Origin of the sequence: Streptomyces sp. NBRC 110611 (genome assembly GCF_001590865.1) — a bacterium.
In the GTDB taxonomy this organism is placed as follows: Bacteria; Actinomycetota; Actinomycetes; order Streptomycetales; family Streptomycetaceae; genus Streptomyces.
The window spans coordinates 322,761-363,493 of the sequence record NZ_BBUY01000004.1; the positions used below are offsets into that span (position 1 = coordinate 322,761).

34 protein-coding genes are annotated in these 40,733 nt (G+C 72.3%); 17 read left to right on the forward strand and 17 right to left on the reverse strand.

What is annotated here, in order from left to right; all coding sequences use genetic code 11:
• Positions 1-40 precede the first annotated feature (40 nt).
• Positions 41-916 (reverse strand): ABC transporter substrate-binding protein, encoded by an 876-nt coding sequence (locus AZE13_RS12310; protein ID WP_066930393.1) that lies wholly within the window; start codon positions 914-916, stop codon positions 41-43.
• Positions 917-1,201: 285 nt separating this feature from the next.
• Between AZE13_RS12310 and hydA the strand changes: the two genes are divergently transcribed.
• Together hydA and AZE13_RS12320 are read left to right on the forward strand one after the other, a co-directional pair.
• Positions 1,202-2,596 (forward strand): dihydropyrimidinase, encoded by a 1,395-nt coding sequence (hydA, locus tag AZE13_RS12315; protein ID WP_066930394.1) that lies wholly within the window; start codon positions 1,202-1,204, stop codon positions 2,594-2,596.
• Between the two features lie 13 nt (positions 2,597-2,609).
• Complete coding sequence (locus AZE13_RS12320; protein WP_066930396.1) at positions 2,610-3,626, forward strand: TIGR03842 family LLM class F420-dependent oxidoreductase; 1,017 nt, start codon at positions 2,610-2,612, stop codon at positions 3,624-3,626.
• A gap of 26 nt (positions 3,627-3,652) precedes the next feature.
• Here AZE13_RS12320 and AZE13_RS12325 read toward each other — a convergent pair whose 3' ends face one another.
• A complete protein-coding gene (locus AZE13_RS12325) occupies positions 3,653-4,714 on the reverse strand; it encodes a biotin/lipoate A/B protein ligase family protein (protein ID WP_066930398.1) in 1,062 nt (353 codons plus the stop codon).
• Positions 4,715-4,906: 192 nt separating this feature from the next.
• On the opposite strand from AZE13_RS12325, the gene AZE13_RS12330 reads away from it, so the two are divergent.
• From AZE13_RS12330 to AZE13_RS12355, 6 genes are all read left to right on the forward strand, one after another.
• Positions 4,907-6,796, forward strand: a complete 1,890-nt coding sequence (locus tag AZE13_RS12330) for a gamma-glutamyltransferase family protein (protein WP_066930400.1) — start codon at positions 4,907-4,909, stop codon at positions 6,794-6,796.
• 103 nt (positions 6,797-6,899) lie between these two features.
• A complete protein-coding gene (locus tag AZE13_RS12335) occupies positions 6,900-7,814 on the forward strand; it encodes an inositol monophosphatase family protein (RefSeq protein WP_079123922.1) in 915 nt (304 codons plus the stop codon).
• Positions 7,815-7,854: 40 nt separating this feature from the next.
• On the forward strand, positions 7,855-9,276 hold the full coding sequence (locus AZE13_RS12340; RefSeq protein WP_066930634.1) for a phytoene desaturase family protein: 1,422 nt from the start codon (positions 7,855-7,857) through the stop codon (positions 9,274-9,276).
• A 77-nt stretch (positions 9,277-9,353) separates the two neighbouring features.
• A complete protein-coding gene (locus AZE13_RS12345) occupies positions 9,354-9,908 on the forward strand; it encodes an O-acetyl-ADP-ribose deacetylase (protein ID WP_066930402.1) in 555 nt (184 codons plus the stop codon).
• A 106-nt stretch (positions 9,909-10,014) separates the two neighbouring features.
• Positions 10,015-11,490 carry a DNA-3-methyladenine glycosylase 2 family protein gene (locus AZE13_RS12350; protein WP_066930404.1) on the forward strand — a complete coding sequence of 492 codons (1,476 nt, stop codon included), beginning with the start codon at positions 10,015-10,017 and terminating at the stop codon, positions 11,488-11,490.
• Between the two features lie 52 nt (positions 11,491-11,542).
• Positions 11,543-12,118, forward strand: a complete 576-nt coding sequence (locus AZE13_RS12355) for a methylated-DNA--[protein]-cysteine S-methyltransferase (RefSeq protein WP_079123955.1) — start codon at positions 11,543-11,545, stop codon at positions 12,116-12,118.
• Positions 12,119-12,134: 16 nt separating this feature from the next.
• Here the strand turns inward: AZE13_RS12355 and AZE13_RS12360 are convergent, their stop codons facing one another.
• Positions 12,135-12,794 carry a TetR/AcrR family transcriptional regulator gene (locus AZE13_RS12360; RefSeq protein WP_066930406.1) on the reverse strand — a complete coding sequence of 220 codons (660 nt, stop codon included), beginning with the start codon at positions 12,792-12,794 and terminating at the stop codon, positions 12,135-12,137.
• A gap of 132 nt (positions 12,795-12,926) precedes the next feature.
• Here AZE13_RS12360 and AZE13_RS12365 point away from each other — a divergent pair, with 132 nt between their 5' ends.
• On the forward strand, positions 12,927-13,559 hold the full coding sequence (locus AZE13_RS12365) for an NAD(P)-dependent oxidoreductase (RefSeq protein WP_066930408.1): 633 nt from the start codon (positions 12,927-12,929) through the stop codon (positions 13,557-13,559).
• Positions 13,560-13,575: 16 nt separating this feature from the next.
• Here the strand turns inward: AZE13_RS12365 and AZE13_RS12370 are convergent, their stop codons facing one another.
• Together AZE13_RS12370 and AZE13_RS12375 are read right to left on the reverse strand one after the other, a co-directional pair.
• Positions 13,576-14,436, reverse strand: a complete 861-nt coding sequence (locus AZE13_RS12370) for a nucleotidyltransferase domain-containing protein (protein ID WP_066930636.1) — start codon at positions 14,434-14,436, stop codon at positions 13,576-13,578.
• Positions 14,437-14,611: 175 nt separating this feature from the next.
• Positions 14,612-15,124, reverse strand: coding sequence for an NUDIX domain-containing protein (locus AZE13_RS12375; RefSeq protein WP_066930410.1), 513 nt, complete (start codon positions 15,122-15,124; stop codon positions 14,612-14,614).
• 386 nt (positions 15,125-15,510) lie between these two features.
• Here AZE13_RS12375 and AZE13_RS12380 point away from each other — a divergent pair, with 386 nt between their 5' ends.
• Complete coding sequence (locus AZE13_RS12380) at positions 15,511-16,635, forward strand: glycerate kinase (RefSeq protein ID WP_066930412.1); 1,125 nt, start codon at positions 15,511-15,513, stop codon at positions 16,633-16,635.
• A gap of 147 nt (positions 16,636-16,782) precedes the next feature.
• Here AZE13_RS12380 and pssA read toward each other — a convergent pair whose 3' ends face one another.
• The 9 genes from pssA to AZE13_RS12425 form a co-directional block, all read right to left on the reverse strand.
• Entirely contained in the window at positions 16,783-17,643 is an 861-nt protein-coding gene (pssA, locus tag AZE13_RS12385; protein ID WP_181690330.1) for a CDP-diacylglycerol--serine O-phosphatidyltransferase, read from the reverse strand.
• Positions 17,630-18,277: a phosphatidylserine decarboxylase gene (locus tag AZE13_RS12390; RefSeq protein WP_066930416.1), complete on the reverse strand. Its 648-nt coding sequence runs from the start codon at positions 18,275-18,277 to the stop codon at positions 17,630-17,632. Before AZE13_RS12390 ends, pssA begins: the two co-directional genes overlap by 14 nt.
• A 170-nt stretch (positions 18,278-18,447) precedes the next feature.
• Positions 18,448-19,689, reverse strand: coding sequence for an acyl-CoA dehydrogenase family protein (locus AZE13_RS12395; RefSeq protein WP_066930417.1), 1,242 nt, complete (start codon positions 19,687-19,689; stop codon positions 18,448-18,450).
• A 5-nt stretch (positions 19,690-19,694) separates the two neighbouring features.
• Positions 19,695-20,237, reverse strand: coding sequence for a MaoC family dehydratase (locus AZE13_RS12400; protein ID WP_066930420.1), 543 nt, complete (start codon positions 20,235-20,237; stop codon positions 19,695-19,697).
• A 5-nt stretch (positions 20,238-20,242) separates the two neighbouring features.
• The gene (locus AZE13_RS12405; RefSeq protein ID WP_066930422.1) at positions 20,243-21,223 is read right to left on the reverse strand and encodes an HpcH/HpaI aldolase/citrate lyase family protein; all 981 of its coding nucleotides are present in this window, start codon (positions 21,221-21,223) and stop codon (positions 20,243-20,245) included.
• Complete coding sequence (locus AZE13_RS12410) at positions 21,220-23,253, reverse strand: protein meaA (RefSeq protein ID WP_066930424.1); 2,034 nt, start codon at positions 23,251-23,253, stop codon at positions 21,220-21,222. Before AZE13_RS12410 ends, AZE13_RS12405 begins: the two co-directional genes overlap by 4 nt.
• A 36-nt stretch (positions 23,254-23,289) precedes the next feature.
• On the reverse strand, positions 23,290-24,627 hold the full coding sequence (gene ccrA / locus AZE13_RS12415) for a crotonyl-CoA carboxylase/reductase (RefSeq protein ID WP_066930426.1): 1,338 nt from the start codon (positions 24,625-24,627) through the stop codon (positions 23,290-23,292).
• A gap of 521 nt (positions 24,628-25,148) precedes the next feature.
• Positions 25,149-25,952, reverse strand: coding sequence for a TetR family transcriptional regulator (locus tag AZE13_RS12420; RefSeq protein ID WP_181690331.1), 804 nt, complete (start codon positions 25,950-25,952; stop codon positions 25,149-25,151).
• A gap of 136 nt (positions 25,953-26,088) precedes the next feature.
• Positions 26,089-27,954, reverse strand: coding sequence for a 3-hydroxyacyl-CoA dehydrogenase family protein (locus tag AZE13_RS12425; RefSeq protein ID WP_079123923.1), 1,866 nt, complete (start codon positions 27,952-27,954; stop codon positions 26,089-26,091).
• Between the two features lie 396 nt (positions 27,955-28,350).
• Here AZE13_RS12425 and AZE13_RS12430 point away from each other — a divergent pair, with 396 nt between their 5' ends.
• The gene (locus AZE13_RS12430; RefSeq protein WP_066930430.1) at positions 28,351-29,076 is read left to right on the forward strand and encodes a HEAT repeat domain-containing protein; all 726 of its coding nucleotides are present in this window, start codon (positions 28,351-28,353) and stop codon (positions 29,074-29,076) included.
• Here AZE13_RS12430 and AZE13_RS12435 read toward each other — a convergent pair.
• Positions 29,043-29,588, reverse strand: a complete 546-nt coding sequence (locus AZE13_RS12435) for a GNAT family N-acetyltransferase (RefSeq protein ID WP_079123924.1) — start codon at positions 29,586-29,588, stop codon at positions 29,043-29,045. The genes AZE13_RS12430 and AZE13_RS12435 overlap by 34 nt on opposite strands.
• A 595-nt stretch (positions 29,589-30,183) precedes the next feature.
• Between AZE13_RS12435 and AZE13_RS12440 the strand changes: the two genes are divergently transcribed.
• From AZE13_RS12440 to AZE13_RS12450, 3 genes are all read left to right on the forward strand, one after another.
• Positions 30,184-30,627 (forward strand): SRPBCC family protein, encoded by a 444-nt coding sequence (locus tag AZE13_RS12440; RefSeq protein WP_066930434.1) that lies wholly within the window; start codon positions 30,184-30,186, stop codon positions 30,625-30,627.
• A 331-nt stretch (positions 30,628-30,958) separates the two neighbouring features.
• Positions 30,959-33,538, forward strand: a complete 2,580-nt coding sequence (locus tag AZE13_RS12445; protein WP_066930439.1) for a SpoIIE family protein phosphatase — start codon at positions 30,959-30,961, stop codon at positions 33,536-33,538.
• Positions 33,539-33,652: 114 nt separating this feature from the next.
• Positions 33,653-34,369: a class I SAM-dependent methyltransferase gene (locus AZE13_RS12450; protein ID WP_066930441.1), complete on the forward strand. Its 717-nt coding sequence runs from the start codon at positions 33,653-33,655 to the stop codon at positions 34,367-34,369.
• Here AZE13_RS12450 and AZE13_RS12455 read toward each other — a convergent pair.
• Positions 34,299-35,225 carry a class I SAM-dependent methyltransferase gene (locus tag AZE13_RS12455; protein ID WP_079123925.1) on the reverse strand — a complete coding sequence of 309 codons (927 nt, stop codon included), beginning with the start codon at positions 35,223-35,225 and terminating at the stop codon, positions 34,299-34,301. The genes AZE13_RS12450 and AZE13_RS12455 overlap by 71 nt on opposite strands.
• Before the next feature lie 64 nt (positions 35,226-35,289).
• Positions 35,290-36,189, reverse strand: a complete 900-nt coding sequence (locus AZE13_RS12460; RefSeq protein ID WP_258527757.1) for a helix-turn-helix domain-containing protein — start codon at positions 36,187-36,189, stop codon at positions 35,290-35,292.
• A gap of 252 nt (positions 36,190-36,441) precedes the next feature.
• Between AZE13_RS12460 and AZE13_RS12465 the strand changes: the two genes are divergently transcribed.
• Genes AZE13_RS12465 through AZE13_RS12475 form a run of 3 tightly spaced genes read left to right on the forward strand, consistent with a single transcriptional unit; the run spans position 36,442 to position 40,695 of the window.
• Positions 36,442-37,275, forward strand: coding sequence for a M55 family metallopeptidase (locus AZE13_RS12465; protein ID WP_066930639.1), 834 nt, complete (start codon positions 36,442-36,444; stop codon positions 37,273-37,275).
• Positions 37,268-38,632, forward strand: a complete 1,365-nt coding sequence (locus AZE13_RS12470; RefSeq protein WP_066930443.1) for a M20/M25/M40 family metallo-hydrolase — start codon at positions 37,268-37,270, stop codon at positions 38,630-38,632. The genes AZE13_RS12465 and AZE13_RS12470 overlap by 8 nt, the downstream gene beginning before the upstream one ends.
• Positions 38,633-38,679: 47 nt before the next feature.
• On the forward strand, positions 38,680-40,695 hold the full coding sequence (locus tag AZE13_RS12475; RefSeq protein ID WP_258527758.1) for a prolyl oligopeptidase family serine peptidase: 2,016 nt from the start codon (positions 38,680-38,682) through the stop codon (positions 40,693-40,695).
• The last annotated feature ends 38 nt before the right edge of the window (positions 40,696-40,733 follow it).

A 40,733-nucleotide genomic window follows, 5' to 3' on the forward strand; every position in this document is an offset into this window, starting at 1 on the left:
CGAGAAACCACCACGGTGGGACGGCCGACAACGTGGGAAGTCAGCCCACAAGGGCAACCGTGAGGGAGGAGAAGAACTCCGCATGTGCCCGCTTGCTGCAAGGTGCCTCCGGGTTCCACGGAAGAACCCGCGCGCGGGCCTCGATGGCCCGCCAGCTCCCGTCGGCCCGTAGCGCCTCAGGGCGCTCCGCGTTGGCCCGGACGTCCATCAGTACGATGTCCGGGGCCAGCTCCGCGGCCTCCGCCCAGCCGACCGTGGACCAGTTCACCCCGGCCCCGGCGGCCGGTTCCAGCAGGCCGACGCCGTGCTCGGCCAGCGCTCGCAGATCGGGCCAGGAGCTGGGCCGGGCCAGATGTACCCGCTCCGGGCCGGCGGGTGACAGGGCCAGTACCCGGGCCCGGGGCCGTGCGGCGTCCCCGGCGGCGTCCCGCAACGCGTCCTCCGCCGCGTCCAACTCGCGGGCCAGGGCGAGGGGTTCGCCGTGGCCCAGTGATCCGGCCAGCGCCGCGAACCGCTCGCGGATCCCGGCCAGGCTGCGGCCGGGGCCCACCGCGATGGTGGCGACCGGGACGTGTACCTCCAGTTCCCGCGCGGTCTTCGGCTCCAGCCCGTAGACCTGTTCGCCGTCGTAGGTGACGGCCACCACGAGGTCCGGCTCCGACTCCAGCAGGGCGTCGGGGTGCAGCGCGGCGCCCGCGCCCAGGTAGGGGATCTCCGCAAGCGGCAGCTCACCGCTCTTGGCCGGGTCGGGGGTGGTGTTGTCGTGATCGGACCCGTAGAGCCCCACGGGGTGTATCCCGTGGTCCCACAGGGTCGCACCGGCCTGTATGTAGGCGACGATCCGGGACGGTCGGTTCCCGGCCACTACCAGGCGGCCCCGGTCGTCGGAGAACTCCCACGGTGTGCGTTGTTCCATGACCTGCCGCCCTTCTGTGCCCTCTGTCATGAGGTTGCGTCACCGACGGGGATTACCCGCCGCATCGGCGGATATCTGCCCATCGCGCCACCCTCGCACCCTTCCCCCGCGCCGCTGTGCCCGTCGGCCGGGCCGCCCGGCCGATCTTCGCTGATTCTTCGTCACGGTATTGCCGCAATGGGTGCCATGCTTCTACGGTGTCTCCTTCTCGACCGGAATCTACGGGTGTAGACCTGCTGTGACGTGACATGACGTGGTGTCAGGCGGGACAGGAAGGGAGCTGGGATGGTGAGCCGTACGGTCGTCCGGGGCGGTCTGGTGATCACTGCCGCCGAGGAGATCCACGCGGATGTGCTGATCGAGGACAGCCGCATCGTGGCCCTCGCTTCCACCGGAACGCAGGAGTGGACCGCCGAGCGGGTCATCGACGCTTCGGGCAAGTACGTGATTCCGGGCGGCGTCGACGCCCACACCCACATGGAGATGCCGTTCGGCGGGACCCTCGCCTCGGACACGTTCGAGACCGGTACGCGCGCCGCGGCGTGGGGCGGCACCACCACGGTCATCGACTTCGCGATCCAGCCGGCCGGCAAGTCCCTGCGGGAGGGGCTGGACATCTGGCATGCGAAGGCGGATGCCCGGTGCGCGATCGACTACGGCTTCCACATGATCCTCTCCGATGTGAACGAGTCCTCGCTGCGGGAGATGGACGGGCTCGTCGGCGAAGGGGTCAGTTCGTTCAAGCTCTTCACCGCGTATCCGGGGGTCTTCTACAGCGACGACGGGCAGATTCTGCGGGCGATGCAGCGGTCCGCGGACAACGGCGGGCTGGTCATGATGCACGCGGAGAACGGCATCGCGATCGATGTGCTGGTGCGGCAGGCGCTGGAGCGCGGTGAGACGGATCCGCGGTACCACGGTGAGGTGCGCAGGGCCTTGCTGGAGGCGGAGGCGACGCACCGGGTGATCCAGCTCGCCCGGGTGGCGGGTGCTCCGCTGTATGTGGTGCACGTATCGGCGGAGGAGGCCGTCGCGGAGCTGACGGCGGCCCGGGACCAGGGGCTGCCGGTGTTCGGGGAGACCTGCCCGCAGTACCTCTTCCTGTCCACGGACAACCTGGCGGAGCCCGGCTTCGAGGGCGCGAAGTACGTGTGCAGCACACCCCTGCGGCCCCGCGAGCACCAGGCGGCGCTGTGGCGGGCCCTGCGCACCGACGATCTGCAGGTGGTCTCCACCGACCACTGCCCGTTCTGCTTCGCGGGCCAGAAGGAGCTGGGCCGCGGCGACTTCTCCAGGATCCCCAATGGCCTGCCCGGGGTGGAGAACCGTATGGACCTGCTGCACCAGGCGGTCGTGGACGGGCACATCAGCCGCCGCCGCTGGATCGAGATCGCGTGCGCCGCCCCGGCCCGCATGTTCGGGCTGTACGGCAAGAAGGGCACCATCGCGCCGGGCGCGGACGCGGACGTGGTCATCTACGACCCGGCCGCCGAGCAGGTCATCTCGGCGGAGACGCACCATATGAACGTCGACTACTCGGCGTACGAGGGCAGGCGGGTCACGGGGCGGGTGGAGACCGTCCTGTCGCGCGGTGAACCCGTCATCGACCACGGCGAGTTCACCGGCCGCGCGGGCCACGGCATGTACACCCCGCGCTCCACCTGCCAGTACGTGAAATAGAGGAGGCCCCACCGTGGAATTCGGACTCGTCCTGCAGACCGACCCGCCCGCGTCGGCGATCGTCGACCTGATGCGGCGCGCGGAGCGCAACGGCTTTCGCTACGGCTGGACCTTCGACTCGACGGTGCTCTGGCAGGAGCCCTTCGTGATCTACAGCCAAATCCTTGAACACACGGCCGACTTGATCGTCGGGCCGATGGTGACGAACCCGGGGACGCGCACCTGGGAGGTGACCGCGTCCACGTTCGCCACGCTCAACGACATGTTCGGCAACCGCACGGTGTGCGGTATCGGGCGGGGCGACTCGGCGATGCGGGTCGCCGGGCGCAAACCGAACACGCTGGCCACACTCCGCGAGGCGATGCACGTCATCCGCGATCTGGCCGAGGGCCGCGAGGCCGAGGTGGACGGGCGGCGGCTGCGGATCCCCTGGGTGCGGGACGGACGCCTTCCGGTATGGATGGGGGCGTACGGGCCGAAGGCGCTGGCCCTGGCCGGACAGCAGGCCGACGGCTTCATCCTCCAGCTGGCCGACCCGTACCTGACCGAATGGATGGTGAAGGCGGTACGCGACGCGGCGGCCGCCGCCGGCCGCGACCCGTCGTCGGTGACGATCTGTGTGGCCGCTCCCGCCTACCTCACCGACGACACCTCGCCCGCCGCGCTGGCGCACGCGCGTGAGCAGTGCCGCTGGTTCGGCGGCATGGTCGGCAACCACGTCGCGGACCTCGTTGCCAGGTACGGGGAGCACTCCGGCGCCGTGCCCGAGGCCCTCACCGCGTACATCAAGGAGCGCGAGGGGTACGACTACGCCCATCACGGCCGGGCCGGGAACCCCGACACCGCCTTCGTACCCGACGAGATCGTCGACCGGTTCTGCGTCATCGGTACGGAGGAACAGCACCTGGACAAGCTGCGGGAGCTGGAGGCGCTGGGCGTCGACCAGTTCGCGGTGTACGCGATGCACGACGCCCGCGAGAAGGTCATCGACGGTTACGGCGCGCGCATCATCCCCGCCGGCCGGCAGTGACCCCGGAGGTGGGGGCACGGATCCCGCTACGGGACGCGGGTGAGCCACTCCGTGGAGCTGAACTTGCCCTCGGCGAGCTCCCGGGCCCGGGCCATCTCCTCGTCGGTGACCTTGCCCTGGGCGCCGCCGTAGCGGGTCCGGAAGGACGCGATCATCCGCTCGATGACCTCGGCGCGCGGCAGACCGGTCTGCCGCCGCAGCGGGTCCACCCGCTTCTTCGCGCTGCCGATTCCCTTGTCGGAGAGCTTCTCCCGGCCGATCCGGAGCACGTCCACCATCTTCTCCGCGTCGATGTCGTACGACATCGTCACGTGGTGCAGCACCGCGCCGGCGCCTGCCACCATCCGCTTCTGCGCCGCGCCGGCGATCTTCCCGGTGTCCGTCGCGATGTCGTTGAGCGGCTTGTACCAGGCCTTGATCCCCATATCGCCCAGCGCGCCCAGCACCCAGTCGTCGAGGTACGCGTAGCTCTCGGCGAAGCTGAGCCCCTGCACCAGGGACTGCGGTACGCACAACGAGTAGGTGATGGTGTTCCCGGGCTCCACGAACATCGCGCCGCCCCCGCTGATCCGCCGGACGACGGTCACCCCGTGCCGCTCGGCGGCGTGCTGGTCGACCTCGTTGCGCAGCGACTGGAAGCTGCCGATGATCACCGCCGGCCGGTCCCACTCCCACACCCGCAGCGTCGGCGGCCGTCGCCCGGCCGCGACCTCGGCGGTCAGTACCTCGTCCAGCGCCATGTGCAGCGCGGGCGGCTGAGGCCCGTCGTGCACGATCTGCCAGTCGAAGTCGGTCCACTCCGCGGCGTCCGCGACGGCCCGCCGGACCGCGATTCCCACCGCCTCGCTGCTGAACCCGAACAGCACGGTCCCGGCGGGCAGCGCCGCGTCGATCCTGGCCGCCAGCCCCCGCGCGTCGGTGTCCGCCGGCGCACCCTCCAGTGCCCCGTTGATGTCGTCCAGCGCCTCGTCCGGCTCCAGGAAGAAGTCCCCGGCGACCCGTACGCCGCGCAGTGCCCCGTCCACCACGTCCAGATCGACGACCACGAGCTTGCCGCCCGGCACCTTGTACTCGCCGTGATGCCTCATCGGATTCTTCCCCCACGCTGTCGTCTGTGGTGCCGTACCTGTGTCACGCCCCCTCCGGTGGCTGGCCGGAAGGAGACCGGTGGGGGTGGACGTAAAGGGATCATACGCGCGTAGTGGACCAGTCAGTACGCCCCCACCAGCGGCCTTCCCTCCCCTCGCGGGAGGAGCCGCTCAGCAGGAGGAGAGAAGCCCGTGTTCACCACCCGTCCGACCCTCCAGGGAATCTTCGGCATGGTCTCCAGCACGCACTGGCTCGCGTCGCAGTCCGCGATGGCCGTGCTGGAGGACGGCGGCAACGCCTATGACGCGGCGGTGGCCGCCGGGTTCGTGCTGCATGTCGTCGAGCCGCATCTGAACGGGCCGGCGGGTGAGGTGCCGATCATCCTGGCGCCGGCCGGCGGGCCCGTACGGGTGCTGTGCGGTCAGGGGCCGGCGCCGGCCGGTGCGAGCGTGGCGTACTACACCTCGCTCGGCCTGGAGCTGGTGCCCGGCACCGGTCCGCTCGCCGCCGCCGTCCCGGGCGCGTTCGATGCCTGGATGCTGCTGCTGCGCGATCACGGCACCAAGCCGCTCGCCGAGGTGCTGCGGTACGCCGTCGGATACGCCGAGCACGGGCATCCGGCCGTCGAGCGGGTCGGCGAGACCGTCGAATCGGTCCGTGAGCTGTTCGAGACGGAGTGGACCTCGTCCGCCGAGATCTACCTGCCGGGCGGCAAGTCCGTCGCGCCGGGCGGGCGCTTGCGGAACCGGCCGCTGGCGGCGACCTGGCGGCGGCTGATCGCGGAGGCGGAGGCCGCATCGGCCGGACGGGAGGCCCAGATCGATGCCGCCCGCCGTATCTGGCGGGAGGGTTTCATCGGTGCGGCACTGGCCGACTTCGCGGCCCGGCCGGCGCTGGACACGTCCGGTGAGCGCCACGCAGGCACGCTCACCGGCGACGATCTGGCCGCGTTCACCGCCACGTACGAGGCACCCGTCACCTACGACTGGAACGGCTGGACCGTCGCCAAGGCGGGCGGCTGGTCCCAGGGGCCGGTCTTTCTCCAGCAGCTCGCCCTGCTGCCGGACGAGCTGCCCGCCTACGGCAGCCCCGACTACGTGCACCTGCTCATCGAGGGCAGCAAGCTGGCGCTGGCGGACCGGGAGGCCTGGTACGGGGACGCCGCGGAGGTGCCGCTCGGCGCGCTGCTCAGCGACGGGTACAACGCCGCGCGCCGGTCCCTCATCGGTGAGCGCGCCGCGTACGAGCTGCGGCCCGGCAGCCCGGACGGGCGACGCCCGCGGCTGAGCGGGTACGCGGTGGCGGCCGGGGCCGGAGACGGGGACGGGGAGGGCGGCTTCGATCCGCTGGGGGTCTCCCGGAGCGGAGTGGGGGAGCCGACCGCCGGCGGGGGGAGGGCAGCGGGCGCCGGGGTGGGCGCCGGGGCCGCGGACGGGCTCGCCGATGCCGTGTCCGAGGTCGACCGCAGCGGTGCCACCCGGGGTGACACCTGCCACCTCGATGTCGTCGACCGCTGGGGCAACCTGGTCTCCGCCACCCCGTCCGGGGGCTGGCTGCAGTCCAACCCCGTCGTCCCGGCTCTCGGCTTCCCGCTCGGCACCCGCCTGCAGATGACCTGGCTGGAGGAGGGGCTGCCCAACTCCCTCACCCCGGGGCGTCGCCCCCGTACCACCCTCACGCCGTCCCTCGCGCTGCGCGGGGGCGTACCGGTGATGGCCTTCGGCACGCCGGGCGGTGATCAGCAGGACCAGTGGCAGGTCCACTTCTTCCTGGCCGTGGCGCTGCGCGGGGCGGTGCGCGGCGGCCTCGACCTGCAGGGCGCCATCGACGCGCCGAACTGGCACCACGACTCCGTCCCCGGGTCGTTCTTCCCCCGCCGGATGCGTCCGGGGAGTGTGACGGTGGAGTCCCGGATCGGAGCGGGCACGATCGACGCGCTGCGGCGGCGCGGGCATCGGGTCACGGTGGGTGACGCCTGGTCCGAGGGGCGGCTGTGCGCGGTGGCGCGGGATCCGGAGAGCGGAGTGCTGTCCGCCGCGGCGAATCCACGGGGGATGCAGGGGTACGCGGTCGGCCGCTGATGGTGACCGTCGGTGCCCGCCGCCCCTCGGCGTGGCCTCCACGGCATCCGGAGTTCACCTGGGGGCCGGCTGGTGTGTCAGTGGTCCGTGGTTCGATGGATGCATGATCGAAGCACTTCGTACCCACGATTCGGGAGACACCACGGACCTCACCGACGTCACGGACCTCGCCGCATCTCCCACGACGGCCTGCTCGCCGGACCTGTCCGGGCTGGATCCGGACGCCGTCGAGGCCGCCATCCGCCAGGCCGCGGCCGACGAGATCATGCCGCGCTTCCGGCAGCTCGCCGCCGAGGAGATCGTCGAGAAGAGCGGTCCGCACGATCTCGTCACCATCGCCGACCGGCGCGCCGAGGAGCACCTCACCGCCTCGCTCACGGCCCTGCTCCCCGGCTCCCGGGTGGTGGGCGAGGAGGCGGTGCACGCCGACCCGGGCGTGCTCGACGCGCTGCGCGGCGACGCCCTCGTCTGGATCGTCGACCCGGTCGACGGCACCCGCCAGTTCGTCCACGGCGACCCCGGCTTCGCCACCCTCGTCACGCTCGCCCACCACGGTGAACTGCTCGCCTCCTGGACGTACGCCCCCGCGCTCGGCCTGATGGCGGTCGCCCGCCGCGGCGCCGGCGCCACGCTGAACGGCGAGCCGCTGCGGGCCGGCAGCCCCGCGCCCGGTGCCGTCCTCGACGTGGCCACCTCCCACTTCGACTTCACCAACGACGACGAGAAGCGGGTCCTCGCCGCCCTGGACACCGCCGGCATCAAGCCGCGCCCCTGCGGCTCGGCCGGCCTGGAGTACCTCCACATAGCCCGCGGCGAGCTGGACGCCCTCGCCTTCAGCTGGGAGAACGCCTGGGATCACGCCGCCGGGCTGCTGCTGGTCCACGAGGCGGGTGGTGCGAGCGGCACGGTCGCGGGGGAGCCCTTCCGTATCGAGGGCGGCAACGCGCTGCCCTTCACCGCGGCGCGTGACGCCGAAACCGCGCGGCGTATCCTCGGACTGCTGGCGGCCGCCAACTGATCCTCACCGACGAGGGTCGGACGTGAGGGGAGTGGCACAGGTGCCGAGGATGCTCGATGCCGTCGTGGTCGGAGCCGGACCCAACGGCCTGACCGCGGCCGTCGAACTGGCCCGTCGCGGGATGTCCGTGGAGATCTTCGAAGCTCGTGACACCATCGGCGGCGGCGCTCATACCGAGGAGCTGACTCTCCCCGGCTTCCGCCACGACACCTGCTCGGCGGTGCACCCCCTCGGTGTGGGCTCACCGGCCTTCTCCGCCATGCCGCTGGAGCGGTACGGCCTGAAGTGGCTGCACCCGGACCTGCCGATGGCCCACCCCTTTCCGGACGGTACGGCCGCGGTGCTCGCCCACGCCGTCGGCGAGACCGCGATGTCCTTCGGCCCGCGCGACGCCGGCACCTACCGGCGGCTGGTCGCGCCGTTCATCGGCCGGTGGGAGTCGATGGCCCACGACTTCCTGCGCACCCAGTGGCTCGGCCTGCCGCAGGACCCGGTGACGTATGCCCGCTTCGGCCTGGTGGCCGCCCAGCCGGTGACGCTGCTCAACCGCCGCTTCCAGGACGAGAAGGCCCGGGCCCTGCTGGCCGGTCTCGCGGCGCACACCATCGCGCCGCTCAGCGGCCTCGGCACCTCCGGCATCGCCCTGATGTTCGCCCTCGCCGCGCACGCGAAGGGCTGGCCGGTGCCGCGCGGCGGGTCCCAGGCGATCTCGGACGCGCTGGCCGGCCTGCTGCGTGCCCATGGCGGAGTAGTGCACACCGGCTTCGAGGTCAAGCGCCTCGACGACCTCCCGCCGGCCCGCGCATACCTCTTCGACACCTCTCCGACCGCGCTGGCCCGGATCGCCGGCCTGGGCAACGCCTACCGCGACGTCAAGTACGGGCCCGCCTCCTTCAAGATCGACTATGCGCTGTCCGGCCCGGTGCCCTGGACGGCCGGGGCGGCCCGCCGCGCCGGCACCGTCCACATCGGCCCCACCAGCCAGGAGATCGGTGCCGCCCTGAACGCCGCGGCCCGCGGCGAGGACCCGTCCGTCCCCTTCCTGATCACTGCTCAGCCCAGCCTGATCGACCCCACCCGGGCCCCCGAGGGAAAGCACGTCTTCTGGGCGTACGGCCATGTCCCCAACGGCTGGGAGGGCGACGCCACCGACGTCATCGAGCGGCAGATCGAGCGCTTCGCCCCCGGCTTCCGCGACCTGGTCCTGGCCCGCGCCGTCGCCGGCCCGCCCCAGCTCGCCGCCCGCAACGCCAACTACGTCGGCGGCGACACCGCGACCGGCTCCGCGGCCGGTCTGCGCCTGCTCATCCGCCCCAAACTCGCCCGCGTCCCCTACGAGACCGCCCACCCCGCCGTCTTCCTGTGCTCCCAGGCCACCCCGCCCGGGCCCGGCGTTCATGGCATGTCCGGGCATTACGCGGCGAAGGCCGTGTGGCGCCGTTTGTCTGCGGCGCGTCGTTGAGGTGCGGGAGCGCGTCGGGCGCCGGTTGTCCGCGGGATGCCGTTGAGCGGCGCGGGCGGTCTCCCTACGCTCGACGCATGAGTGGTACCCGGCGCACATCGCTCACCCTCGTCCAGGGCGACATCACCGCACAGACCGTGGACGCCGTGGTCAACGCCGCCAACTCCGCCCTCCTCGGCGGCGGGGGAGTGGACGGTGCGATCCACCGCCGCGGCGGACCGGAGATCCTCGCCGAGTGCCGCTCCCTCCGCGTCTCACGCTACGGCCGCGGCCTGCCCACCGGCCAGGCCGTCGTCACCACCGCCGGCCGGCTGCCCGCACGCTGGGTGATCCACGCAGTCGGCCCGGTGCACTCCGACCACGAGGACCGCACCGAACTGCTCGCCTCGTGCTACCGGGAATCCCTCCGCCTGGCCGGCGAACTGGGCGCCCGTACCGTCGCGTTCCCCGCCATCTCCACCGGTGTCTACCGCTGGCCGGTCGCCGACGGCGCCCGTACCGCCGTGGCCACCGTCCGCACCGTGGTGGCGGCCGAGCCCGACGCCTTCGACGAGATCCGCTTCGTGGTCTTCGACGACCGTGCCCGAGAGGCGTACGAGGCGGCCCTGGCCGAGGGCGACGGCGGCGACTGAGCCCCCGTGACCCGGCCGGCGGACGGCTCCGGCTGCCCGGGCGCCGCCGACCTTGATGTCGGATTCTCGCCAGCCGGAGCCCGGTCGGCTGAGCGATGCTGAGGGCATGCACACCGACACCGAGCGCTGTCTGCGCGCCGTGCAGTCCAAGGACGCCCGCTTCGACGGCTGGTTCTACACGGCCGTGCTCACGACCCGTATCTACTGCCGCCCCAGCTGCCCCGTCGTGCCGCCCAAGCCGGAGAACGTGCGCTTCTACCCGAGTGCGGCGGCCGCCCAGCAGGCCGGGTTCCGGGCCTGCAAGCGGTGCCGGCCGGACGCCAGCCCGGGGTCACCGCAGTGGGACGAGCGGGCCGATCTGGTCGCGCGGGCCATGCGGCTGATCGCCGACGGCATCGTCGACCGCGAGGGTGTGCCCGGTCTCGCGGCCCGGCTCGGCTACAGCACCCGGCAGATCGAACGTCAGCTGCGGGCGGAGCTGGGGGCCGGGCCGCTCGCCCTGGCCCGGGCCCAGCGTGCGCAGACCGCCCGGCTGCTGGTGGAGACCACGGCGCTGCCGATGGCCGAGGTCGCCTTCGCCGCCGGATTCTCCAGCATCCGCACCTTCAACGAGACCGTACGGGAGGTCTTCGCGCTCTCCCCGACCGACTTGCGACAGCGCGCCACGCCCGGCCCGGGCGCGGCGGTGCCCGGGACACTCGCGCTGCGGCTGCCCTTCCGCCGGCCGCTGAACCCCGACAACCTCTTCGGACACCTCGCCGCCACCGCCGTCCCCGGCGTGGAGGAGTGGCGGGCGGGCGCCTACCGCCGCACCCTGCGCCTCCCCTACGGGCACGGCATCGTCGCGCTCGCACCCCACCCCGACCACATCGACTGCCGGCTGGCCCTGACCGATCTGCGCGATCTGGCCGGTGCCATCGCCCGCTGCCGCCGGATGCTCGACCTCGACGCCGACCCGGAGGCCGTCGACGGGCTGCTGCGCGAGGACCCGCAGCTGGCGCCGCTCGTCGACAAGGCCCCCGGCCGCCGGGTTCCGCGTACCGTCGACGCCGACGAGTTCGCGGTCCGCGCCGTCCTCGGCCAGCAGGTCTCCACCGCGGCGGCCCGCACCCACGCCGGACGGCTGGTCCGCGCGTACGGTGAGCGGGTCGACGACCCCGGCGGCGGCCTCGGCCACCTCTTCCCGTCCGCCGCCGCGCTCGCCGAACTGGACCCCGCGGAACTGGCGATGCCCCGGACACGACGGGCCACGCTCACCGGCGTGATCGCCGCCCTCGGCTCCGGCGCGCTGCGCCTCGGCGTCGGCAGCGACCGCGACGAGGCCCGGGCGCAGCTCACCGCGCTGCCCGGCATCGGCCCCTGGACCGTCGAGTGCATCGCCATGCGCGGCCTCGGTGACCCGGACGCCTTCACCCCCACCGACCTCGGACTGCGCCGCGCGGCCGCCGCGCTCGGGCTGCCGCGCACCCCGGCCGCCCTGGTCCGGCACTCCGCGGTCTGGCGCCCCTGGCGCGCCTACGCCGTCCAGTACCTCTGGGCGACCGACGACAGCCACCCCATCAACCATCTCCCGACGAACTGAGCCCACAGCCATGACCGTTCACGCGCACGCACCGCATACTCCGGACTCGTCCATGTCCCACCCGCCCGCACACTCCGAAGCTCACCCGCCCGCACACTCCGAAGGCGGCGCTCCGATCACGCACACCGTCCTGGCGGACACCCCGGTCGGGCCGCTCACGCTCGTCGCCGCCGGTGACGCCCTGACCGGCCTGTACATGACCGGCCAGCGGCACCGTCCGCCCGAGGAGGCCTTCGGCGCTCCCGCTGACCCCGGTGAACCTCCGTTCGCCGCGACGATCACCCAGCTACGGGCCTACTTCCGCGGCGAGCTGACCAGATTCGATGTGCCGCTCACGCTGCGCGGTACGCCCTTCCAGCGGCGCGTCTGGGCGGCGCTGTGCCGGATCCCGTACGGCGAGACCCGCTCGTACGGGCAGCTCGCCGAGCAGCTCGGCGCCCCGTCGGCCGCGCGTGCGGTCGGCCTGGCCAACGGGCGCAATCCGGTCGGCATCATCGTCCCCTGCCATCGCGTCGTCGGCGCCGACGGCAGCCTCACCGGCTACGGCGGCGGCCTGGACCGCAAGCGCCGGCTGCTGGCCTTCGAGCGGACGGAGGACGCGCTGTTCCCGGCGGAGGGGTGCGGCTGACGCCGGACTCCCGTCTCTACGGGGCGCCCGGCGGCCGGAGACCGTCGAGCAGGGCCCGTACGGTCTCGGTCGCGAACTCCTCCTCGCTCTCCGGGCGCAGCGCGCCGGGCGGTGCCTCGGAGTCGAAGAACAGGTCGAGGAAGGCGCGGTGGAAACAGGCGCCGATGAGGAGGAGGGCCGCCGCGTGCGGGTCGACGCCGGCCGTGATCCGGCCCAGGGCCTGCTCGGCCTCCAGATAGGCGGCGAGGTGCTGGGTGGCGTTCTGCGGTCCCGCGGTGCCGAGTTCGTGCAGCCGGCGGCGGTGCGTCGCCAGCAGCTCGGGGCTGGCGAAGAGCGAGGCGGCGATCGGGAAGGCGCGCCGGTAGAAGCGGACGGCGACCAGTGCCACCTCCGTCAGATGCCCGGCCGGTCCCCGCTCGTCACCCGCGTGCCGCGGCAGTCGCTCCAGCGCGTCGGAGAGCTGCGGCGCACGCTCGTGCAGCACCCGGACGAAAATCTCTTCCTTGTTCCGGAAGTGCTTGTAGAGCGCCGCCTCCGAGCAGCCGGCCTCCCGGGCGATCTGTTTCGTCGTCGTATGCGTCAGGCCCACGGCCGTCATCAGCGTGGCGGCGGCGTCCAGGATGCGGGAGCGCGTCAGGGCGCCTCCGGTCAGCGGAGCGGCGGCGTCTCGGGTCATGCGCGGAGTCTACATTGACAGGTGAGTGAGCGTTCACCCACACTGGTGAGTGAGCACTTACTCACCCGCCCCGCCGCACGTCGGTGGGTGAGCTCACTCGCACGCCTTCCTTCGGTTCTCCCGGGAGCGATCTTGAAACTCACCGTCCTCGGCGCGTCAGGCGGCGTCGGCCGGCAGCTCGTCACCCATGCCCTGGCCGACGGGCACGAGGTGACCGCCGCACTGCGCAGTCCGCAGAAGCTGACCGAGCGGCATGAGCGGCTCACGGTCGTCCGCGCCGACCCGCTCGACGCCGCCTCTGTCAAGGCCGTCGTCGAGGGCGCCGACGCGGTGCTCTCCGGAATCGGCCAGCCCGGCCGGCGCGACCCGATGCGGCCGGCGTCCACGTCGGCCCGCGCGGTGGTGGACGCCATGACCGCCGCCGGCGTCCGCCGCCTGCTCGTCGTCAGCGCGGGGCCGCTCAACCGCACCGGTGCCGGCCAGCCCTTCGTCAGCCACCGGATCTTCGGCCCGCTCCTCTGGGCGATGCTCAAGGAGCTCTACACCGACCTGGAGCGTATGGAGGCCGTCCTGCGCGACAGCGGCCTCGACTGGACCGCGGTCCGCCCGCCCCGCCTCCTCGACGGGCCCGGCGAGGGCCGCTACCGCCACGCCGTCGAAGCCGGACCCGCCGGTGCGTCGATCGCCCGAGCCGATGTCGCCCGCGCGATGCTCGACTTCCTCACCGACACCCGGACGTACGGCCATGCCGTCGGGGTCCGCTGAGCCGGGCCGGCGCGGTCTACTGAGCCGGGACCGGCGCGGTCCACTGGGCGGTGACCGCCGCGCGCACCTCCGCCACCAGGCGCTCCGCCTCGCGCAGGGAGTTCTCCAACTCGCTTTCCGTGCGGCCGAGTCCGGCCAGCAGGGCGGTGGCGCGGTCGGCGAACCCGGGCGGGGTGTGCGGCAGGGCGCCGGCCGCCGCGAGGGCGCCCTTCTCGTTGAGGCACCAGACGCGGTGGTGCGCGTGCAGCGCCTGGACGAGGTCGCCGACCGCACGGGACAGGCACAGGGCGGCATGCAGGACGTCCGACGCGGTGTACGACTTGGCCGCCATCGCCACCGAGAACCCCGCGTCCCACACCGCGGCCCCGGTCACTTCCTTCCGCAGGGCCTCGGGGTACTCCTGGGCCGCCTCCTTGAGGCGGGCCAGCTCCCCGTCGGTGTCGGCGAGCACCCGGCCCAGCGCCACCTCGCCCGGGTAGGCCGGTGACCAGAAGCCGAGCGGATGACCGGCCTGTACGCCGATCTCGAAGCGGCCCGCCCGGCACTCCTGCCACACCCGCCGCACCCGGTCGAGATCCCGCAGGATCCAGTCCACATGACTGCCGTCGGGCAGGACGAGCCAGGCCCCGCCATTGACCCACGCGCCCCAGGCCCCCGGCCCGTACACCTCGACGGGGGCGCCGACCACCTCCGTGGCCAGCGCCGCCAGCGCCGGCAGGTCCGGCTCACCCCGGTAGTAGACCCCGAGGTCCCAGTCGGAGTCCGGCCGGTGCGTGCCGCGCGCCCGGCTCCCCCCGAGCATCACCCCGACGACTCCCGGCACCTGGGCGATCCTGGCGGTGATGTCGCGCATGGGCTTGCCGACGATGTCATCCATGGCGGTCACCCTAGGGGCGCCGGTCACCGGAGCTCACCTCATTTAGCCGTGCACCCGCAGCCGCGCAACCGCAGCCGTGCGCCCGGCTCATCGAGCCTCGCCGCCATGCCGTCACGCCGCCATGCCGTCACGCCGCCACGTCGTCACGCCGCCACGTCGTCACGCCGCCACGTCGTCACGCGGTGTCGGCCGTGACTCCCGACGGCGGCACCCCGTCCTCCAGCTCGGCCGGGCCGTGCCCCTCCGCGAGGGCCTGGAGGGCGGCGCCGATGCGCAGCGCCATCTCGCGGCCCACCAGGGTCTGGGCCTCGTCCCAGTGGGCCATACGCCAGGACAGCAGCTCCTCCTCCTGCAGCCGGATCGCGGCGAGCTGTTCCGGGGCGAGTACCCCGCCGTCGAAGAGGTACGACACCAGCGGGGGCCGTCCCTCCCCGCGGACCCAGTCGACGGCGAGCAGCGCGCCCAGCTCGACGTCCAGGCCGATCTCCTCGGCGGTCTCGCGGCGGGCGGCCTGGCGGGGCGACTCTCCGGCGTCCGACTCGACGGTGCCGCCGGGCAGGTTCCAGGTGTCCCGGTAGTTCGGTTCCACGAGCAGGATGCGGCCGTCGGTGTCGCGGAAGATGGCGCCGGCTCCCGCGAGTACGCGGGGCAGGCCGGCGATGTAAGTGGCGTAATCCGTGGTCGTCACGGCGTGAGCCTAGACGAGTCGGGACCGGATCAGTCCTCCGCGATGGATCTTCGAGGCGCACCCCCGGGGCGCTCGGAAGCGACCGAAGCCGCCGTCTCACCCCGTCGTCGTCCTCCTCCGCGTCCTCTCCGTGTCGTCTCCTCGTGTCCCTTCCTCGTGTCCTTTCCTCTCCGCGTCCTCTGCCCTGTTCGCCCCCTGTGCGCCCCCCTGTTCGCCTCCCCTGTTCGCCTCCCCTGTTCGCCGGGCCCATGGCCGGATAGGGTCGCAGCGGCGCGACTGCCCGTTCGAAAGCAAGGGGAATCACGGTGGCGGACGCAGCAAGGACGAACGCGGCACCGGCACATCCGGACGCGCATCCACCCGCACCTCCACGTTCACCTGCCCGTGTGCTGATCGCGGCGGACAAGTTCAAGGGGTCGCTCACGGCTGTCGAGGTCGCCGAGCACGTCACCGCCGGTCTGCGGCGTGCGGTGCCCGGGCTGGACGTGGCGGCCGTCCCGGTCGCGGACGGCGGCGACGGCACCGTGGCCGCGGCCCTCGCGGCCGGATTCGCCCGCCGGGAGGCCCGGGTCACCGGCCCCACCGGCGAGCCGGTGACGGCCGCCTTCGCGCTGCGCGGTGACGGCACGGCGGTGGTGGAGATGGCGGAGGCGTCCGGCCTCCAGCACCTTCCCGCGGGCGGCTTCGCGCCCCTGACGGCCACCACGTACGGAACCGGCGAGCTGCTCCGCGCGGCGCTGGACGCGGGGGCGACCTCGATCGTCTTCGGCGTCGGCGGCAGCGCGACGACCGACGGCGGCGCGGGCATGCTCACGGCACTGGGCGCCCGGTTCCTGGACGCGGACGGTGCGCCGGTCGGCCCCGGTGGCGGGCCGCTGCGCGATCTGGTGACGGCCGACCTGTCGGGGCTGGATCCCCGGCTGGCGCGGACCGCGGTCGTGCTCGCGAGCGACGTCGACAACCCGCTCACGGGGCCCAAGGGCGCCGCGGCGGTCTACGGGCCGCAGAAGGGCGCCGGGCCGGACGACGTGGCCGCGCTGGACGCCGCGCTGGTGCGCTACACCGAGGTGCTGGAGCGCGCGCTGGGGCCCAGGGCCGCCGAGTACGCCCTGGCGCCGGGCGCGGGTGCGGCGGGCGGTATCGGCTATGGCGCGCTGGTGGGCCTGGAAGCGACGTTCCGGCCGGGTATCGACGTGATGCTCGACGTTCTGGGCTTCGGACCGGCGCTGGCGCGGGCCACGTTCGTGATCACGGGGGAGGGCTCGCTGGACGAGCAGACCCTGCACGGCAAGGCGCCGGCCGGGGTCGCGGCCGCGGCCCGGGCGGCCGGCCTGGACGTGGTCGCCGTCTGCGGCCGGCTCCGGCTGTCCGAGGAGGCCCTCCGCCGGGCCGGCATCCGGCGGGCGTACGCCCTGACGGACCTGGAGCCCGACCCGGCCCGCTGTATCGCCGGGGCGGGCCCCCTGCTGGAGCGGGCGGCGGAGAATCTGGCGCGCGACTTCCTGGTCTGAGGCACGCCACCCGCCGTTCAGGCCTGGCTCCGCCGTTCAGGCCTGGCGGAGACCGCCGGCGCGCCGCGAACGCCGAGAGCCCCGGGCGAACGATTCGCCCGGGGCTCTCGGCTCTCGGTGGGGCGCGGTGACCGCGCACCGCTCGGGTCAGGGGAGCTGCGCGGCGCGTGACTCGGCGCGGGACTCGCGGCGGTTGTCGCGGAAGGTGTTGACCCTCCTGGCCGTCGCGAACAGCGGGATCATCGCGCCCAGGACCACCTGCAGGGAGCAGCCGGTCTGCAGCAGCAGCTGGCCGCCGGGGGCGTCCAGCGCCCAGGCCGCCAGCATGCCCATGCTGATGATGATCCAGCTGAGCATCGCCACCGCGAGGCGGCCCCGGGGCTTGGGGTACTCGACCCGGCTCACCATCAGCCAGGCCACGCCGATGATCGCCAGCAGCGTCGGCAGGAACGGCAGCTCCAGCAGCACGATGGCGACGACGGTCAGGGCGCCGAAGGGGCTCGGCATGCCCTGGAAGATGCCGTCACGCAGGGTGACGCAGGAGAACCGGGCCAGCCGCAGGATCACCGCCAGCAGCACCACCACCGCCGCGACCACCGACACCCGCTGGTGCGAGTCCGGAGCGACCATGCCCCAGGTCACCACGAAGTACGCGGGCGCCAGGCCGAAGCTGATCAGGTCGGAGAGGTTGTCCAGCTCGGCCCCCATCGCCGAGGCCCGCAGCTTGCGCGCCACCAGCCCGTCGAAGAGGTCGAAGACCGAAGCGAGCAGCATCAGGATCACGGCCATGGCCGCGCTGTGCCGGGCCATCCCGCCGTCCTCGGTCCCCGTGAGGTGCGGAATGAGGACCCCGGTGGTCGTGAAGTACACGGCCATGAAGCCACAGATGGCGTTACCGAGGGTGAGGGTGTCCGCTATTGACAGCCGCGTCGACAGCGGCATGTCGTCCTCGTCCTCGTCGTTCTCGGGCGCCCAGCCCGCCTGTGTCTCAGGATCAATCACGGTCAAGTCGAGTCACCCCCGCGGTGGTCGCCTGGCCGACCTCGACCGCCACCTCGACGCCCTCCGGAAGGTAGACATCGACGCGCGAGCCGAAGCGGATCAGACCGATCCGCTCGCCCTGCTCCACCTTCGTGCCCTCGGGAACGTAGGGGACGATACGGCGGGCCACCGCGCCGGCGATCTGCACCATCTCGATGTCGCCGAGTTCGGTATCGAAGTGCCAGACGACCCGCTCGTTGTTCTCGCTCTCCTTGTTGAACGCCGGAACGAATCCGCCGGGGATGTGCTCCACGGACGTCACAGTGCCGGCCAGCGGCGCGCGGTTGACGTGGACGTTCAGCGGGCTCATGAAGATCGCGACGCGGGTGCGTCCGTCCTTCCACGGCATGATGCTCTGCACCACACCGTCGGCCGGGGAGATGACGCGGCCCTGAGCGATCTCCCGCTCGGGGTCGCGGAAGAACCACAGCATGCCCGCCGCCAGGGCGGTGGTGGGCACGGCAACGGCGGCCCAGCGACCCGACCGGCGGGACCGGGCGAGGCTGACCGCTGCCGTGGCAACGGTCGGCAGGAGCCACGGCGACGCTCCGCGCGCGAGGCGGACGCGACCGCGTGGTGCAGAGGATTGGCTGTGGGGCATGGATGACCTTCGTAGCGGAGGGTGCCGCTCAGGTATACGGGGGACGGCGGCTTTCCGTGGATGCTATCGGTTACGAGCGGCAACTGGCCAAGAGCCAGAGCCAATCCGTGGCCGAAAGACCGATGACAGGGTGTGATCTTCGTCTAGGCCAAAAGGGGTGAATCGGGCGTTCATGCCTGGATTCGGTACTCCTCCAGTAGCCGTCGACCAATGATCATTTTCTGGATCTCGGCGGTGCCCTCGCCGATCAGGAGCATCGGGGCCTCTCGGTAGAGGCGCTCGATCTCGTACTCCTTGGAGAAGCCGTAGCCGCCGTGGATGCGGAACGCGTCTTCCACCACCTCCTTGCAGTACTCGGAGGCCAGGTACTTCGCCATCCCCGCTTCGAGGTCGTTGCGCTGGCCGGAGTCCTTCTTGCGAGCGGCATTGACCATCATCGCATGGGCCGCTTCGACCTTTGTTGCCATTTCTGCCAATTTGAACTGGATGGCCTGGTGCTGCGCGATCGGCTTTCCGAAGGTGTGCCGCTGCTGTGCGTACGAAACCCCCAGCTCGAAGGCGCGCTGGGCGACGCCGCAGCCGCGCGCGGCCACATTCACCCGGCCGACCTCGACCCCGTCCATCATGTGATAGAAGCCACGTCCGGTGCGGCCGCCGAGCACCCGGTCGGCCGGGATGCGCAGCCCGTCCATGATCAGCTCGGTGGTGTCGACGCCCTTGTAGCCCATCTTCTCGATCTTGCCCGGGATGGTCAGGCCGGGCCGCACCTCACCGAAGCCGGCCTCCTTCTCCACGAGGAAGGTCGTCATCGACTTGTGCGGAGGGGTGCCCTCCGGGTGACCTTCGTCCGTCCGGCACAGCACCGCGACGAGGGTGGACGAACCGCCGTTGGTGAGCCACATCTTCTGCCCGGTCAGGACGTACCCTCCCCCACTCTCGGCTTCGCTCGAGCGGGAGGTGCCCCCATCGTCCCGCACGCCCTTGGAGGAGATGGCCGAGACATCCGAGCCGAGCGCCGGCTCCGACATCGAGAAGGCGCCCCGGATCTCACCGGCCGCCATCTTCGGCAGAAAGTAGTCCTTCTGTTCCTGTGTGCCGTGCTGCTTGAGCATGTACGCCACGATGAAGTGGGTGTTGATGATGCCCGAGACGCTCATCCAGCCACGGGCGATCTCCTCGACGGTCAGTGCGTAGGTGAGCAGGGACTCACCCAGCCCGCCGTACTCCTCCGGAATCATCAGGCCGAACACGCCGAGTTCCTTGAGTCCCTCGACGATCTGCGTCGGGTATTCATCGCGGTGCTCAAGCTCCGTGGCGACCGGCAGGATCTCCTTGTCCACGAAATCGCGGACGGTGGAGAGAATTTCCCGCTGGATGTCGGTCAGGCCCTCGGTCTGCGCGAGACGGGTCATGACGGTCAGTTCTCCTTCCCGGCCGCGGTGGCCTTCTTGGCCTCGGGGGCCCTGAGCTCCGGGCGGCCGGGCTGCTCTCCGCCGCGCTCCTTGATGTAGGTGGCCGTCGGCACCATCACCTTGCGCCGGAAGACGCAGACCAGGGTGCCGTCCTGCTTGTACCCCTTGGTCTCGACGTGCACGATGCCGCGGTCGGACTTGGACTTCGACGGCGTTTTGCCGAGCACGGTCGTCTCGCCGTAAATCGTGTCGCCGTGGAAGGTGGGCGCCACGTGCTTCAGCGACTCGATCTCGAGATTGGCGATGGCCTTGCCGGAGACATCCGGTACCGACATGCCCAGCAGGAGTGAGTAGATGTAATTGCCGACGACGACGTTCTTGCCGAAGTCGGTGGTCTGCTCCGCGTAGTTGCTGTCCATATGCAACGGGTGATGATTCATGGTGAGCAGACAGAAGAGGTGGTCGTCGTATTCGGTGACGGTCTTGCCGGGCCAGTGCTTGTACACGTCGCCGACGGTGAACTCCTCATAGGTACGGCCGAACTGCATCGCGTTCATTCCTCCGGGGCCTCGAACGTGGATGTACGGATCATGCCTGCGGCCCGGCCCTTGCCGGCGATGACGAGGGCCATTTTCCGGCTCGCCTCGTCGATCATCTCGTCGCCGAGCATCGCCGATCCCTTCTTGCCGCCCGCCTCCGAGGTGTGCCACTCGTAGGCGTCCAGGATCAGCTCGGCGTGGTCGTAGTCCTCCTGGGAGGGCGAGAACACCTCGTTGGCGGCCTCGATCTGACCGGGGTGCAGCACCCACTTGCCGTCGAAGCCCAGGGCGGCGGCCCGGCCGGCCACCTCGCGGTAGCCCGCGATGTTCTTAATCTGAAGGTAAGGTCCGTCGATTGCCTGCAAATCGTAGGTCCGAGCCGCCATCAGGATCCGCATCAAAATGTAGTGATAGGCGTCCGCCTGATAGCCCGGCGGCTGTTCGCCGACCACCAGGGACTTCATGTTGATCGACGCCATGAAGTCGGCCGGGCCGAAGACCAGGGTCTCCAGGCGCGGCGAGGCACCGGCGATCTCCTCGACGTTCACCAGCCCTCTGGCGTTCTCGATCTGCGCCTCGATGCCGATCCGGCCGACCTCGTGGCCCATGGTCTTCTCGATCTGCGTCAGCAGCAGGTCCAGCGCCACGACCTGCCGGGCGTCCTGGACCTTCGGCAGCATGATGCAGTCGAGGTCCGCGCCCGCGCCCTCGACGACCGTGATGACGTCCCGGTACGTCCAGTGCGTCGTCCAGTCGTTGACCCGCACGGTCCGCGTCCTGCCCGTCCAGTCGCCGTTCGTCAGCGCGTCGACGACGGCGTGCCGGGCGCTCTCCTTGGCGAGCGGGGCGCAGGCGTCCTCCAGGTCCAGGAACACCTGGTCCGCCGGGAGGCTCTGGGCCTTCTCCAGGAAGCGCGGATTGCTGCCGGGAACGGCGAGACAGGAGCGCCGCGGCCGTGCGGCCTTCATAACGGGCGTCTGGGGAACAGGGGTCATGCGGGGACCTCCAGGGGGTCGAGCCGGTGGGCCCGCCGGATCTCGTCGACGATACGTCCGATGATCTCCGTGATGCCGAAGTCCTTGGGGGTGAAGACCGCCGCCACTCCGGCCTCCCGCAGCGCGGTCGCGTCGGCGGACGGGATGATGCCGCCGACGATGACGGGTATGTCGCCCGCCCCCGCGTCGCGCAGCTGCTTCAGCACCTCCGGTACCAGTTCCGCGTGCGAGCCGGAGAGGATCGACAGGCCGACGCAGTGCACGTCCTCGGCGAGCGCCGCCGAGACGATCTGCTCCGGGGTGAGCCGGATGCCCTGGTAGATCACCTCGAAGCCGGCATCCCTGGCCCGTACGGCGATCTGCTCGGCGCCGTTGCTGTGCCCGTCCAGGCCGGGCTTGCCGACCAGCAGCCGCAGCTTGCCGCCGCCCCCGGCACCGGCTGCCGAGGCCACCGCGGCGGCGGTCCTGGCCACCTTCTCGCGGACCACCGCCAGCGGGCTGCCCTCCTCCGCGGCGACCGCGAGCGGAGCGCTGGAGACGCCGGTGGGCGCGCGGAACTCCCCGAAGACGTCCCGCAGCGCCCAGGACCACTCGCCGGTCGTCACCCCGGCGCGGGCGCACTCCAGGGTGGCCGGGAAGAGGTTGCCGTCGCCTGCCGCGGTCTTCTTCAGCACCGACAGCGCCTCCTGGGCGCGCACCTCGTCACGGTTGTCGCGCCAGTCGTGCAGCGCGCGCACCACGCGTGCCTCGTTGGCCGGGTCGACGGTCATGATGGCGGTGTCGAGGTCCGCGGTGAGCGGGTTGGGCTCGGTCGACTCGAAGCAGTTGACACCGACGATCTTCTCCTCGCCGGTCTCGATTCGGGCCCGCCGCTCGGCGTGCGCGGAGACCAGCTGCGACTTGAGGTAGCCGGACTCCACCGCGGCCATCGCGCCGCCCATCTCCTGGATCCGCTCGATCTCCGCGAGGCAGTCGGTGACCAGGGCGTCCACCTTGGCCTCGATGACGTGCGAACCGGCGAAGATGTCCTCGTACTCCAACAGGTCGCTCTCGTGCGCGAGGACCTGCTGGATGCGCAGGGACCACTGCTGGTCCCAGGGCCGGGGCAGCCCCAGCGCCTCGTTCCAGGCGGGGAGCTGGACGGCCCGGGCGCGGGCGTCCTTGGAGAGCGTGACGGCCAGCATCTCCAGCACGATCCGCTGGACGTTGTTCTCCGGCTGCGCCTCGGTCAGGCCCAGCGAGTTGACCTGGACGCCGTAGCGGAAGCGGCGCTGTTTGGGGTTCTCGATGCCGTAGCGCTCGCGGGTGATGCGGTCCCAGATGCGGCCGAAGGCGCGCATCTTGCACATCTCCTCGACGAAGCGGACGCCCGCGTTCACGAAGAACGAGATACGGGCGACCACCTCGCCTCTGCGCTCCTCGGGGACCTGGCCGGACGCGAACACCGCGTCCAGTACCGCGATCGCGGTGGACATCGCGTACGAGATCTCCTGGACCGGGGTGGCGCCCGCCTCCTGCAGGTGGTAGCTGCAGATGTTGATCGGGTTCCACTTCGGGATGTGGTTGACCGTGTACGTGATCATGTCGGTGGTCAGCCGCAGGGAAGGCCCCGGCGGGAAGACGTGCGTCCCGCGGGAGAGGTACTCCTTGACGATGTCGTTCTGCGTGGTGCCCGACAGCCTGGTGATGTCGGCTCCCTGCTCCTCGGCGACCACCTGGTACAGCGCCAGCAGCCACATGGCCGTCGCGTTGATGGTCATCGAGGTGTTCATCTTTTCCAGGGGAATGTCCTGGAACAGCCGCCGCATGTCCCCGAGATGGGACACCGGGACCCCGACCCGGCCGACCTCGCCGCGGGCGAGGATGTGGTCGGGGTCGTAGCCGGTCTGCGTCGGGAGGTCGAACGCGACGGAAAGGCCGGTCTGGCCCTTGGCGAGGTTACGCCGGTACAGCTCGTTGGACGCCTCGGCGGTGGAGTGCCCGGCGTATGTCCGCATCAGCCACGGACGATCCTTCTGACGCTCAGTCATAACTGGTCCGAATCCTCGTGGTTCCGGTCTTCCCGATTACGCGTCACGGAACCGGTTGATCGCGTCGAGGTGCTCGGCGCGCATCTCCTCATCGCGGACACCCATCCCCTCCTCGGGCGCCAGCGCCAGTACGCCGACCTTTCCCTGGTGCAGGTTGCGGTGCACGTCGTACGCCGCCTGCCCGGTCTCCGCGAGGGAGTATGTCTTCGACAGGGTCGGGTGGATCTTCCCCTTGGCGATCAGGCGGTTGGCCTCCCACGCCTCGCGGTAGTTGGCGAAGTGCGAGCCGACGATCCGCTTCAGCGACATCCACAGGTAGCGGTTGTCGTACTCGTGCTGGTAGCCGGAGGTCGAGGCGCAGGTGACGATGGTGCCGCCCTTGCGGGTGACGTACACGGACGCACCGAAGGTCTCCCGGCCCGGGTGCTCGAAGACGATGTCCACGTCCTCGCCGCCGGTCAGTTCGCGGATGCGCTTGCCGAAGCGCTTCCACTCTCTCGGGTCCTGGTGGTGCTCGTCCTGCCAGAACTTGTAGCCCTCGGTGTTGCGGTCGATGATCGCCTCGGCGCCCATCTTCCGGCAGATCTCCGCCTTCTGGGCGGACGAGACGACACAGATCGGGGTGGCGCCGCCGGCCAGCGCGAACTGGGTGGCGTACGAGCCGAGTCCGCCGCTCGCGCCCCAGATCAGCACGTTGTCGCCCTGCTTCATCCCGGCGCCGTTGCGGGACACCAGCTGGCGGTACGCGGTCGAGTTGACCAGCCCGGGTGCCGCCGCCTCCTCCCAGGTCAGGTGCCGGGGCTTGGGCATCAGCTGGTTGGACTTGACCAGGGCGATCTCGGCCAGGCCGCCGAAGTTGGTCTCGAAGCCCCAGATGCGCTGCTCGGGGTCGAGCATGGTGTCATTGTGGCCGTCGGAGGACTCCAGTTCGACGGAGAGGCAGTGTGCGACGACCTCGTCGCCGGGGCTCCAGGCGTTGACGCCGGGGCCGGTGCGCAGCACCACGCCGGACAGGTCGGAGCCGATGACGTGGTACGGCAGGTCGTGCCGTTTGGCGAGCGGGGAGAGGCGGCCGTAGCGCTCCAGGAACCCGAAGGTGGGCAGCGGTTCGAAGATCGAGGTCCACACCGAGTTGTAGTTCACCGAGGAGGCCATCACGGCCACCAGTGCCTCGCCCGGTCCGAGTTCGGGCACCGGCACGTCCTCGATGTGCAGCGACTTGCGGGGGTCCTTCTCCTTGCTGGGCAGGCCGGCGAACATCTCGGCCTCGTCCTTGTGCACGGTCACCGCGCGGTAGGACTCGGGGAGGGGCAGCGCGGCGAAGTCGGCGCCGGTGGTGTCGGGCGCGAGGATTGCGTCCAGGATTGCGGTCATGGGTGCCTCCGGCGAAGTCCGTTGAGGGAAACGGCTTGAGGGAACGTCGGGGGTGGTGCGGCGGTGGTGCCGTCGGTTCGGCCGGGCGGCTGTGCTCGGCCGGGCCTCGCCTCGCCTGTGGTGTGTGGCCGGGGCGTGCGGGGCGCGGCGTGCGCGCGGTGCCTGTGACGCAGGCGTCCGGGCGGCCAGTCGTACAGGACTGGTGCAGGACTGGTGGGACAGCCGGCGCGCGGTGGGTCTCTGCGCGCCGGCCGCCCGGACGCCCTCAACGTATGACACCGCGTGCCAGTCCACAAGACACTGAGTGCCAACAATTTCTCTCAGATGTCATCTGGTCGGCACGTATGAGCGCGGGATCCCTGATCGGAGGCGCGTCGGCCACACAAAGAAATCCCGTCGGCACACCTCGTGTGCGCCGACGGGATTACGCCATTCGGGTGAGGGTCGGGTCGCCCCTGGGTCTCCGGGCCGCGATCATGTCCGTCCCCGTGGTCCGGGCACGTCGACTCCCGCTGCCCCCGCTACCGCCGGTCCTTGATCGCCTTGCGGATCGTGCGCATGACCTCGTCCAGCGGCGCGTCCGTACGGGCCACCGCGACCAGCACCTCGCCCTCCCGTGAGACGGCCGCCGGGGGCTGCTCCCCGGTGAGGGCGCGCCCCGCGCCGATACCGGCGCCGAAGGTCTCACGGACGATCTCGAAGGCGTGGTCCAGCTGGCTCTCCACATCGCCCTGCGCACCGGCCCGCAGCCAGCGGCGCAGGACGTGGTTGTGCGCGGTGACCACGGCGGACGCGGCGACCTCGGCGAGCAGCGGGTCGTCATCGCCCTCGCGGTGCGCGCCCTCGTCGAAATGGCCCAGGAGATAGCGGGTGAACAGCCGCTCGTAGCGGGCCACCGAGGCGATCTCGGCCTCGCGGAGCGTGGGCACCTCACGGGTCAGGCGGTAGCGGGCCACCGAAACGGCCGGGGAGGCCGCGTACATCCGCATGACCTCCTTGATGCCGCGGCAGACCGTGTCGAGGGGGTTCTCGTGCGGCGGGGCGGCGTCCAGGACGGCCTCCGCGCGGACCAGGGTGTCGTCGTGGTCGGGGAAGATCGCCTCTTCCTTGGAGCGGAAGTGGCGGAAGAAGGTGCGCCGGGCGACGCCCGCGGCGGCCGCGATCTCATCGACCGTCGTCGCCTCGTAGCCCTTGGTCGCGAACAGTTCCATCGCCGCCGCCGACAGTTCACGGCGCATTTTCAGCCGTTGTGCGGCCGCGCGGCGAGCGCCGGGAGTGCTGGTGTCGGGGGCGTCGGAAGGCTGCGTACGCGCGGGCTGGGACATGTGGGGACGGTACTGCATAATCCCCCGACCTGCGGCATGAGGTGCCGTTTCGGCCCCCGCGGGCCGGGGTGGACCGCCGTCCGGTTCCAGCAGTCCACCCCAGCCGCCCCCGGCCGGGCGGGGGCGCCGCCACGCGTCAGCGCCGGGCGTGCTCACGGAAGCCGCGGCCGGTCTTGCGGCCGAGGCAGCCCGCCGCGACGAGGTGCTCCAGCAGTGGTGAGGGGGCCAGTCCCGGGTCGCGGAACTCGGCGTGCAGCACCTTCTCGATTGCCAGTGACACGTCGAGGCCGACCACGTCGAGGAGTTCGAACGGGCCCATCGGATAGCCGCCGCCGAGCTTCATCGCGGTGTCGATGTCGTCCGGGGACGCGTAGTGCTGCTCGACCATCTTGACCGCGTTGTTCAGGTACGGGAACAGCAGCGCGTTCACGATGAAGCCGGCCCGGTCGCCGCAGTCCACCGGGTGCTTGCGGATCTTGGCGCAAACCGAACGCACCGTGGTGTGCACCTCGTCGGCCGTCAGAACCGTACGGACGACCTCCACCAGCTTCATCGCGGGCGCCGGGTTGAAGAAGTGCATCCCGATGACGTCCTGCGGACGCGAGGTGGCGCGGGCACAGGCGATGACGGGCAGCGAGGAGGTGGTGGTGGCCAGCACCGTGCCCGGCTTGCAGACCGTGTCCAGTGCCCGGAACAGCTCCTGCTTGACGGCCAGGTCCTCGGCCACCGCCTCCACGGCCAGGTCCACGTCCGCGAACGCGTCCAGGGACCCGGCCGGGGTGATCGACGCCAGCGCGGCGTCCCGGACCTCGGCGGTCAGCCGGCCCTTCTCCACCGAGCGCGCCATCGACCGGCCGATCCGGGCCTTCGCCCGCTCCGCCTTCTCCAGGCCGCGGGCGGCCAGCACGACCCGGTAGCCGGCCCTGGCGAACACCTCGGCGATACCGCTCGCCATCGTCCCGGAGCCGGCCACGCCGACCGCGGCGACCGCCCGGCCGCCGACGGGGGTACCGGTGGCCGCCGGGGTCTCGGCGTCCGGGACCACCGTGGCTCCCCCGGCGTCCGCGGGGAGGTGCCCCCAGCCGGGGGCGTCGTACGTGTAGAAGCCGCGGCCCGCCTTGCGGCCGGTCAGCCCCGCCTCGGCCAGCTGTCCCAGGACCGGTGCCGGCGCGTGCAGCCGGTCGTGCGACTCGGCGTACATCGCCTCCAGCACCGTACGGGCGGTGTCCACGCCGATCAGGTCGAGCAGCTCCAGCGGACCCATCGGCAGACCGCAGCCGAGCCGCATGGCGGCGTCGATGTCCTCACGGGTCGCGTACCGCGACTCGTACATGGCCGCGGCCTGGTTCAGATAGCCGAACAGCAGGCCGTCGGCGACGAATCCGGGCCGGTCGCCGAGGCCGATCGGGTCCTTGCCCAGATCGCGGGCGAGTTGCGTGACGGCCGCGACCGCGGCCGGCGCGGTGAGCACCGAGGAGACCACCTCGACCAGCTTCATGGCCGGCACCGGGTGGAAGAAGTGCAGCCCCAGCACCCGTTCGGGGCGCCGCGATTCGGCCGCGAGACGGGTCACGGACAGGGCGTTGGTGCCGGTGGCGAGGATGGCGTCCGGACGCACCACCGCTTCCAGCTCGTCGAAGACCTGCCGCTTGAGCGCGTAGTCCTCGGGCACCACCTCGATCACCAGGTCGGCGTCCGCGGCGGCCCGCAGATCGGTGAAGGTACGGAAGCGGGCCAGGACGTCCCGGCGCTCGCGCTCGGTGAGCCGCTCGCGCCGCACCGCGCGGGCGGTGGCGGCTTCGAGGGCGGCCGCGGCCTTGCGGGCCGCGGCCTCGTCGGTGTCGATGCCGATGACCTCACGGCCGGCCCGGGCCAGTACCTCGGCGATACCGGTGCCCATGGTGCCGAGACCGACGACCGCCACGGTGGAAAGGGGCAGCGCGGAGGCTTCGGTGGAGAGGCCGGGGAGAGTGGAGAGATCAGGGGTGGACTGAGGGTCCATCGCGAGACTCCTGAGGGTGTTCCCCCGAGGGCAGGGGAGACGTGACGACTGAGGGGTATGCGCCGACGCGAGCGCAGCACGGGCACAGCGGCTGGAGATGCGGCGGTGGGCCGCGGGGAGCCGCAACGCCACTGGCGGCGCCGGCGGTGCGGGAGTCGCGGCGGCCCTGTCCCGGGGCCGGGCCGTTTCTCCGTACTGGATGTCGTGCTGTGCGGTGCCGAACCGACGTCACCGAAAAACTGGCGGCTGCGTCACCAGGCCGCCCGAGCAGGGGTGCTGCTCGCCCAGAAGGTTAACCGGTGGGTAACCGAAGCGCCAGGGGTATTCCGGGTCATTAGGCTGTGGTGCAGGCCACGTCGCAGGGACCGGGACGGCCCGGCGGGAGGGAAGCGGCAAATGGAAGACGCATTCCACGAGTTGACGGACCGGGTGCGGGCCGAGCTCCGCTCCCCACAGGATCTGGTCGCGTACGAGCGGTTGCTGGGACTGGCCCGGAAGAACTCGCCCGCCGGGCGGGAGGAGCTGGCCCAGATGCTGGTCGCCGTCGAACGCCCCCTGTGGGCCCGGGAGATCGCCGCGTTCATCCTCGGCTGCGCCGGCGACCGGCGCGCCTTCGAGACGCTCGTACTGCTGCTGAACTACCGCGACCCGGTGCGCTGCGCCACCGCGGCGCACGCCCTCAGCCGCCTCGGCGACCCGCGCACCGCCCGCGCCGCGGCCGCGCTCGCCACCAACCCGCTGCGCACCGCCTACGCCCTGCACCCCGTGCGGTTACTCGCCGAACTCCGCGCCCCGCAGTCCGTACCGGCGCTGGTCGCCACCCTGGAGCGGCTGCTGACCCCGCACAACCCCTACTGGCGGGTGGCGCTCGCCTGCGTCGAGGGTCTGGGCGCGCTCGGCGACCGGCGCGCCGTTCCGGCCCTGTCCGCCGCCGTCGCCCACCCCCGGCTGGCCGCCGCGGCGGCGGCCTCGCTGGCCCGGCTCGGGGTCCACGACGTGCCCGGGCGGGACGGGGCCGGGGCGCGGGAGCCCGGGCCCCATGAGCCCGGGCCGGAGGGCAGCGCGGCAGGAGCCGGAGGGGACGACGCTCAGCCCGGGCCCGGCCCCAGCGCACGCCGGTAGCGCACCTCCGGGACGCTGCTGCCGTCGACCTCGTACGCCTCCTCCGCCCCGTCCGGTACGAACCCGGCCCGCTCGTAGAACCGCCGGGCGCGGTGATTGCCGCGTATCACCCACAGGTACAGCGTGCGGAAACCGTTCGCCCGCGCGCGGGCCGAACCGGCGGCCAGCAGCGCCCGTCCGACGCCGGTGCCGATCACCTCCGGCGCCACGTAGAGGGCGAACACCTCTCCCGCCGCCGGCCCGGTCACGGACGCCGCCGACACCTCCGGCCCCGGGGCCAGGTCGGGGTCCCGGGCCGGCCCGACGCAGATCCAGCCGATGACCTCGCCGTCGTGCTCGGCCACCAGATCGCACATCTCCGGCGGCCGGCGCCCGAACCACGACCGCCGGTCCTCGGCGTCCTCGGCCGCACTCATAGCGTCGAGGTGGGACTGCGGCAGCAGCCCCCGGTACGCCGCCTGCCAGCCGCGCACCCGGACCGCCGAGACGGCGTCGATGTCGGCCTCGGTCATCTCACGTATTCCGACAGGTACTCCGGTCGTCTTCTGCATCCGGCCATGGTGCGGCAACACCGGGACGCGATGTCACCCGCACGAGGGATAGTGGCGACGAGCGGGCGACGGCGGCGGGCGGGAGCGGCCAGGATCCGGGGTGGGACCACGCTGACCAGGCAGCGCGGGCAGTCCAGAGGGGAGAGCGGATGGCAACGCGGAGCAGGGTGTGCGGAGGCGGCGGACGCACTCGGGTTTCCCGGGCGCACCGTTGAGCCCCTGTGCGGGGCCGCACCTTCAGTGCGGAGGATGCCACGGAGACGGCCGGGTGGCCGGTGAGGTGCTCTGTGTGGACCGGAACGGGCGGGCCGGCACCGCCCTTTCCGAACACGGCTGCGCGGCCTGCGCGGCGCGCGGCTACTTCTGCCGGGCCGATCCGCCGTGCCAGGGAGGCCGGCAGGCTGGGGTGCCCGTCATCCCTGCCCGGGACCTGCCGCCGGTCTGAGCCCACCGGCCCGTTCCGGCCGCCGCCCCGGATTTTGGGCGTGCCACCGACTGGTGGTTGGCTTGGCGGCGCATCGCAGGACCGGCAGCCGACTACTGGAGGAAGACACACATGGGGCAGGTCGAGGCCACCACGCAGCGCGAGATCGCGGCGGACCCGGAGGACGTGTTCGACGCGCTCGCCGACTACTCCGGCATGCGCGGGAAGCTGCTGCCCGAGCACTTCAGCGAGTACGAGGTCCGCGAGGGCGGCGACGGCAAGGGCACCCTCGTCCATTGGAAGCTCCAGGCCACCAGCAAGCGGGTGCGCGACTGCCTCCTGGAGGTCGACGAGCCGACCGACGGGCAGCTCGTGGAGAAGGACCGCAACTCGTCGATGGTGACCACATGGGTCGTCACTCCGGCCGGTGCGGGCCGGGCCAACGTGGTCGTCACGACCACCTGGCAGGGAGCGGGCGGGATCGGCGGCTTCTTCGAGCGGACCTTCGCGCCCAAGGGGCTCGGCCGGATCTACGACACGATCCTCGCCAACCTCGCCAGGGAGATGGAGAAGTAACAGCGGGAGGGAGAGGTGAGCGGCCTCCGTCGCAGCCGCCACCGTGAGAGTGTGCCGCCGCACTCACCGATTCGGGTGGTTCCCGGTGGGCCGAACTCCGTGGCCCACCGGGTCACTTGCCCGGGGAGAGCGCCGAGGCGAGCCCAATAGGCGCCCGGGGCACCGCACTTGAGAACCTTCGTCGTGCGCCCCCGGTTGCGGCGATGGCCGCAACCGATGCGCGGGCGCACCACCCATTCGGCCTATTCGCGGAATGCCGCCCGCCGCACCACCGCGCGGCCGTACCGTGGTAGCGGTGGTGCAAGATCGGCGTACGGAGGAGTAACCGCCCATGGAGCGTGACCCGTCCAACGGCGCCGGCAGGTCCGAGGCGGCGCCCCCGGGGGCCTCGCCCCGGGACGCGGCGCCCGGGCGGATACCGCTCGCCGTCGCGGTGGTGGACGCGGGCGGGCGGATCTCTCACTGGAGCAGTGGCGCCCGCAGGCTCTTCGGGCCCACCCGCGAGGAGGCGATCGGCGCCCCCGCCGTCGATCTGATGCCGGTCACCGGCGCGCTCGGCGGCGAGGAGTGGCCCGGGCGCGCGGGTCCGGCGGGCGGCATGCCGGCCGGCCCGGGGGAGGGCGGTGGCCTCGACCACCTCGACGCGTACGAAGAGCCCGGCCTGGCGGCCTCGTTGGGCGGCCGGACGCCCTATCCGACGGCGGGCCGGGCGCGGATGACCCTCGGCGCGGCGGGGCCGGGGGCACCGCTGGGAGGTCCCCCACCCGGCCGGAGGCTGGGGGAGGGGCTTCCGGCGCCGGCGCTGGACCTGCTGTGGTGGGCGTACCCCCTGGTCGGGCCGGGCGCCGGGCGGATCCTCGTACTCGCCGCGGACGCCGGGAAGCTGGACGGCGAGCGGGGTCGGGAACGAGGCGGGCACGAGCGGTGGATGCCCGCCTTCGCGCTGCACACCGACTTCCCCGGCGCCGAGGAGCTGGCCCGCCGGCTGCCGGAGATCCTGCCGAGCATGAGCCCCCAGGAGAGCGCCCGGATCGTCTCCCAGGTCCTGGAGCTGGGCTATCCGGTGCTGGAGATCAGCCGGCAGGAGCGCTTCCCGGTCACCCCGGACTGGGGCGTACCACGCCGGGTCGAGCGGCGCACCCGGCTGCTGCGGGCGGCGAACGCGGCGGCGGACGACCCCCGGTCGGCCGCCGAGGCCGCCGAGGCCGCCGCCGAGCTGGCGTCCGACCTCGAATACGCCGCGGTCCGCGAGCGGCTGGAGTTCCTCAACGAGGTCAGCGGGCGGATCGGCTCCTCGCTCGACCTGGCCCGGACGATCCAGGAGGTCAGCGAGGCCGTCGTCCCGCGGTTCACCGACGTCGCCGGGACGTACCTGCGCGAACAGGTCATGGCGGGCGAGGGCTTCCCCGACGGGCCGCCGGACGCCACCACCATGTGGCACCGTGTCGCGGTCGAGCACAACGACGAGCCCGGGCGCTGGGACGATGTCATCCCGGTCGGCGAGGCCATGCCGTTCCCCGTCCACACACCGTTCTTCCAGTGCATGACCACCGGACAGCCGGTCCTCGTACCGCGGATCACCGAGGAGATGGGCAACGCCATCGCGGCGCAGTTCGAGAAGCGGGACATCAGCCCGCTGATCAACGGCCGCTCGATGCTGATCGTCCCGCTCAAGGCGCGCGACGTCGTCCTGGGCTTCATGATCCTGCTGCGGCATCCGGAGCGGACCGAGTTCAACGACATGGACCGGGTGACCGGTGCCGAACTGGCCGCCCGCGCCGGGCTGGTCCTCGACAACGCGCGGATGTACACGTTCCAGGAGAACGTCGCCGAGACGCTCCAGGACAGCATGCTGCCGCGGATCGCGCCGCGGATGGCCGGCTGTGACACCGCCACCCGCTATCTGCCGGGCACCCGCCTCGGCAGGGTCGGCGGCGACTGGTTCGACACCATCAAACTGCCCGGTTCGCGGACCGCGCTGGTCGTCGGCGATGTGATGGGCCACGGCCTCAACTCGGCCGCGATGATGGGCCAGTTGAGAACCGCCGTGCAGACCATGGCGGCCCTCGACCTGCCGCCCGCGCAGCTGCTGCGCAGCCTGGACGACCTCGCCCAGCGGCTCGGCGACGGCTACCTCGCCACCTGCCTCTACGCGGTCTACGACCCCATCGGACAGCAGCTGACGATGGCCAACGCCGGGCATGTCCCGCCCGTCCTGGTACGCGCGGCGGACGGCCGCAGCCGGCTGCTGGAGCTGCCGACCGGCGCGCCCATCGGCGTCGGCGGGGTGCCCTTCGAGGCCGTGACGGTGCCGGTCGAGCCCGGCGACCGCCTCGTGCTGTGCACGGACGGCCTGGTGGAGGTGCGCGGCAAGGACATCGGGGTGGGCCTGGCCGCGCTCGCCGAGTCCGCCGCGCACCCCGCCGCTTCCATGGACGACGCCTGCGACGCCATCATCCGGGCGCTGAACGTCACCGACGACCGCAAGGACGATGTGGCGCTCCTGATGGTGCGGCTCAACGGCATCCCGCTGCACGCGGTCGCCGAATGGCGGCTGGCCATCGACGCCCGCGAGGTCGGGCGGGCCCGCGCCCTGGTGGGCCGGCAGCTCGCCGACTGGGGGCTCGGTCCGGCCGTCGAGACGGCCCAGCTGCTGGTCAGCGAGGTCGTCACGAACGCCGTACGGCATGCGCACACCCAGCATGTGGTGCTGCGGCTGGTACGCACCGACGCTCTGCTGTGCGAGGTCTGGGACGACGACCACGCCCTGCCGCAGCTGTTGAACGCCGGCGCCGACGACGAGTCGGGCCGGGGCCTGCGGGTGGTGAGCCGACTGGCCCGGGAGTGGGGGACCAGCCGTACGTCCTCCGGCAAGGCGGTGTGGTTCGAACAGCCGCTGCCGAGGGGCTAGGGCCTGCCTCCCGGGGGATCCGTGGGTCCGCGTGCGGGTAGGGCATGCGAACGCTGGGTGGAAGTGGTGTGGGCACCCTTGCGGGGTGATCAGCCGCGCGCATAGCAATGGGGTATGACCGCTTCGAGCCACACTCCGCAGGGATGGGAAGCCTTCTGGCGCGAGGTGCCGGGCGGCGCGGGCGAGACCTTCTGGGACTCGGACCCGTCGCTGACCGCCGCACTCCATCTGCCGTACTTCCGGCCACACTTCGACGCCGGACTGCCGCTGGTCGACCTGGGCTGCGGCAACGGCACCCAGACCCACTACCTGGCTGGTCACTACGGACGCACCCTGGGGATCGACCTCTCCCCGGCGGCGATCGCCCTGGCCCGGGCGGACGGCCCGGACTCCCCGGCCGAGTTCCGCGCCCTGGACGCCGTGGACAAGGCGGCGATCGACGCGCTGCGCGGTGAACTCGGCGACGTCAACATCTATCTGCGCGGCGTACTGCACCAGTGCACCCCCGAGGACCGCGCCCGGATCGTGGCCCATGCCGCGGTGCTGCTCGGCGCCCGTGGCCGGATCTTCGCGGTCGAACCGGCCGAGGCGGCCAAGGACGTCCTGATGTCGTTGGCGCGGCGTCCCACGGGCCTGCCCGGGAAGCTGCGGGCCGTCTTCGCGCACGGTATCTCCCCCGGGGAGATGGCCGATACCGACATCCCGCGGCTCCTGGAGGAGCACGGCCTCCGGACCGTCGCCTCGGGCCGGCTTCCGCTCTTCACCACGGAGTCCGACGACGACGGCAGGCGGATCGAGCTGCCGACGAACTGGGTGGTGGCGGGAGCCTGACGGGAGCGGGCGGCCCGGCGGGGAACGCGTACGCCGCCCGCCGCTGACCGAACCGCAGCCGGGTGACGAGCGGGCGGTCGGCGCGGAGCAGGGGCAGCGAGGCGGCGCGCGGAGCGAGGTAGCCCAGGAGGCCACGGCCGGCGGGGAGCGGGACATCGCTGACGCCGGTGATGGCGGGGTGGACGGTACGCAGCCGCTCCCGGTCGGCGGCGTCCATGCCCCAGGGCATCGGTGGCAGGGGCTGGCCGCCCGGGCCCCTGCCCTTGGTACGGGTACGGGCGCTCATCCGCCGTGACACCGTGTCGAACACCATCGCACCGCGGGGGAACGCCCCGGCACAGGCCGCGATCAGCGCGGTCACCTGGTCGAACTCCAGGTACATCAGCAGGCCCTGGGCGGTGACCAGGACCCCGCGCGAGGCGTCGATGTCCGTCATCCACCGGAGGTCGCGGGCGTCACAGGCGATGAGCCGTTGCCGGTCGCCGTGCGGCAGTACCCGCCGGCGCAGCGCGAGCGGGGCGGCGAGGTCGACCGTCACCCACCGCGCCCGGCCGTTGTCCACCCGCCAGAACTGGGTCTCCAGGCCTTCGCCGAGCGCGATGACGGTCCCGTCCGGGTGAGCGTCGAGGAATGCGCGCACCACGCCGTCGAAGCAGCGCGAGCGCAGCGCGATCGACTGGGCCATCCAGGGCCGGGCGGCGCCCAGCCGCTCCTCGAAGGCGAAGTCCACCTCCGTCACCAGCTGGACCGCCCGTGGATCGGGCAGCACCGTGTCGGGCCGGGCGGCCTCGGCGGCCCTGAGGTGGAGGGTCCACAGCGCTGTGGCGGGGATCCCTCGGAGGTCGGTCTCGATCATGCGGTGTTGATACCGCCGGTTCCGCGGCCCGCGGCGGAGGCCGGGGCGCGGGCCGGGGCGGCGGTCACCCGGGGGCAGGCATAGTCGTACCGCCGGGGACGCTCCGGCGCCGGGGGACGATCCGTGCGGGCCGGGCCGCGGACGCGCGGCGGTGGGCACCGGCCAGCAGCCGGCGGCTGCGCAGCGCCATCTCGATCTCGAAGCGGGTCCGGGGATCGCGGAGCCGCGAGCCGAAGAGCTTCTCCAGCTGGCGCATCCGGTAGCGCACGGTCTGCGGATGGATGCTGAGCGCCCTGGCCACCTCCGGTGCGCCCATCCCGCCCAGCCAGGCCAGCAGGGTGGCCTCCAGGCGCTCGCACCGCTCCGGGGTGAGGCCCGCCAGCGGGTGGAGCCGGCGGCTGATGAGGGCGCGGGCCAGCGACTCGTCCTGGAGGAGCAGGAGCGCCGAGAGGTGGTCGTCGACGAAGGCCAACCCGGCGTCCGGGCCGTCGTGCCGCGCGGCCAGGTCGAGCAGCCGGGAGGCGGCGCGTACCGAGGCGGCCGCCTCGTGCGCCGGCACCGCGTGGCCGACCGCGGCAGCGCGGTGGCGCAGCACGCCCTTCAGGCGGGCCCGGCCGCTCCGGTCGTCGGCGAGCGGGCCGGGGATCAGCAGGCCGGGCGCTTCGCCGGGCGCGCTGACGAGGCAGTCGCCGAGCGCGGCGGCCACCAGATGGAGGTCGGTGTCGGTCCGCAGCATGACCGCGCGGACCGTCTCGGGCAGCGGGCGGGCGGTGCGCAGGGTCTCCTCGATCAGCCGGGTGACCTGCGTACGGGCACTGTGCTGGAGGAGCTCCCGGAAGCGTGGATTGCGCTCGCAAAGTGACTGCGCGACCAGTTCGGTGAGGGCTGTCAGCTGGTCCCCGGAGTCCTCGGCCGGCAGGTGGCCGGGCTGTGGTAACCGGACGCTGTTGAGTACGTCGCTCATCGTTCTGCCTCTGTCTCGTCCTGTGGGAGGCGGTCCGGGCTGTTGTACCGCACGCGGCACGTGCCGTCGGCACCTGACAGATGTCCGTCGAAACCCCGTCGGAATTCTGACGCATGACGTTCCGATTTGCGACAGAAACTGTGCGGGATACGGCGTCACCCGAGCGTCCGCAGTGGCGTCCCGACAATGTGGGGAACAACCGATGACAGGAACCGTGCGTACCGCCTCTTCGCTGCGATAGGACTGGTGACCGTGAAGATCCTTATCTCCGCCGACATGGAGGGCGCCACCGGCGTGACCTGGCCCGCCGATGTGCTGCCCGGCACGCCCCAGTGGGAGCGGTGCCGCCATATGTTCACGTCCGACGTGAACGCCGCGATCGCCGGCTTCTTCGAGGGCGGCGCCGACGAGGTGCTGGTCAACGAGGCGCACTGGTCGATGCGCAACCTCCTGCTGGAACAGCTCGACGAACGGGCGCAGATGCTCACCGGCAAGCACAAGGCGCTGAGCATGGTCGAGGGCGTCCAGCACGGTGACGTCGACGGCATCGCCTTCGTCGGCTACCACACCGGCGCCGGCACCGAAGGCGTCCTGGCGCACACCTACCTCGCCAACACCCTCACCGGCGTCTGGGTCGACGGCACCCGCGCCAGCGAGGGCTTTCTCAACTCCCTCGTGGTCGCCGAGTACGGCGTCCCGGTCGTGCTGGTCACCGGCGACGACCGCACCTGCCAGGACGCGCTCGGATACGCCCCGCAGGCGCCCGGTGTGGCGGTCAAGGACTATGTGTCGCGCTATGCGGCGGTGTGCCGGCCCCCGGCCCGTACGGCCGCCGACATCCGGGCCGGGGCCCGCAAGGGAGCGGCGCTCGCGGTGCGTCATGAACCGGTCCGGCGCGGTCCGGTCCGCTTCGAGTTGGAGTTCGACGCGGCGCACCTGGTGGGTGCCGCGACATGTGTGCCCGGCGTGGAGCACAGTGGGGAACGCCGCGTCGCGTATACCAGTCAGAACATGTACGAAGCCATCCGCTGCTTCAAGACGGTCACCACCGTCGTGTCGTCGGCCCGGGAGGAAGAGTATGGCTGAGGTCGGAACGGCCGCGGACCCCGCGACCGGAAACGGTGCGGCGGTGGACCGGCTGGCGCTGGACGAGGTCGTGCGGTTCACCTCCGAGCTGATCCGGATCGACACCAGCAACACCGGGGACGGCTGCTGCCGGGAGCGTCCGGCCGCCGAGTACGTCGCCGAGCGGCTGGCCGATGCCGGGATCGCGCCGACGCTGCTGGAGCGCACCAAGGGCCGGACGAACGTGGTGGCCCGTATCGAGGGCACCGACCCGGCCGCCGACGCCCTGCTGGTCCACGGCCATCTGGACGTGGTACCGGCCGAGCCCGGCGACTGGCGCGTGCACCCGTTCTCCGGCGAGGTCCGCGACGGCGTGGTCTGGGGCCGGGGCGCGGTCGACATGAAGAACACGGACGCGATGGTGCTCGCCGTCGTCCGGCGGTGGGCGCGCACCGGCGTACGGCCGCGGCGGGACATCGTGCTGGCCTTCACCGCCGACGAGGAGGCCGGCGCCGACGACGGCGCGGGCTTCCTGGCCGACCGGCACCCGGACCTCTTCGAGGGCTGCACCGAAGGCATCGGCGAGTCCGGGGCGTTCACCTTCCACGCCGGCGACGGGCTGCGGCTGTACCCGGTCGCGGCCGGCGAGCGCGGCACGGCCTGGCTGAAGCTGTCGGCCACCGGCCGCGCGGGGCACGGCTCGAAGGTCAACCATGACAACGCGGTCAGCCGGATCGCCGCCGCGGTGGCCCGGATCGGCGCGTACGAGTGGCCGGTCCGGCTCACCCCCGCCGTCCGGGCCGCACTCGGCGAACTCGCCGCGCTGCACGCCGTCGACGCCGACCTCGACGCGCCCGGCCTCGACGTCGACGCACTGCTGGACCGGCTCGGCCCGTCCGCCAAGCTGGTCGAGCCGACCGTCCGCAACAGCACCAACCCGACCATGCTGACGGCCGGTTACAAGGTCAATGTGATCCCGGGGTCCGCCCTCGCCTATGTGGACGGCCGGGTCGTCCCCGGTGGCGAGGCGGAGTTCCGCACCACCCTGGACGAGCTCACCGGCCCCGAGGTGGACTGGGACTACCACCACGGCTCGGTCGCCCTCCAGGCTCCGGTCGACTCCCCGTTGTTCGCCGCGATGCGGGCCGCCGTCGCACGGTTCGATCCGGGCGGCCACACCGTGCCGTACTGCATGTCCGGCGGCACCGACGCCAAGCAGTTCTCCCGGCTGGGCATCACCGGCTACGGTTTCTCCCCCCTCTGGCTGCCCGAGGGCTTCGACTACCAGGCGCTCTTCCACGGCGTGGACGAACGCGTACCGGTCGAGGGCCTGCACTTCGGCGTCCGGGTGCTCGACCACTTCCTGCGCGCCGCCTGACCGGCGTCCCACCCCCCAACCGACCGGCGGACGAGAGGAACTCCAGCATGGTGACCGACTGCGGCATCGTGACCACCGCCCCCTACGGCACCTGGGCGTCCCCGGTGGACGCCCGGACGGTCGCCGCGCACGACGGCCGGCCGTCCTACCTAGGCCTGGTCGGCGACGAGGTGTGGTGGACCGCGCCACGGCCCGCCGAGGGCGGCCGGCGCGCACTGGTCCGCCGACGGCCGGACGGCACCGAGGAGACGGTCCTCCCCGCCCCCTGGGACGTCCGCAGCCGGGTGCTGGAGTACGGCGGACAGCCGTGGGCCGGCACGGTCACCGAGCGCGGCCCGCTGGTGGTGTTCAGCGACTTCACCGACCAGCGGCTCTACGCCTGCGAGCCGGACGGCGGGGCCGCCCCGCGCCCGCTCACCCCGCTCTCCGGCACCGGCGGCGGGCTGCGCTGGGCCGACCCGGTGCTGCGCCCCGCGCTCGGTGAGGTGTGGTGCGTCCTTGAGGAGTTCACCGGCGACCGGCCGACGGACGTCCGGCGGGTCATCGCGGCCGTACCGCTCGACGGCTCTGCCGCCGAACGACGGGACTGGGTAAGGGAGTTGAGCGATGACCGGCACCGGTTCGTGACCGGTCCGCGGATTTCGCCGGACGGCCGGCGGGCCGCCTGGATCGCCTGGGACCACCCGCACATGCCCTGGGACGGCACGCTGGTGATGACCGCCCGGATCACCGGCGAGGGCGCCTTCGAGGACATCCGCCCGCTCGTCGGCGCGCTCGGGACCGACGGACCGGACGGCGAGTCCGTCGCGCAGATCGAATGGGCCGCCGACGGCACGCTGCTGTACGTCTCGGACCGCGACGGCTGGTGGGAGCTGTGGCGCACCGACCCCGACGACCCGGCGGCGAGCCACGCGCTGTGCCCGGCCCGGCAGGAGGAGTTCGGCGGTCCGCTGTGGACCCTCGGACAGCGCTGGTTCCTGCCCCTGGACAACGGCACCCTCGCGGTGATCCACGGCCGCGGCGCCGCCACGCTGGGCATCCTCGACCCGGTCAGCGGCGACCTCGTCGACACGGCGGGCCCCTGGACGGAGTGGGCGCCCGCGCTCACCACCCACGGCAGCCGCATCATCGGCATCGCCGCCGGACCGCACCGTTCCTACGAGATCGTGGAACTGGACACCTGCACCGGACGCGCCCGGCCGATCGCCTGCCGGCACACCGACGCGGTCGACCCGGCGTACTACCCGCGTCCGCGCACCCGCACTTTCACCGGCCCCGGCGGCCGTGAGGTGCACGCCCACATCTACCCGCCGCACAACCCCGGCCACACCGCCCCCGACGGTGAACTGCCGCCCTTCGTCATCCGGGCACACGGCGGCCCCACCAGCCGCGCCCCGCTCGTGCTCGACCTGGAGATCGCCTACTTCACCTCCCGGGGCATCGGCGTCGCCGAGGTCGACTACGGCGGCTCGACGGGCTACGGCCGCGCCTACCGCGAGCGGCTGCGCGGCCAGTGGGGCGTGGTGGACGTCGAGGACTGCGCGGCCGTCGCCCGCGCGCTCGCCGACGAGGGCACCGCCGACCGCGCCCGGCTGGCGGTCCGCGGCGGCAGCGCCGGCGGCTGGACCACCGCCGCCTCACTGGCCGCCACCGACCTCTACGCCTGCGGCACCATCAGCTACCCGGTCCTGGACCTGACCGGCTGGGCCACCGGCGAGACCCACGACTTCGAGTCGCACTACCCGGAGTCGCTGGTGGGCCCGTTCGCCGAGGCCCCCGAGCGCTACCGTGCACGCTCACCGCTGCACCGTGCGGACCGGATCACCGTCCCGTTCCTCCTGCTCCAGGGCCTGGACGACGTGATCTGCCCGCCCGCCCAGGCCGAACGCCTGCTCGCCGCGGTCGCCGGGCGCGGCACCCCGCACGCCTACCTGGCATTCCCCGGCGAGGCCCACGGCTTCCGCCGCGCGGACACCATCACCCGCGCCGTGGAAGCCGAACTCTCCCTCTACGCCCAGACCTTCGGCTTCGCTCGCCCCGACGTCCCCGTGCTTGCGCTTTGACCCGTCCGCTGCGCTTGGCCGGCTTCCCACGTTGTCGG

Coding starts and splice junctions, on each gene's coding strand:
- AZE13_RS12455 (WP_079123925.1), bottom strand. CDS start 35,225: ATGATCGAGACCGACCTCCGAGGGATCCCCGCCACAGCGCTGTGGACC.
- AZE13_RS12410 (WP_066930424.1), bottom strand. CDS start 23,253: ATGACTGAGCGTCAGAAGGATCGTCCGTGGCTGATGCGGACATACGCC.
- AZE13_RS12350 (WP_066930404.1), top strand. CDS start 10,015: ATGCACACCGACACCGAGCGCTGTCTGCGCGCCGTGCAGTCCAAGGAC.
- AZE13_RS12430 (WP_066930430.1), top strand. CDS start 28,351: ATGGAAGACGCATTCCACGAGTTGACGGACCGGGTGCGGGCCGAGCTC.
- AZE13_RS12460 (WP_258527757.1), bottom strand. CDS start 36,189: ATGAGCGACGTACTCAACAGCGTCCGGTTACCACAGCCCGGCCACCTG.
- AZE13_RS12400 (WP_066930420.1), bottom strand. CDS start 20,237: ATGCAGTTCGGCCGTACCTATGAGGAGTTCACCGTCGGCGACGTGTAC.
- AZE13_RS12335 (WP_079123922.1), top strand. CDS start 6,900: ATGATCGAAGCACTTCGTACCCACGATTCGGGAGACACCACGGACCTC.
- hydA (WP_066930394.1), top strand. CDS start 1,202: ATGGTGAGCCGTACGGTCGTCCGGGGCGGTCTGGTGATCACTGCCGCC.
- AZE13_RS12395 (WP_066930417.1), bottom strand. CDS start 19,689: ATGACCCGTCTCGCGCAGACCGAGGGCCTGACCGACATCCAGCGGGAA.
- AZE13_RS12435 (WP_079123924.1), bottom strand. CDS start 29,588: ATGACCGAGGCCGACATCGACGCCGTCTCGGCGGTCCGGGTGCGCGGC.
- AZE13_RS12405 (WP_066930422.1), bottom strand. CDS start 21,223: ATGACCCCTGTTCCCCAGACGCCCGTTATGAAGGCCGCACGGCCGCGG.
- AZE13_RS12420 (WP_181690331.1), bottom strand. CDS start 25,952: ATGTCCCAGCCCGCGCGTACGCAGCCTTCCGACGCCCCCGACACCAGC.
- AZE13_RS12470 (WP_066930443.1), top strand. CDS start 37,268: ATGGCTGAGGTCGGAACGGCCGCGGACCCCGCGACCGGAAACGGTGCG.
- AZE13_RS12345 (WP_066930402.1), top strand. CDS start 9,354: ATGAGTGGTACCCGGCGCACATCGCTCACCCTCGTCCAGGGCGACATC.
- AZE13_RS12355 (WP_079123955.1), top strand. CDS start 11,543: ATGTCCCACCCGCCCGCACACTCCGAAGCTCACCCGCCCGCACACTCC.
- AZE13_RS12390 (WP_066930416.1), bottom strand. CDS start 18,277: ATGCCCCACAGCCAATCCTCTGCACCACGCGGTCGCGTCCGCCTCGCG.
- AZE13_RS12425 (WP_079123923.1), bottom strand. CDS start 27,954: ATGGACCCTCAGTCCACCCCTGATCTCTCCACTCTCCCCGGCCTCTCC.
- AZE13_RS12445 (WP_066930439.1), top strand. CDS start 30,959: ATGGAGCGTGACCCGTCCAACGGCGCCGGCAGGTCCGAGGCGGCGCCC.
- AZE13_RS12440 (WP_066930434.1), top strand. CDS start 30,184: ATGGGGCAGGTCGAGGCCACCACGCAGCGCGAGATCGCGGCGGACCCG.
- AZE13_RS12360 (WP_066930406.1), bottom strand. CDS start 12,794: ATGACCCGAGACGCCGCCGCTCCGCTGACCGGAGGCGCCCTGACGCGC.
- AZE13_RS12325 (WP_066930398.1), bottom strand. CDS start 4,714: ATGAGGCATCACGGCGAGTACAAGGTGCCGGGCGGCAAGCTCGTGGTC.
- AZE13_RS12450 (WP_066930441.1), top strand. CDS start 33,653: ATGACCGCTTCGAGCCACACTCCGCAGGGATGGGAAGCCTTCTGGCGC.
- AZE13_RS12475 (WP_258527758.1), top strand. CDS start 38,680: ATGGTGACCGACTGCGGCATCGTGACCACCGCCCCCTACGGCACCTGG.
- ccrA (WP_066930426.1), bottom strand. CDS start 24,627: ATGACCGCAATCCTGGACGCAATCCTCGCGCCCGACACCACCGGCGCC.
- AZE13_RS12310 (WP_066930393.1), bottom strand. CDS start 916: ATGGAACAACGCACACCGTGGGAGTTCTCCGACGACCGGGGCCGCCTG.
- AZE13_RS12370 (WP_066930636.1), bottom strand. CDS start 14,436: ATGGATGACATCGTCGGCAAGCCCATGCGCGACATCACCGCCAGGATC.